This is a genomic window from Parerythrobacter lutipelagi (assembly GCF_005434975.1).
Lineage (GTDB): Bacteria > Pseudomonadota > Alphaproteobacteria > Sphingomonadales > Sphingomonadaceae > Parerythrobacter_A > Parerythrobacter_A lutipelagi.
Genome location: NZ_SKCJ01000001.1, coordinates 563,334 through 621,004, shown reverse-complemented (window position 1 = coordinate 621,004; position 57,671 = coordinate 563,334). Strand labels below are relative to the sequence as shown.

The window sequence follows — 57,671 nt, the reverse complement described above, 5'->3', positions numbered from 1 at the left end:
GCAAGCAGCCGTGCCAGTGTCGTCTTTCCGTTCCCGTTGCGGCCGAGCAATGCAATGCGATCGTCCGCATCGATCCTGATGCTTAGCCGGCGCAGGATCGGCGGTGCTGTGCCGTAGCCGACGGCCGCCTGATCGAGCGTTATCATCGGTGAACGCAGTTCTGCGGGATCGGGGAAGTCGAAGCTTAGTGTCGGGTCCTCCATCATCGCGGCAATTGGCTGCATCCGCGCCAGCATCTTGGCCCGCGATTGCGCCTGCTTGGCGGTGGAGGCGCGCGCACTGTTGCGGGCGACATAGTCCTGCAGCCGAGCGCGCTGCGCATCCTGCGACGCCTTGGCCGCTGCCAGCTGCGATGCGCGTTCGGCCCGCTGTTTCTCGAATGCATCGTATCCGCCAGGGTACAGCGCCAATTGGCCGCCCTGCAGGTGGAGGATGTGATCGACCACCTTGTTGAGCAAATCGCGCTCATGGCTGATCACGACCAGAGTCGCGGGATAGGACTTGAGAAAATTCTCGAGCCATAGCGTCGCTTCGAGATCGAGATGGTTCGAGGGTTCATCCAGCAGCAGGATGTCGGGCTCGGAAAACAGCAAGGCACCGAGGGCAATCCGCATTTTCCAGCCACCCGAAAAATGATCCACCGGAGTGCGCTGCATTTCTTCATCGAAGCCGAGACCTTTCAGGATCTTGGCTGCGCGCGACGGTGCGCTGTAGGCGTCGATAGCCAGCAGGCGATCATGCACATCGCCCATCCGGTCCATATCCGTGCAGGTCTCCAGCTCTGCCAGCAATTGCGCACGCTCCGTCGCAGAGGCGAGGACAACCTCTTCCGGTGTCATGGCTCCGCTCGGGGCTTCCTGCGCGATGTAACCGATGCGCGCGCGCGACGGCTTGGTGATCTCGCCTGCATCGGGCTCGATTTCGCCAATCAGGGCCTTCATGAGCGTGGACTTGCCCGCACCATTGCGCCCGATCAGGCCGACGCGCGCGCCAACCGGCACCGTTGCACTGGCGCGTTCAAGAATGGCCCGGCCGCCAAGCCGTACTGTGACACCGTCGATGGTAAGCATGGGCGGCCCTCTAACAGCCAATTGGTTTCTGCCCAACCGAAATCCCGCTATCCGGCTTGCACGAAGCGCCGGATCGGCTAGCGCGGGCAGATGGAAATGCAGGATCTGTTGCAGCGCTATTTCGGAACGCGCGATCTGGCCGAGGTCGATCCGGTGGCACTGCCTGCCGGGATCGACCGCATGACGGTGGATCTCGGGATGGAAAGCGACCGCGGTCGCCGCTTCGCTCTGTGGAGCTTGCTGTACATGCTGGACGCGGCCCCGCACCTTGATGTCGCGTTTGAAAGTCCGACTGACCGTGATGCGGCGCGCAACCTGATGGATCTGCTCGCCTCCGAAACCCCGGACTAACGCAAGGCCAGGATCTTAAGCTGCGGCAAACACGTTTGTCCGCACGACTGAGAGGATGAAGTGGCTCGCCAATTGCAACTGACCGGCATGGCGGTGCTCTATTGCTGGCCGAAAGCGAAACAACTTCCGGAATTCGGTAGACAAAAGTTAGATTCATGGGAAAGATAACCGGTAAATAGGGATTCGTCGGTTTTGGGGGGACGATGTTTTACGTCGGGCGTTTTACACGCAACAAGAAAAGACTTTTGACCACCGCAGCGCTTGCAACGCTGGTTGCATCTTGCGGTGATGGCGGATCCGGCAAACTCGGCATTTCCTGTTTTCCCGACGAAACGCAGCGCTGGATCTGGCAGGCGAGCGAGAATGAAGGCGACCGCAATCCGGCAATGAGCGAGCCGATCAAGGCGGAAACCAGCACCATTTACGTTGACCGATCGGCCAGCATGCTCGGCTATTTGCGCGGGGCGGATAACGACAACCGGCCCTTCCAGATACTTGCCGGCAATCTGCCAGTGGTCGCCCGCACGGCCGGTGCGACCAAAGTACAATACCGGGGTTTCGGCGTGAATATCTCCGAACCGATGACCGATGCGGCAGCGACCTTTCAGGACCCGGCCACGTACCGCTGTGCAGGCGGTTCTGCCAGTTGCGAAAGCAAGGAATCGCATCTGGACAAGGTGCTCGCCATGGTCGCGGAGAAACCCGAAGAACTGGCAATCGTGATTTCCGACCTGTGGTACGACAACAGCATGGACAGTATGGGCGGGCCCACTGCGCTGCAGGAACCGCTGACCCGGATCCTCCAGAGCGGCCGCGCAGTCGCTATCTACGGTATCGAGGCCCCGTTCGACGGGACAATCTATGACATTCCCGCAGGCGGAACCGCTGAAACCAGCGTAAGCCACAAGGGCACACACCCCTTGTTCCTGCTCGCCATTGGGACGAAAAACGATGTGCTGGAGTTCGATCTCCAGCTCGAACGAAGCGGTGCACGAACCATCCGTGAAGGGCTCGCTTCCGGTGCCATCAAGCGGTCGATCTTCACAGTCGATCCAGGGCCGCTCAAAGCGCGCAAGCGTGAACCCGTTGCACCGGGCGCCGATCCCGCCTTCCGTCAGGTGCCGTTCGAAACCCATCCCGGCATCAAGATTCAGCAGTTCCAGTTCGACAGTTCGGCGATCCGCCGGGATGCCAAGTTGCCGGTCCGGTCAGCAAGCTGGACTGCGCCGGTCGATGATGATTTTCTCGAAAACACCGTATGGCAAGGCGAATACAGTGCATCGGTCGACCTCTGGCGGCGTGACGGGGACAAATGCGGCAAGTGGTCCAAGATTTCGACTCTGGTCAACGACACGCCGTTTGAACGAGGCGAGGAGGGCGCACCGGGCAAATTCGAATATGGCTTCGACAGCAAGAGTCTGGCGGGCCAGTTGAAACGATCGGGCGTCTATATGATCTCAGGCGAACTTTCGCGGGTTTCGGTCGATACGCCAAACCCGGCCAATGCCTGGGCGGAAGAATGGTCTTTCACATCGGATCAGGCGGGCAGCGTGCAGGCCGATCGCCAGGAATTGTTTCCCACTCTCAACCTGACTGAAATGATGCGGATCATGGAGAATGCGCTGCGCACTGCGACAGAGCGGAACGGTGGCGGCGTGATCGGCTTCACCGTGCTGGTCAATTCAGAAGGTTGAAATCAGACAAAACCGGTTTGCCCGTTGCGGGCGACCAAGACAGACATGTGATAAGGAGAATGAGCAGCCATGGTTAAGGGTATCCTCGGGACGATCGGGGTCCATCTCGTCCTCGCGCTTGCGCTGTTCGGTTTGCTCTACATGTTCACTGACTCGTTTTCCGATGCGAGCGAGTCGCTCCTGATCAACACGCAGAATTCGGATGATGCGAGCCGTATCGTGCTCGATGCGCTGGAAAGCGCACGGTCGGACCTGTTCGGATGGGCGTGGCAGACACTGCTGGTCAGCTGCATCGCGGCCATCCTGTTTCTGTTCAGTGCGCATCGGACAATGCCGCAGACCCCCAAGGACAAGAGCTCCAGGCTCTGGCTCTGGACGCTCCTTTTCGTCGTCATTCTGGTAGCCATGGGTTTCGCCTGGTGGCGCACCATTTCAATCCCGGCCATTGCCGATCCGATCGATCCGGGCAGCTACGCAATAACCATCGCGACCCTCGTCGGATTGACGATCCTGGGCTTCTGGCTGTGCACCGCGCTGTTCGTGAAGGCGACCATGGTCAAGTCCGTACCGCTTGGCTTCGTGCTGCGGCAGGGAGGCTGACATGGCGAAGAACATCATTGTAGGCGTCGGCGGAACCGGCGCGAAGACAGTCGAGGCCGCGCTTGTCCTGATGATGAGCGGTATGGTCGAAGGCGATACCTATGTCGGCATCGTCGATCAGGACCTTGCCAACGGCAATGTTGCCCGCACAGTCAATATGCTGGCCAATTTGCGCAAGGTGCAACGGCTGTGGTCCAACACCGATCATGGCATCGAATGGGGCGAGGCAGGCCCACAAAGCATTTTCAACACCAATATCCGGCCGCTGTTCGCCGACGACGACGAGATTGATGTCGTCTATCGCCCGAACACGGAAGGCGATACGCTGCACCAGATGCTGGGCCGCGGGCTCGATGCGCCACAGGAACACCTGTTCGACATGCTCTTTCTCAATGACGAGAGCGAGCAGAAGATGAAGCTCAACGAAGGGTATCGCGGCCGCGCGCATGTTGGTTCGGCGGCGTTTCTGGCTTCGCTGAATGGCACCAAGAACAAGTTTTTCGAAGCAATCGAGGACATTTGCCAGAAGTCGCAAGGGGAATCGATCAACATCTTCCTCGTCGGCTCGGCCTTTGGCGGTACAGGGGCGGCAGGTTTCCCGACGCTCGCGCGGCGGTTGCACAATATGCGGGTGCCGGACGACAACGGTTCGGCCAAGCTGGCCAACGCCAGCAGTGTGCGCATCGGCGGGTTGTTGATGCTGCCTTACTTCATGTTCGACAGCCCGGAGGACGAGGAAGACGTTGTGGTCCGTCCGGACGAGCTGCTTCCCAAGACCAAACTCGCGCTCGAGTATTATCACAAGCTGCTCGATCTGGAGGATAGCGACGAGGGCGACAACGCGCGAACCTTCGACATGTTCTATACGCTGGGCTGGAACGATCCTTTCCCGCTCGGCTATCACGAACCCGGCGCAAACGAGCAGTCGAACCCGGCGCTACCGGCTGAGCTGGTTTCCGCTACCGCTGCGATCGATTTTTTCCGCAAGTTCAACCAATTGACCGAAGTCGAGGAAACCCGCGTGCATTTAAGCTCGCGCGATGACCAGGCGATTGACTGGGGCGACTTGCCTATTGAGGCGGCCGACCAGCGCGAATACCAGGCGCGGCTCGGTCAATTGCTCCGCTTCTGCATCTACTGGCGTTACATTTTCGCCCCTGAACTGCGTCAACCGCTTGGCGGCTTCATGCAGAAATACAATTGGGCGCAGAAACTCGCCGGCAAATCGCATGCCGATCAGGCTGCTGACCAGATGGAGGCGTTGCAGGATCTGATCCGCAGCGTGCAATTCTGGGCGACCTCGATCGAGGAGATGGCGAAGCGATCTTCGACCAGCCAGTATCTGTGGCGCTTCGGGCCCTTCTACCGGTCCAACGATGAACCGACCAAACCAGTCCTGCTTGCCAATTCGATCGACGAGGACACCTGGGCATATGGGTTCGATGCGCTGATCCACAACGCGCGTGACACTGTTGCCGGGCCGCCTGCCGCGATCATTCTCGACAATTTGGTGAACGCCAGCCCGCAGCCCAAGCACAGCGGCATCGGCAAGGCAGTCGTAAGCGTTTACGAAAACTGCAAGATCAGCTGAGGGAGACCGAAACCATGACTGTCACGAACCTCCCCCGCCTTCGCGCGAACAACAATGTCCCGCAGCTCAACCAGGCTGGTTGCTGGCTCTCGACCAATGTCAATCTGGGGAGCATTTCGATTGGCTTGCCGGTCGAGAAAACCGGCAATGCCGATCTGCGCAAGGAGCCGATTCAGGCGATCCCGGATCCGTGGGCGCAAGCCTCCGCCTTCGGCGCGGCTTTGCTCGATGAAGAGCACAGCCTGCACGACCGGTCGCTGTCGCGCTGGCGCGGGCTGTTGGCGCTGATGGCGTTGCGGCTCCGGCACAAGCAGGATTTCACTCTGCGCCCGCTTCCGGTTGATCTGGCCAATGGCTCGAACCTGGCTGAAGTTCTGACCACTCTTACGCCCGAGATCGCGATCCAGGGGCATGGTAGCCTGTGGAAGGAGCCGGCGCTGATCATGCTGCGGACAGCGGATGATGCCTCCGGTATGCACGAAAAGCCGATTGCGATGACCAACCCGGTGTGCCTGGTTTCGCCCGGGCGCAATTCGCACAAGATTGTCGTCCCGCATATCAGTTGGGCGCAGGGCGACCTGAAGTGCCCGCTGTCACCTGGCGTCGAGAAGCTGTCGGTCGCGGAACTGTCGATCCTCAAGCGCTATATCGAGGAATTGTGGAGCGGGATCCGCAGCCATGGCGGCACGATTGCAGCCGGGATTGCCGACCTGCTCAGGACCTATGCCGGGGACGTGACGAAAGCCCTTGGCCGCGCCCCGGAAGATACCAGTGCGCCTGAGAACAACCAGTCGAAGCTGCCCAAGCTGTTTCGCGCCTTGTGGAATGACGTCCAGCTGGGCGAACCCAGCGGCGATGACACGGTCTCGGAAACAAAGGTGAGGCTCAAACCGCTGCCCGGGTCGGGAGCGGGCAAGGTCAAGGGCTTTATCCTGGCTGATGAGGCGGTCGCCGAAGCGTTGGGGCTCGATCCCGCGCATGTTCATGTGTGGAAACGCCGTTCTCTGGCAGAGGTGCTGAAATCGAAGCAGAAGCTCAGCGAGGTGCGGGGCGAAGCACAGGCTGAAGGTTACCTGCTGCTCACCAAGGACGACCTGCTGACCAAACGTGCGGTCCGGCTGAAGAAGAAGCCCAAGATCGACGCCCATCCCAACGGCTTGAAGGATATGGTCTTGCCGCTGAAACCGCTGGCCATGATGCTGGCGGGCGAACTGAAGGAAAATGTCGCGGGCCAGGTTACCGGCAATCGGGCCAGTTTCAGCCTCAAGCTAAAGATCGACGATGGTTCGCCCGATGGCAAGGTGGCCCAGATCAAGCGCGAATATGCGATCGATCCGGTCGATGACGACGGGCAACTGGTCGATTCGGAGGACTGGGACATCTACAACGCGCAGCTGTGGCCGAACTTCCGCTCGGACGCGTGGCACACCTATCTCGCGCGTTTCTATTACAAGAACGCCACCAAGGAGAAAATGGCCCGGCCGATCCAGGCGATTTCCGTCGACTTGATGCACAATCTGATTGCGAGCGCAAACGACACGGCGAACGCTGATATCGCGCTGCGCGGTGCCAATGATGGCAATCGTCTGCACGACCGGCTGAACCTTAGCGGCCCGCCGCTGTTCAAGTCGAAAGAACGCAGCGTTAAGAACGGCAATTTCTGGGAGGACATGCAATGCTCCTCCAAGCCGTTCGATGCGATCCTTTACGCTGACCAGTTCGGTAGCGAGCGCCCGCGAGCGGTTGTTGGCATGGTGCTGGTGGACCTGGAAAGCAAAGAGCCACCGGTTTCGACCACCAGAGTCGCAATCGACTTCGGCAGCACCAACACCGTGGGCGCGTTCGGCGACAGCGAGGCGTCGGCGGTGGAATTCCAGAATCGGATGGTTTTCCCGGTCACCCCGATGGACCAGATCCAGAAAGAGAACCAGATTCACGCCACGCGCGATTACTACCACGGCTTCCTGCCGCCGGAGCAGCGCAACACGCCGATCCCCTCGGTCGCAATTCCCAAGCTGCCTTACGATCATGAAGAGGCACTTTGGAGCTTCCGCAACGTGATCTACTTCCACAGCGCACAACCACCTGCGGAAGGCGAGGAAGAACTTGAGCTGGCGGCATTCCGCGAGGCGACCAAGGATGCGCAGTTCGACCTTAAATGGTCGACCAACGAGAAAGAGCTCGACGCGGCGAGCGATTTCCTCACTCAGTTCATGGTCATGACGGCTGCGGAACTGCTGGCCAAGGGCGAGGATCCAGCGAAATCGGAATGGCGGTTCTCGATCCCGGAAGCGATGAGCCACAATAAGCGCAGCACCTTCGAGGCCGATATTATCGCTGCCCTTCGTTCGCTCGGCAAAGATCTCGACGAAGAAGGTATGGGCGAGCTCAAGTCTGAAGGCCTTGCTGCCGCCAGCTACATGCTGAAGGCAGAAAAATTCGTCACCGACGGGCTCAACATCATCCTCGATATCGGCGGTGGTACGACCGACATGACGATCTGGGATGGCACTTCGCCGGTCTGGAAAGGCTCGGTCAAGCTCGCCGGCGGGGACTTCTTTACCGAACTGCTGGTCAACAACCCGCAGATTCTCACCGCTATCGGGCTTGAGTCATGGGCCAAGTCGATCGGCACGGCTGACGGTACGGGCGCTTCGAAGAAACGCAAGCAACTGGCAGAAATGCTGTTCAGCGCGCGCCGGGGCGAGGGCGGCGGACCCGATCTGCATTCGAATATGAGCACGCACTGGCGGCGGCTCACATCGGACACGGGCAACCCGCTGCGCTATGCCGCTCTGGTCTATATTGCCGGGCTGGCTTGGTATATTGGCCGGTTGGTCAAACAGTTTATCGAACGCGACGATGCGATCGATGTCGACAACGCACGCCACGCCGCCTTCGCGGTTTGCGGGCGCGGCGGCGGTCTGTTCAAGCGGATGCATGGCGAAGGCGGGCGCGCGGACAAGGTCACCGAAGTGACGCGTGCGCTCTCCGTATTCACCGCTGCGTGCGAATTTGAAGACGACACAAGTGTGCGGTTCTCCGCATCAGCCGATCCTAAGCTCGAAGTCGTGCGCGGCGTGCTGGGCGAGGACAACAGCATCAATATCGACGCGCAAAGCATGGACGGGCTCGGCTCGATTATGCCGCTCGGGCTTCGGCTCGAAACCAAGGACGCGGAATTCGACCGGAATGCCCCGCTGACAGCTGAGCTGTTCGATGAGAAGATCAAGACGGTCGATCTCGATGAATTCAAGGCCTTCCTCAAAGCGCTTGAGGACTCGCTAGGCCTGTCGATCAATATCGATACCGGTCAGAAGGAAGGCGCCGAAGGCGAGATCATCAGTGCGGTCAAGAAGCGGATCGACGAGATCGGCAATGACCGCAAAGCAGCGAAGGGCAAGAAGAAGGACAGCGTCGGGATCGAACCGCCGTTCCTGATCGCCCTGCGGCGACTGGTCGAAATCATGGCGATGCCGGTCGCGCAGCGTGACGGATTGCTTGAAGTCCACGGGGAGGAATAGGAATGGCGTTTTTGCGGTCGAACCGGATGCTTCCTGTCATAGTCTCACTCGCCATTTTGGCGGCACCGCTCGGGGCCATGGCGCAGGAGGAGGGCTCAACCGGGTCTCGACCGGAAGCCGCACAGAGCGAGCCCGACATCGAAGAGACCAATGCTATCAATGCAGAACCAGCCAGTGGTGCTGGTACCGGTCTCGACAACTCGGGCGAGGCCGCAATTGTAGAACGCGCGCCAGCAAGCGAATCCGAGCAAACTACTGGTACGAGCCTTCCTGACGATGGATCGTCGATGATGGACTTAGTCCCGACTGGTCTGGCGATACTGTTTGCACTGGCCCTGCTTGCTGGGTTGTTCATTCTCGGCCGGCGAGTGTCGACAATGCGCGATCACCTGGATCAACTCTCGAAATCCCACAAGAATCTGAAGCACACGCATGCAGAGACGCAGTCACGCGTGATGGAAATTGAGAGGGATTTGCCGGAATTGGCCAAGATACTGCAGCGCCACGACAAGAGTCTCTCGGCAAGGCCGACCCAAGCGCCAAGACCCCCCACCGCATCCTCGCCGGTCGATCGCGCGCCGCAATCGTCTCAGCCGGTTGCCCGGCCCGAACCTGCGCAGCAGGTGCCGACCGACAGATTGCGGGGTTTGATCGAAGCCGCGAAAGGCATGACGCAATCCGAGTACCGGGCAAGGGCGGGGGAGATCGGGCAGGTTCACTTGCTCAACATGACTGGCGATGGGCTACAAATTCATCCGGGCGAAGATGACGGCGATGCGCGCGACCTGCTCGGCATCCGTTTGTCGCCTGAGAGAATCGCGGTGGTCCCGTCGATGCAGTTTATCGACCGTTTCGATCAGAGCCGCAGTGCGAAGAAGAGCGAACGGATCCAGCCCTATTTCGATCTCCACAAATCCGACAATCCGTCACTCGAACTGTTGGACACATGCGTCGCCTATGATGACGACGGGATGCTCCGGATCGAACAGAAGGGCCAGTTGACGGGCTTCAGCGACTGAACACAATATTGCAGCGCGCCAGCCTACGATGGCAACGTCAGCAGAAGATGAGCTGGTAATTGTCGGGATAGACCTCGGGGATGACCGTGGTCATCAGGTCAGTCTGGCCGTTGATATTGATGTTCTTCTTGTCGACAACGTAAAAGCGCTTGCCGCCGCCGTTCGGGTTGCTTGAGCCGAAGTCGTGATAATACATTTCCGGAGTGTCGACGTAAATCGTCCGGCCGTTCATTTGCAGGTCGCCTGAAGCGCCCGCCGGCAAAGTCCAGAGCGGAGTACTTGTCTGCCACGAACCGTTCTCACGGTAGGTGAAGACGACATATTTCACATCGCGGCAGCGATTGCGCACGAACACCCTTCGCGCCGGGTAATCCAGGTGGCTCGTGTTGGTTTTGGTCCACGGGATGTATCCGACACCCCCGTCTTCCAGCCCGACTTCGGCAAAGCCATTGACCCCGCCGAAAGCTTCGAATTTATGGGCCTGCGGATAAGACGAAACCGTGCCCGACACGCGCGGTGCGCTGTCACTCGGGCCAGCGAAGACGTCGCTTGCTTCGATCAACCGGTATTCGCCGGCGGTAGTGGTATCGATCGGCGGCGGTTCGACCGCCATGAAATTGGCCGATGAAATGTAATTGCCCGCATATGGCCCTGCGTCCAGCCTCAGCCACTGTCTGCCTCTGCTATCCGGCGCGGTGAGCGTCCCGCTGACGGAAGAACCGCGTTCAATCCTGCCCACGTCGGCGCTGTCCACCGATGGGCTGGCGCGCACATTGGTCCAGCGAGCGAGGTAGAAAGATTGCGCATTCCCGGTATCAGCGACCGCCGCATCCATCGCCGCCTCTGACGAGGAAGCAACTGCCTCATAGTCGTAATCGTCGGAGTTGTCGGCGCTGTCGCCACGGCTGAGGCCGATCCATGCTGCACCGCCCACCAGCACAACGCCTCCGGCAACGCAGCCGAGAATGACCTTCAGCGTCTTGCGGTCGCGCGCCCGCGCTTCTGCCAGCAACGCGGCATAGTCGGGGGCGGTGCCCTGTTGAGGAGGGGGTGGCTCGGCCGACTGATTAGCGACAGGGTCCGCCACAGGGGCCGGTGAAGGCTTCGGATCCGCCGCCGCGGTGGTCGCGTGGCCATCATCAACCGGGTCCGGTTCGGGGTCGAAATCGCCCTTCGGCTCTTCGATTTGCTCAGGCTCAGGCTGGGGTTCGGGTTCCGGTTCAGCCTCCGGTTCCGGGGTCTTGGGGAAGAACTGGCCGAGGTCAGGATGCTCTCCGGCTGGATGCCGCGACTTGCGTCGGTCGGACATGTAGACGGTAACAGGCGTGTACGATGTGATCCGGCCACCTGCTATCGCGCTCTCGATTTCCTCGACTGAGCCCAGCATTGTCTGAGCGCCGTCTTCGTCGAATGAAAGCATCGAAATCTGAGCCATGGCTTGTCAGTATTGCCCCTGGTTGTTCACACCGTCTATCCGGCTGTTCTAAGGCGCGTTCCCGCTGAGTCCATAGCCCGGTGTGGATGTCCCACTCGTGTTGAAGCGCTTGCGCCGCCTATCAGCCGTTCAGTTGCCAGCCGATCGAAACAGGGCCGAAGCCGCCGGTTGTCGCGCGGCCGTTTTCGTCTGCGGCGGGCGTAAACCTCGCGCGCTTGCGCAGGACATCGCACGTTTCTTTGTCGAGATCGCTGTGCCCGCTCGATGATGTGACGTTGCAGCCCGAAACGCGGCCGTTGCCGCCGATGGTCAGCATAACCGTTACACTTCCCTGTCGCCCGTCGCGCGCGGCGCGCCGCGGATAGTCGCTGGCGCGGAAATAGGACCGCAGATCCCGCTGCGGCTGAGCCTGGCGCGACCGGTCGACCGGTGGCGGAGGAGGCGGCGGGGCGGTGGTTTGTCGCGCTTGCGGTTGTTGCCGCCGAATAAGGTCGATGCCTTGCTGCAACCGCCGCGCCGCACAATTTTCCGTCCGGCAAGATGACGCGCGTTGCCGGAAACTATCCAGCGGGGTGATAGTCTGGCCCTGCGCAGCGAAGCGATCCCGCGCTGCGTTCCATTCGCGCGAGAGCTGACGGTCGAGGCCGGCTATGCGGGGCGATTCGCAGGCCAGTCGCTCGATTCCGGCGCGCCGCGAGCGGCAAGTTTCAGAAACGCTGTCACGTTCTGGCGCCTGAGTCTCTTCGGGCTCTGGCACGTCTTCTTCCTGCACGGCAGCAGGCGGCAGCGGCGCCCTCTCGGGCTGAGCGACTTCTGTTTCGGACCGGACCACATAGGCCGGACGGTCCATGACTGATCCGCTCGCAGCCCGGAACAGCAGATATTGCAAGCCGTCATCGCCGTCGACTGCGCCGGTGACCGACAGGATGGTCCCGGGACCATAGCTGCCGAGCGCTTCGGCGCTTTGATCGGGAACACCGTAGAATGGCACACTACGCGGCAATTCCAGCGCCGCTGCTGCACTTCGGTCGAGCGCGGGCGGCTCGCTGTCAGTTACGAAGCTTTCCGGGATATAAGAGCCCTCATTGGGCCCTTCGGTAATCTCGAGCCAGCCGGCCTCTGCGCTGGGCATCAGCGCCAGCTCTGTTCCATAGGCCACCTCGCCGACTACAGCGGCGTCATAGCTTGGCTGGTCGTAGACGGATACATCGGCAGCCGCATAATGTCCCGATCCGCCAAGCAACCACACAAGCAGCAGAAGCAGCACGATTCCGGCAGCGCCGAAAGCAACAAACTTGCCGGTGTTGGACGGTGGTTGCGGTACAAACACCGCTTCGTCCATTTCCGACTGGCGTTCGCCCGGATGTTCGGAGGGTTGGGCTTCAATCGGGTCCGGCTCAGGCTCTGACAGTTCGGGATCGGCTTCCGCCTCCGCCGGATCAAGTTCTTCGACCGGATCGTCTGACGCGGGAGGATTCAGGGCGCTGACGGCTGGTTCCGTCTGCGTCTCGCCATCCTCCGCCTGAGGCGCGACCGGCTCAGTGCTATCTGGTTTAGCGGCTTCTTCCCCCGAAGGGCTCTCAGACCGTTGCTTGAAGGCACTGGCGAGCAGCGGAAGCGAAGCTGCGGGCGCGATCACCTTACCGCCATCGGTATATTCGAGTTGCACTTCGCTGTCCGGTGCAATCTCGCCGACACTGATGGCAAATTCCAGGCTTGCAGCGCTGAAACGGTCCTTCGCTTCGCCACCTTCAACTATGCGAAGCTCGGTGATTGAAAAGAAATGCGCGAGTTGCGCAATCGAGGACGCTGGCTGTCTGCTGGAACTGCGATCGTCGAAATACACGGTGATTGGCGTGTCCGACCGGATCTTTCCAGTTTCGATCGCACGGTCGAGCTCGTCACGCGAGCCCAACACTGTGCGAATACCGGATTCGTCCTCGTACGCTGCGGTCGCGATGGATTTCACGCCGGCATTCCGCCCTGCGGATCTGCCGCTTGAAGGTAAGTCAAGTTGATTGCCATTTGCGCCCCCGCACCGCTCAATCGGGCTGCAAACGCGAATCAGCCCCCCAAGCAATAGTGCGCGATTTGGCGTTTAGACACAATGCGGTACCATCGCTGACGGCACGCCCAGTTCAGCCGTTACGCACCCGGCCGACGAAATCGCGCACCTGAGCGCTCATATTGGCAGCCTGGACTTCGAGCTCGGTGGCTGAGTTCAGGACCTGGGAAGCGGCCGCGCCGGTCGACACAGCGGTTTCGCGGACCTCGACAATCCGTGAAGAGACTTCGTCACTGCTGCGCGCAGCGAGGTCGATGCTGCGGGCCAGATCCTGACCGGCGACCGACTGCTGATCCACCGCAGAGGCGATGGAAATCGCAGTCGCTTCGAGTTGCTCGATCTGACCGCCGATTTGACGCAGCGCCTTGACACTATTGCCGGTGGAATCCTGCATTGCACGGATCTGGGCCGAGACTTCTTCTGTCGCGCGGCTGGTCTGCGCAGCCAGTTCCTTCACTTCCGACGCGACGACGGCAAAGCCGCGCCCGGCCTCTCCCCCACGGGCGGCTTCGATCGACGCATTGAGCGCGAGCAGGTTGGTCCGTTTGGCAATCGACTGGATCAGTTCGACGATATCGCCAACCTCGGCGGCCGAACTCGACAGGGCAGAGATTGTCGTGTCGGCTTTCTCGGCGGAATCGGATGCCTTGCGGGCGAGCTCGGCCGAGGAAGCTGCCTGACGGCTGATTTCGCCGATCGACATGGCAAACTCGTCACTCGCGGCGGCTGCGGCGGTTACACCGGAAGAGGCTTCCTTCATCGAATCAACGACCCGGGTCGCCTGATCGCTGGATTGCTCGGCAGCGGCGGCCATGGTGCTGGCAGTCGATTGCAGCTGGCTGGATGCTGCGGCGACACCGCCGACGATTTCGCTGACCTGGCGTTCAAACGTGTCGGCCAATTGGTCAAGTTCCTCGGCCCGGCGTTGGCTGGACAGTTTGCGGCCGGCCAGCAATTCATCGAGCTTGTGACCAGATTTGAGAAAGATCGCGAGCGAACGGGCCATATCACCTATTTCGTCCGGTCGGTCTGTACCCACGGGGGTGATGTCACGTTTGCCTTCGGTCAGCTTCTTCATGTCTGCCGTGATCTGGAGAAACGGATCAATGACCTTGTCGAGAATGAACTTGAGCGTCGCCAAGCTTGCGACAAGCGCGGTTGCGCCGATCACGACGATGACCATGCGCACGAATGGAGCCCATGCCGGATCGGAGAATCCGATAAGGGCGGCTCCAACCACGATGGTCAGGCCAAGCAGTGACAGGGCCGATGCGATTTTGGCCTTCGAGGCGAGTGATCTTGACATGAACCAGCGACCGATGGCCGAGCGTTCTGCCCCGTTCTCGGCATAAGTGATCTCCACTTCCTCCACCTCACGCAACAACTCGTCCGCGAGAATATTGGTTTGCGCGTTCATGCTTTCCTCCGTTCGGCAGCAATTTCTGCGTTGCCTGGCATCATGTCACTCAGATGTTGTGCAATTTCATCTTTCGGCATGGCTTTGAAATAGAGCCATCCCTGAATCTGGTCACAGCCGGCCGAGCGGACGAGATCGGCTTGCGCCTCGGTCTCCACGCCTTCAGCGGTGACATTCATGTTGAGCGCCTGCGCCATCGAAATGCTCGACAGCATCATCGCGCGCGACCCCTCGTCGTCGGCACTATCGACCACCAGCGAGCGGTCGAGCTTGAGTTTCTCGAAGCGGAACTGGCGGAGGAAACCGATCGAAGCATAGCCGGTGCCGAAATCGTCCAGCACGACATTCACTCCGAAGCCGCGAATGATATCCAGGCTCCGCTCGGCAACCACCGGATCGAGCACGAGACAGGTCTCGGTGATTTCAAGTTCGAGACGCTCGGGCGGGAAGCCCGTATCCTCCAGAATCTGGCCAAGCTGGATCGGGAATTCAGGGTTGCGCAGCTGCGCCGCTGAAATGTTGACCGACAGCTTGATGCCGTTCCAGTCGATTGCATCGCGGCAGCTCTGTCGCAGCACGAACAGGCCGATTGAATTGATCAGGCCGGATTCTTCGGCAATCGGGATGAACACGTTGGGCCCGACATTCTGCCCGTCGGGACGGATCCAGCGGATCAGCGATTCCACAGCGACGACTTCGCGCGTTTGGGCATCGACCAGTGGCTGATAGTGGACCTGGAATTCGTCGTTCAGAAGCGCCGCACGCAGCTCGACATCCATATCGCGCATCGCTTCAAGATTGCGATCGAAATCGTTCTTGAACCAGGAGCAGCGCATCTTGCCGCCGCGTTTCGATGCATACATGGCGACATCGGCACGGCGCAGGAGCTCTGACGCATCAAGGCCGTCCTTGCCGTTGCTGTAGGACAGTCCGATGCTTGCCCCGATCGCGATGCGCCGGTCCCCCACCGCCATCGGCTGTGCCATGCGTTCGATCAATCCACGGCTAATCCCTTCGAGGATCGTGTTGCACAGCGGACCAGACATGGAGATGGCGAATTCGTCGCCGCCAAGCCGGAATGGTTTGGCTTCATCGCCGCAGGCTTCGATCAGGACAACCGATGCTTCCCTGATCAGCAGGTCGCCCACCGCGCGGCCATAAAGATCATTGACCATCTTGAAACCGTCAAGGTCGACAAGTGCGACGGAAATGTCCGCGCCTGAGGTGATCGCGTCTCTGAGAGTCGCATGAAGCGCGCGGCGGTTGGGCAGGTTCGAGAGACCGTCCGTCATGCTGTCATCGTCACCTTGCGGCAGACGCACCAGAGCCGCGCGATAGAGCAGGGCGGCAGCTGCGCCATAGGTGAAGAAGTCAGCGATCACGAGTGCGGCTGACACCGTGCGATCGAGGTTGCTCATCAACAGCAATGCGGCCGCCGCGCTGAATATCACGGTAAGGAGCGCAAACCGTGCGAAAACCGACGCCGTGGGCGACGCACTGATTTTTCGCAATGAATCGAGCATCATGCTCTCCCCTTCCGGCGAATGGACCCGCCTTGCGCAGTGCTAGCCAAACGTCCCTAAGGATCGGTTAACTCGCGGTTTACTTTGCGGCCTTTTGCTCGACCGGCCAGAACACATGGCGCTCGCTCGCTTCGCTCTCAGTTGTCCGGACAAACAAACCTTGATGGCCCTCGGTCGGACGGAAGCGGAGCGTTCGGCCTTGCGCGGTCTCGCCGGCGCCAAGCAACAGCCATCCATCCGGGCGCAGGCTGTCGGCCAGCCGGTCGAAAGCGGTCACCCGGCGAACAGGATCGAAATACAACAGCACGTTGCGGCACATGATGAGATCGAACCGCTCTTCGATTTCCACCGGGTCGAGCATGTTGCGCTGCTTGTAACGGATCATGGTCTTCAGCGCCGGTTTCGCTCTCCATCCTTTCGGTGTTTCCTCGAAATGGGCGAGCATCTGACCGACACCGAGGCCGCGCTGGATCTCGAACTGGCTGTAACAGGCGTTGCGCGCTGCCTCGATTGCCTTTTCGGATACGTCCGTTCCGATGATGTCGATTGTCCAGTCGCGCCATAGTCCGGGCTGGTCCAGGATCAGCATAGCGACCGAGAGCGCTTCTTGCCCGGTTGAACAGCCGGCCGACCAGATGGTCAGGCGCTTCGAAGCGGCCCGCTTGCGGGCGAGGTCAGGCAGCACCTTGGTCGCGAGTTGATCGAACATCATCCGGTCGCGGAAGAAATAGGTTTCATTGTTGAGCAGCGCTTCGACGACCCGCTTGGCGAGTTTCCCGGAATCGGCGTCGGCCAGCAGGCACACCAACTGGTCGACATTGGTGATCCCGTATTCGCGGAACAGACCGGCGAGCGCAGTTGTAACGCGCCAGCGCCTGCTCTCACTCATATGTTGGCCTGTGCGGGCCTCGAGCAGGTCGGCGATGATCCGGTGCGAGGCATCGTTCACTTCCATGAACCGGCTTCCATCAACGAAGCGATGCGCAAGCCGAGCTTGTCTGGCGGCAGGATGACACTGGCAAGACCGCGCTCGGCCACTGCGCGCGGCATGCCCCAGACTGCGGAACTTTCCTCGTCCTGCGCAAAGATTGTGCCACCGGCTTCGGTCAGCGCCTTGGCCCCGATTGCGCCGTCTTTGCCCATGCCGGACAGGACAACACCGAGGGCGCGTCCTTCCACTGCTGTCGCCAGGCTTTCGAACATCGGGTCAACGGACGGCGTGCACCCGCTCGGTGTCGGCCCCGTGACAATCCGGACCTGCAATTGTCCGGCAAATTCCCGCACCGTCATATGTCCGTCACCCGGGGCGACATAGATCATGTCCGGACCGATCAGCATCCCGTTCTCGACCACAACGGCCTTGCGCCCGGATGCGCTCTCAAGCTGCTTGGCGAAGACGGGAAGAAACGAGCTTGGCAGGTGCTGCGTCACCAGAATTGGCGCGCCGAGCGAACGGGGCAATGCGCGCAGCAGGACGTTGAGCGCATGAATGCCGCCGGTCGATGCGCCGATGGCGATGATCCTGGGGGATTTGCTGCTTCTGAGATTTAGTGCGGTCCGTGCGGACGGCGGCGCGATGTCAGCCTTTACCGGTTTCCCGCGGCCCAAGGCGCGAACCTTGTCGACCAGTTCACGGCAGAATTGCTTTGCGTATTGTCCGGCTAGCGGCTTGGGCATGGTGTCGGCAGCGCCCATCGACAGGGCTGTCATGGTGGCTTCAGCACCGACATCCGTCAGCGAAGACACGACGAGAACTTTCACCGATGGTGAAGCATCGAGGAATTTGGGCAGCGCCCTGAGGCCGCCGATGCCCGGCATTTCGAGATCCAGCAACACTACGTCGGGCTGCGCCGCGTCGAGTTCGCGCAGGCCGAGTTCGGCACTGCTGACACGGGCGACGACTTCCAGGTCGTGCTCAGCCTCGATCGTGCGCGACAGGATTGCTCTGATGGTCAACGAATCGTCGACTATCATCACCCGCGTCTTGCGGTTGGTCAGCGGCGCTGGCGGCGCCCCAATTTTTGTCGCCACGCCCACGATCCAGCCCTCAGGCCATGCCGACGAGCTGGAGCTTTATCTGGAGGGTTTCGTGATCGAATGGTTTCATCACATATTCGTCCGCTCCGGCGCTGATCGCCTCGCGAATGTGGGCAATGTCGTTCTCTGTCGTGCAGAATACGACTTTGGGCTTGTCGCCGCCGGGCTGCTGACGCAGCAAATTGATGAATTCGATACCCGTCATGACCGGCATGTTCCAGTCGAGCAGGACCACATCGGGCATGGCCTCCTGGCATTTTTCCAGGCCTTCTTTGCCGTTCTCGGCCTCTTCAACCGTGAATTTGAGCGATTCGAGAATGTGCCGGGAGACTTTGCGGATCACCCGCGAGTCGTCGACAATGAGGCAGGTTTTCATAACAAGCGATCCCTATTTTTTTACAACTTAGCTAAGACGCGTAACTATTCGCTTAAGCCGCCTTTGCTTCTGGTCCGGCGATCAGTGCTTCGACATCGACCAGCAAGACCGGGCCGCGATCGGTTTCAATCATACCTTGCCCGATCCGCTGCCAGCCGGGGCCGAAGCCGCCGGGCACAGGCATCACCTCGGAGCGGGCTTCGAGCACATCGTCGACTGCATCGACTTTGAGGGCGTAGAGATGGCCCGCGACTTTCACGACCGGCGAGCGTTCGCCTGCCATGTCGGCAGCGGCAAGACCCAGTGCCAGGCGGCAATCGATAACGGTCAGCGACTGGCTGCGCATAGCGGTCAGACCGGTGACCCATGCCGGTGCACGCGGCACCGGATAGACATTCTCCAGCTCGATCACAGACTGGACGTCGGCAGCATCGACCGCTGCAAGGCGCCCGTCGATCTCGATCACGACGTAGAGCGTGCTCATGCGACTTTCTCCCGCTGCGCACGGCGCAGGGCATCGACAAGCCCGTTGCGATCATAGCGATAAACCCCGCCAGTCGCGCGCGCTGCGTCGGCCGGATCGCCGTAAAGAACGATAGCGGGCGTTTCTGCCGCTTCGACAGGATCGTCGCCACTGTCGCCCGCGACAGTAATCACGATATCGACATGTTCGTCATCCGCATCGGCAATGCGGTAACCGGCGGCCTGAACCAGCGGCTCGAGCATTCGGCTGGCCCACGCATCATGCAATGGAATCCGGCACACCGGGCGATCCGGCGCCACCGGTCGGCTGGCGTGTTGTGCAAACAGCCCGAAACCGTCGAGCACGCGGAGCGGTTTGCCGCTGTGCAGAACGATACCTTCGAGCGAGGCATCTTGCGGAACCGGTTTGATTTCGTCTGTGATCTCCACCGATTCACCGAGCTCCGCGACCGCATAGCTAAGCTGGCTCTGACTGTCGGACAGGCGAAGCAGCTTGACCGATTCCTCCAGCTCGCAATCCGGTTCAAGACCGAGCAGAGTATAGATCGTGTCTCCGACGACGACCTTCGCATGGTCATCGGAGCGGTCGATTGCTTCAGGGACAACTTGGTCGATCCGCACGACCAGCTCCATTCCGATTGCCTTGCGGCGACCGTCGAAGCCGACGAAAGTCATCAGCTTGCGCGCGTTCTGGCTGCGCTCATCATTGTCATTTGCCTTGGTCGAAGCTGCACGGGTGCGCGCTTCGATGCTCAGACCGCTCCGCTGAGCGAGTATCGGAATGTCCAGCATCAGCACCGGATTGCCATCATCGAGCAGTGTCGTGCCGGAGTAGAACCCGGTCTGCATGATCGCTGGTGCGAGCGGTTTGACCACGAGATCTTCCTGATCGTGAATCGCATCGACAGCGAGCGCAAACAATTCGGTCGGACCAAACCGCAGGAGCACAAGCTTCTGCGCTTTGCCGACGTCGTTTTCTGTGAGCCCGAGCACGTAGCCGAGCGATACGCAGGCGGTGCGCCGGTCACGGAAAGTCATCAGTCGGGTTTCACCGATCTTTGAAAACTCGATCGCCTTGGCGCCGCCGTGAACGATCTCCTCCACATAGGATTGCGGAATCGCGAAGCGCTGGCCACCCGCACTGACTGTCAGCGCCGAAATAATGCTCAGCGTAAGCGGGATTTGCAGGTGGAATTGCGTGCCTTCGTTCTTCTCGCTGGTGACGGAAATCGAACCGCCAACGCGTTCGATATTCGCGCGCACCACATCCATGCCAACGCCGCGTCCCGAGACAGAGCTGACTTCTTCTGCGGTCGAAAGGCCCGGTTCAAAAATCAGGTCGACAATTTCATTGCGTGACATGGCGGCCAGTTCTTTGTCAGTCACAAGCCCGCTGGCCACAGCCTTGAGGCCGATTTTCTCGTGATTGAGACCGGCACCATCGTCGGAAACGGTAACCGTGATGCGGTTGCCGGACTGGCGGGCAGAGATGCTCAGCAAGCCAATTTCGCGCTTGCCTGCGGCAAGGCGGGCGGAGGGGGTTTCGACCCCGTGATCGATGGCGTTGCGAATGATGTGCGTCATCGGGTCGCGCATCATCTCGATCATCTCGCGATCGAGTTCGACATCGCCGCCATCGAGATCGACCATCACCTGTTTTCCGAGTTCGGCCGACAGGTCGCGAACCAGACGCGGCAGCGCGTTGTAGAGCAATTCGATGCGCTGCATGCGCATTCTGGTGACGGCTTCACGCACATCGGTGAGAATGCTGGTCATGCGTTCGAACGGGCCATCCAGCGTCGGCTCGGCACCTGCCTCACGCAAACGCCGGGCCAGATCGTTCCGGGCGAGAACCATGTCGGACACGCCGCTCATCACGCGGTCGAGAAGTTCGACCGGCAAGCGAATGGTGCGCGGGGTTGCGGTGGCAGCGGAACCGGTTGCATCGGATTGCGCGCTACTGGCCTGCGCCGCGGCGTTCTGCATAGCGACCGTTTCACCGGTATCCCCGGCGTCGGGCTCAAGCGCGGCAACCAGGTATTCATCGCCCCCTTGCGGAATTTCTGTGCCAGCTTCGATCGCATCGATCATCACCGAGATGCGGTCGATGATCGCGAGCACGGCATTGACCAGCCTGCTGTCGGGGTGGCGGCGTTCAGCACGAACTTCGGCCAGCGCGCCTTCGGCGGCGTGGCTCAGTTTTTCCAGGCGCGGAAAATCGAAGAATCCGCAATTGCCTTTGACGGTGTGGACGAACCGGAAAATGGCGTCGAGCCGTGCGCGGTCACCAGGATTGGCTTCCCACGCTACGATCTCGCCGCCTATCGCTTCCAGCATCTCGCGCGTTTCCGCAACGAAATCGGTTAGCAGATCGTCCATTGATGCACCCCCAACTGTCGTGGTCATGCTATGGAGAAGGATGGTTAACGAAGTGTCACCGCGGTTTGTCTTTTCCGCGCGCCAAGATGCGCCAGACAACCAGCGCAGCAATCGCCCCGCCGATAAGGTTCGCCGCCAACTCTGCCGAATAGACCGCTGTGGAGCCCCAAGATCCGCGCAGGAACCATGCAATCGGCAACATGACTGCAAACACCCGGAAGCAGCTCTGAGCCAGCGCCCACCCGGCCTTGCCCACTGCGTTGAGGATGCCGTTGCCAACGATCAGCAGGCCGTAGCCGGCATAGCCCCATGCGGCGATGCGAAGATACAGGTCGAACTGGCGGATCACAGCCGGATCGTCGGTGAAGAAATCGGCGAACCATTCGCCGGCGGAGAACAGACCGACCGCAATGATCAGGCCGTAGAAGATGCAGAATGCGCCGGCGCGCAGCGCAGCCTGGCGCGCCCGGTCGATCTGTCCGGCGCCCCAGTTTTGCCCGACGATTGCCCCGATCGAGCCGGACAGGGCCAGCAATGGAACGACCGCGAAACTCTGCAACCGTCCAGCCGCGCCGAAGCCGGCCACTGCGGCCGACCCTTCTATCGCGACTAGCGAGGTCAGGATTGACAGGCCGATGGGATTGATCGCGTTGGAGAAAGCGGCTGGTCCGGCAACTTTCAGAATTGCACTTGCCGGATCGACCAGACTGCAATTGCGCAGCAGCATGGGGTTGATCGGCAAACGGGTCTTGCGAATCAGGATGACCGCCAGCACCGCGCCGCAGGCCCAGCCGATCAGCGTGGCATAGGCCGCGCCCACGATACCGAAGCCGCCGATGCCGAACGCGCCGGTAATCAGGATCGGGTCGAGCACCCAGTTCGCCGCTGCGTAACAGACCGAAACATAGGAAGTCTTGCGCGCTTCACCCTGTCCGCGCAGCACTCCGTTCAGCCCCATGATCGCCATTTGCAGCGGAAAGCCGAGGGAGAAGGGCTGCATGTAGGTCATGATGTAAGGCAGCAATTCCTCTTGCGCATTCATCAGACGGAACAGAGGGCCGATCAGCGCAAACAGCAGCAGTCCGAGGACGAGGCCGACCGCCACCGCGAACACAATGCCGAAATTGGCGCGGCGCGCGGCCTTGTCGTCGTCGCCTTCGCCGATCGCGCGGGCGACGACCGAATTAACCCCGACCATGACGCCGACCCCGAGGCTGGCAAGCGCAACCCCGACAGGAAAGATGAACGCTATGGCGGCGAGCTGTCCGCTTCCGAGTTGACCGATAAAATAGCTGTCGACGAGGCCGATCGACATGATTGCCGCCACTCCGATAATCATCGGAGCTGTCTGGCCGACGAGATGTCCGGAGATGCTCCCGCGGGTCAGCTTGGCATTTTCGCTCATGCCGGGGCGCTAGCGGGGCAACCGCGCGGGTGAAAGCGAAAAGGTGCAGCTTGTCTGCCAGGGGGAAGCCGTGCGAAAGATCGCAGCGCTGGATCGACAGAGGGAAGGGCATCAATGCCGCGCTTGACGGTGAACGAGCAGCCGCTCGAATTCGACATGAACCCGGACACCCCTTTGCTGTGGGCGCTGCGCGATGCGGCCAATCTTACCGGGACCAAATATGGCTGCGGCAATGGTGATTGCGGTGCCTGCATGGTGATCGTCGATGGCGAAGCGTTGCGCAGTTGCCTGATCACGCTGGCCGAGGCCGAAGGGCGCTACATCACTACGATCGAAGGGCTTGCTCGCGATCGTTCGCATCCGGTGCAGCAAGCGATGGTTGCCGAACAGGCGATCCAGTGCGGTTTCTGTACCCCGGGTATAGTCATGGCGGGCGCTGCCCTGATCGCAAAGAATTCCAATCCGAGCGAAGACGAGATTCGCGCCGCAATCCCCAACCTGTGTCGTTGCGGGGTCTATCCGCGGCTGGTTCGGGCCATCCAGCGCGCGGGCAGGGTGGAGCGGCGGCGTGAAACGATCAGTGCCGCGCCCGCTCCGGGGATCAGCGCGGACGATGCCGCGCGCGAAGTCCCAGCCTTGCGTTTGCCTCAAACGGACAGCGAGAGCCAGGAATAGACCCGGTCAGATCTTTACCCGCACCCCGAACCGCGCGCTCAGCGGATCGCCCGGCTGGATGTTGTTGTCACCATGGGCGCTGGAATAATAATCTTCGTCAAACAGGTTCTCGACATTGATCTGCAAGGAAATCCGGTCGTTCAGTTCGTAGAACGCTGCCGCATCTGCTCGCCAGTAGCTCGGCAAGACAACATTGTTGCTGAAGCTGGAAAACTGCTTCGACTGATGGATCACGCCGAAGCCCAGTCCGAAACGGTCCGTCACATCGACGTGGTTCCACGCACTGATCTGGTGCTTTGGCAGCTGTTGCAGCCGGGTGCCGGCGGCGGCAAAATCGCTCGTCGTGGTGATTTCACCATCGAGATAGGTGTAGCCGAAACTGGTCTGCCAGCCGGGTAACACTTCGCCGACCAAACTCAGTTCGAACCCTTCGACGCGGCTTTCCCCCACTTGCACCGTCAGGCCCGTGTTCGCCGGATCGGGCGCCGTGGTGTTGGTCCGGTCGAGCCGGAAGAGCGCGGCGGTGAGAAACAGGTCAGGCTTCACCAGCCATTTCGCGCCCACTTCGTAATTGGAGAATTTCTCCGGTTCGAACCCGGCATCGCCTGTGCTCAAGATCAGGAACTGGTCGCCTGCCTGCGGCAGGAAACTTTGCGAATAGCTGGCGTAGAAGGACAGGCTGCCGGTCGGCTTGAGCACGAGACCGAAGCGCGGGCTCCACATTTCATCGACCCGGTCCGCATCATTGGTCCCGACAAGGTCCTCGGTCTCGAGGTCGAAGCGTTCCCAGCGAATGCCGGCAATAACTTCTATGAAATCGCCGATTTCGATCTGGTCCTGCACATAGCCGGACAGAACCGACAACTCGCTCTGACGCTCTCTGCTCAGGCCGGTGATCGTGACAGTCGGGTAGGCAAGGGTCTGCTGCAGCGCGACCGGATTCTGGCTAAGCGCAATGCCAAAGCGGCCATTGCCTGTGCTCTGGTCGAGCGCTTCGAGCCCGGCCAGGATGGTGTGATCGAGCGGACCCGTCTGGACATCCCAGATGAGATTGGCCTGCCCGATCAGGTTTTCGCGCTGCGTGAAGTCACGGTAGCCGCTGAGCGAGACAGTGGTGCCATTGGTGCCGGTGGGCAGAACGTTGGAGTAAACCTTGTCGTAATTGGCATACTGCACCGACGCATTGGCACTCAGCGAGTCCGAGAAATCGTGATCGATCCGGCTGCGCGCAATATGCACTTGGGCGCTCGCTTCGTTGAAGCCCGGTACGCCGAAGAAGGTCGTGTCGAAGCCGCGCAGGGGGCCGCCGTTAAGTGAAGGAACCCCGCGGTCAGTCACGCGCTGGTCGTCGTCATAGGTGTAATGGACTGTGAGCCTGGTCGCCGGATCGAGGTCGAAGGTCAGCGTTGGCGAAACACCGATGAAGCGGCCGTCATACGTCTGCCGGTCATTGTCGAACTCCTCGTAAGTCGCGTTGATCCGGCCCGCGACATTTTCACCCAGCGGCTGGTTGACGTCAGCCGAGAGAGCGAATGCGCCGAAAGTGTCGAGCGAAGCGTCGAATCCAGCGAACTGCTCTGCCGGGTTCGCTGTCTTGCTCACCCGGTTGATCACGCCGCCGCCACCGCCACGACCGAAGATCAGCGCGTTGGCGCCTTTGAGCACTTCCACCCGCGAGACATTGTAGAGCGAGCGATAATATTGCGCGTCGTCGCGCAGCCCGTCGAGATAGAAGTCCGCTGTGGTTTCCTGCCCGCGAATGAACACTTCATCGCGGTGGCCCTCGCCCGTTTCAAGGCTGACACCCGGAACGTAACGCAGCGCATCGCCCAACTGGGTTATAGCCTGGTCGTCGAGCTGGTCTTCAGTGATGACGGTCACCGTCTGCGGCACTTCGATCAGCGGGGTCGCGGTCTTCGTCGCGCTGGAGCCGTCGTCACTCCGGTATCCGTCAAGCTGCCCGGCAGTGACGATAATCTCGCGCGGCAGATAATCGCGGTCGAAGTCGGCATCGGCACCCGCACCCGCACCAGCGGTGGAATTGGCGAAGGAAGCCGACGGAAAAGCCGCGCTCGCAACACCGGCAAGGAGCATGAGGCGGATGGGCTTGAGGGGCATACAAAACTTTCTAGCGGTCTAGTTGAGAATCGTTTTCAATAATTGAGTCCCTGCTATTGAGAATTATTCGCATTTGCAAACACGCATTTGGCTTGGCAGGAAAATATTGCGGCATTAGGCGCTTTCAATCGATTTTCACGAAGACAGGGATCCAAGGCATCACAATGAAAGCGACCATCTGGCACAACCCGAAATGCGGCACTTCGCGCAAGACGCTGGCCATCCTCGAAAACCTGTCGCAGGTCGAAGTCACGGTGGTCGAATATCTCAAGGACCCGCCGAGTGCGCAAAAGCTGGCCCAGCTTTACCGGGATGCGGGGATTACGCCGCAGAAAGGCCTTCGTGTCCGCGGCACCGATGCGGCAGAGCGCGGATTGCCCGATGCGGACGACGCGGCGGTGCTGGCCGCCATGGAAGCCGATCCGATCCTGATCGAGCGCCCCTTGGTCGAGACCGACAAGGGCGCGCGCCTGTGCCGGCCACAGGACATAGTGCTGGAAATCCTGTGACGGCTTATCGCCGCTCGCGCGTGGCATCCTCGTCCGCTTGCAGCGTGCGCCAGCCGTAGACAAACACCACTGCGCACAGGCTGACGATCAGACCGAAGCCGAGCCAGTCCGAATGGCCGTATAGCCAGACGCCGATGGCAGGGGCGGCGACGAATGCCGCGCCGGTCGCAGATGCCACCACGCCCGATGCTTCGCCCTGCTCATTGCGCCGCACTGCGAGCGATGCCCCGGCATTGAAGCCCGGACGAAACAGGCCGAAGCCAAGCGAGGCGATGGCATAGCCCAGCGCGATGGCGTGGAGGTCTCTCGCGACCCCGAATATGACGATTCCGAACGCCGCTATCGCGACACCGGACAGAGTCGCTGCGCGCGGCCCGAGCTGCAACCGGGGGATGACCCCCCATTGTGCCAGCAAAGTGGCGATCGCTCCGCACATCAGCACTATGCCGACCGGTCCGGCACCTTCTGCGGGCGTTTCACGCAGGCCAAGCCGGTCGAGCACGAGAAATCCGGCAATCCCCAGCACCATGGCATGGGCATGCCCGCCGAGTAGCCCGGCAATGACCCAGGGCCGCAAGCGCGGCTCCCACCAGCCGAGGCGCTTTGGCTGCTCGCCATCCTCGTCGTCATCGTCGTCTGTACCATGCGACGATGACGATCCGGAGCCATAGGGCGCGTCATAGGTCAGTCCTCTGGCGGCGAACTGCGGTTCGTCATTCGGAAGCCGCAGCCGCAGCACGACCAGCGCCAGCACGCCCGCACCGGCAAACACGACGAACGGTCCGACCAGCCCTTGCGGCGACGACGAGAACACGAGGATCGGTGCGAGGGCAGGACCGATGACCGTGCCCAGCCCGAAGCTCGAAGCGATCAGCGATAGCGACTGAGTCCGCTCGGCGCGCGACGTACGCGATGCAACATAGGCCTGAACCGCCGGCGGCGCAGCTGAACCGAACCCGCCGTATAGCGCGCGGAACAGGGCAAACAGCAACAGGGTCCACAGCGCTGTCAACGCTCCGCCGAGACCGAACCACAGGACGATGCCGCACAGCGAGAACGAAGTTATGAAGCCGATCAGGCCCAGCGCCATCATCGCCTTGCGCCCGCGCCGGTCGGATCGCCGCGCCCAGATCGGCGCACAGATCACCCACAGCAAAGCCGACCACGTATAGGCGAGGCTGATCCATACATCGTCAACCTGCAGCGCTGTGCCGATGGACGGCATGACCGATTGCATGGCCGTATTGCCAGCGGCAGTCACCAGCATCACTGCAAACAACAGCATCATCCGGCCGCGCGAAATGCTGCGCCCGGTAGGGGGGCTTGCTGGCAGTAGGGTGGAAGAGTCGCGGTCGGCCATGCTTTGGCTGCGCTACGCCGGGGCGGTTGCGCTTGCAATGGGCCAAGCTTTTTGCAAGGCGTTGGCAACCCGCCCGGTCGCAGCCGGGTGCCAATCAGGATTACTTGCTTGTCCGATTCCAATCAAATGGCGCTCAACCGCCCCCGTAGTCTGCGCTCGCGCGTCGGCCGCCTGTTCGGCCAATGGGGTGTGTTCTTCCGCGGCTTCGTCGAGCATCCGCGCATGGTCGGTTCGATCATCCCGTCTTCGCGCTTCACCATCGACAAGATGTTGGCTCCGGTAAAATGGGACGAATGCAAGCTGTTCGTCGAATATGGCCCCGGCGTAGGCACGTTTTGCTTTCCCGTGCTGGAAAAGATGCGCGGTGACGCTGCGCTTATCGTGATCGATACCAACCCGCTGTATGTCGACTATCTCAACAAGACGATCGCCGACAGCCGCTTCACTGCGGTCCTCGGCTCGGCCGAGAATGTCGAAGAGATCATCAAGACGCACGGCCACGATCATGCCGACTATGTGCTGTCAGGCCTGCCGTTCTCGACACTGCCCGATGGCGTGGGCCCGGCGATTGCAGCGGCAACCCATCGCGTAATCCGCCCGGGCGGGGCGTTTCTGGTCTACCAGTTCTCTGCCAAGGCGCGCGATTTCATGGCCAAGCATTTCAACCGCATCGACGAGGGTTTCGAGCTGTGGAACGTCTTGCCGTGCAAGCTGTTCTGGGGCTGGAAAGACGCGGCCTAGGCTTTTGCCGGGGACTCAGGGCGGGGGCGATTATTCGAACGTCTCGCGCGTCTCCGCAACATTGCCGCCGGTCAGCTGCAAATAGACGCTGATCACGATGCCCGCCATCAAGGCGGCTGTTGCTGCATTGACCAGACTTGCGACGATCCCGTTGCCATATTGCGCGACCACCGGACCTGTCAGAGCGAAAATCAATCCGATCACGCTGGTGATCATGAAGCTGACGATCCCGATTGCGATGACCAGCAGCAGGTAGAAGAAGAACAGCATGATGCTGTTGCCCTTGGTCGCGCGCCAGGATTGTTGCAGAGCCTCGACCGGATTCATTGTTCGTTCGACGGCGACTGCGGCGGCGACCAGTGAAGTCTTGGTGTAGATATAGATTGCAGCGACAAGCGCCGCGATGCCGACGATCACTGCCACTCCGATCAGCAAAGGCATCTCGCTCGCAGCGCCGATAGCGCCGATGAAGATCGGGATCAGCATCACCAGACCCATCACAAAGCCGACCAGCAATTGCGCCGCGAAGAAGGGCAAGAACAGCTTGGCCGCCAGGCCGAGAGCTTCGCCCAGTGTGGGCCGCGCACGGTCGCTCAGCAGGATCATCAGGACCAGCGTCCCGATCCCCTGCGCAATCCCGATAAGCACGAACACCCACCAGAAACCGCTATAGAATTCGAGCATGATCTCGCCCAGCTTGTCGATATCGGGCTGGCGATTGCCGCTTTGCAATTCGGCCATTTCAGCCGGCAGGAACAGCATCAGCGCGAGATAGGGCAGGAAGAAGAAGACGCCCGCGACGACCAGAACCACGTCGAAATTCGCGCTCAGCTTCGCAACCGCATCGCTCCAGGCCTTGCCTAAGTCCAGTTTCATCAAAAACGCCCCTGCAATCTGTTCAATTCCGCTTGATAACCACGCCGCACCGCGCCACGCAATCGTCATGTCGGAAAAACCGCGCCCCATGCCCGAAATCATGCCCGAGATCCTGCCTGAAATCCGGCGCGAAAGCGCTACTGTGCCTTACCGTGAGGCGCTGGAGGCGATGGACCGGCGCAATCTTGCGATCCAGAACGGGGAAGAAAGCGAACTCGTCTGGTTGCTCGAACATCCGCCGGTGTACACGGCCGGAACCAGCGCCGCGGTTGATGAATTGCTCGATCCCCGTTTCGAAGTGGTCGAAGCGGGGCGGGGCGGGCGCTACACCTACCACGGCCCCGGGCAGCGCGTCGGCTATGTGCTGCTCGACCTTGGCAAGCGCAACAAGGACGTGCGACGTTTCGTCCATTGCATCGAAGGCTGGGTGATCGACACGCTGGGCGATTTTGGGATCGAGGCACAGCGCGCCGAGGGGCGTGTGGGGATATGGACGAGCGATCCGGACGGGCGCGAAGCAAAGATCGGAGCCATTGGCGTGCGCGTGCGGCGCTGGGTCACGATGCATGGCTTCTCCGTCAACCTCGCGCCCGACCTGGCGCATTTCAGCGGAATTGTGCCCTGCGGGATCGACGAATTCGGCGTGACCAGCCTGGAACAACTGGGTATCGCCTGCACGGCGGACCAATGGGACGATGCCTTGCTCGCACGGCTGGACACATTCCTGGCCTGCGTCGGGCAATCATGTGGAGACTGATGATGAAACGCCAGCTTGGCATTTTACCTGTTGTGTTGCTGCTTGCCGCATGCGGTTCGGGCACCAGTGACGCCCCGGTCGCAAATGAGGGCGCAGTTGCAGGGGGCGAAGTGCTCGATGGATCGATCAGTGATGCGATGATCCCGCATGACCAGATTCGTTCACAATCGCCGCGGGCCGAACCCGAAGCGAGCGAGGGCGGCTCCAGCCCCGCAGCCCCTGCGGCGGAGAAGGATGGAGATGAATCGCAGGCAGAAGCTGATCCCGCAGCGGCCAATACCGATGCAGATGCCGATACCGACGGCGCGGAAGAATAGGGCCTGAGATCTCAGTCAAGCAAGGCGATAACCGCCTCTGGTCAGGTCAGCGCGCGGATGCCTTGTGCTTCTTCAGCCGGAGCAGAGACTTCAGCATCGTCCGGGTCGCCCAGATCTTTTAGAATGTCGGCGACGGAGCGGCTGTTGAATGAACCTATGACAGCGTCGGCTTCGGCCTTTTCCTTTGCGCTCAGCGAATAGGCGTCATGTATGGCTGAAATCTGGACCGGATGGGTCGCGGCCATGCCGGTGAACCCGTCCTGCCGCGCGAAGTCGGCAAAGCGTCGCGCCTGATCGGCATTCTTTGCGCTGGCGTTGGGCGTATCGATCGCCATCACACCGATCGAGCGAGCGAGAATAAGCGTCATCGCGCGGACATGCGACAGCGCATCGGTCCAGCGTCCATCGTCATAGCGCGTGCGCTTGGCCGCCATACCCCGTGCTACCGCTTCCGCGTTCCACGCAAAGCCATTGAGCCGCGGCTGCCGGTCATCGGTCAGTTCGTGCAGCTTGAGCGCAGCCGCCGGGGTTTCGCCGACTTGCGGGATGATCTTGGTCGAATTGTGCTTGAGGCACAGCTTCTGCTCGATCTCGTAAAGTTCTGAACCGAGCGTGCGGATCTGGTCGCTGCCGGTGGCCTTGGGCAAGATCACCCCTTCCGGCGCGCCTTCCATGATCGCAAGCAATTCTTCGCGCCAGTGCGGCGCGTCGAGCGGTTTGATCCGAACCCAGCGGGCAAAGGCTTTCTTGGCGATCAGCGGATCATTGTAGGCATTGAGCCATTCGACGATTCCAGCACGCAAGGCCGGAGCCTTGCTGTCTACTGGAATATGCGACACGTCGACGACGACTGCGTCGGCCCCCACCATGGGAGCCTTCGCCATCTTCTTCGGGTTGTCGCCCTCTATGAACAGCCACGATCTCATGGCTGCAGCCGATAGAGGAAAGTTCCTAAACTTCCCTTACGACCGATTCATTATTCCGCCGCTTCGCGTTCTTCGGCCAGCGTCGGATAGTCGATGTAGCCTTCCGGTCCCGGCAGATACCAGCTTTTGGGAACATTAACGTTTTCAGCCCATTGCGCCCCTTGCCGGATGCGTTCAGCCAGGTCTGGATTGGAAATATACGGGCGCCCGAAGCTGACTGCATCGCATTTGCCTGCTGCAATGTCGGCCGCGGCCTGTTCCGCCGTGTAGTCGCTGTTGAGTACCAGCGGCCCTTTGTAGATCGTGCGGATCAGCGGGCTCTGCTTGGGAACATCGGTCTGGCCGAAGGTACCCTCCGGTCCCGGCTCACGCAGTTCGAGGAAGCCGAGCCCCAGGTCCTGCACCACCTGGGCCGCGGCGCCGAAAATTGCCGCCGGATCGCTGTCGTTGCAGCCCTGCGTCTCGCCGTTGGGGGACAGGCGCACGCCGACGCGATCAGCACCCCACACATCGACCAGCGCCGTCAGAACCTCGCGCAGAAAACGCACACGGTTTTCCGGTGGACCACCGTAATCGTCCGTTCGCAGATTGGTGGTTTCGCGCAGGAACTGGTCAACCAGATAGCCGTTCGCGCCGTGCAATTGCACGCCGTCGAATCCGGCCTTCTTGGCGTTCTCTGCCGCATGGCGGTAATCCGCGACGACGCGCGGAATCTCGTCCAGGTCGAGCGCCCGGGCCTGTTCGTGCGGCTGGCGACCGGTTGCGGTGTGCGCGTGATCGGGCGCGGTCGTCGCGCTGGCGGAAACGCCGGGCTTGCCGCCGAGGAAACTCGGGTGGACCAGTCGGCCCATGTGCCACAGTTGCAGCACAATCTTGCCGCCGGCCTCGTGAACCGCCTCGGTCGTGAGCTTCCAGCCTTCGACCTGTTCGTCGCTCCAGATGCCCGGCGCTGCCGGCCAGCCTAGACCCTCCACGCTGATCCCGGTCGCTTCGCTGATGATCAGGCCGGCCCCTGCGCGCTGGCGATAATAGGTCGCCATCATTGCGTTGGGCACCGAACCCGGCTGTGTTGCACGGCCGCGCGTGAGCGGGGCCATCTGGATGCGGTTCTTCGTCTCGATCGCACCAAGCTTCAGCGGCTGAAAAAGCGTTTCGTTCACGCAGGGTCCTTTCTTGCCCGCAGGCAAATTTCGTTTCGTCCTCGATTGCAACCCAAGCTATGGCGCTTGCGTGAGTGATACAAGCGCAACAAAACCGAGCAGGGGGGATAGTTCGACTTGGCCCCGCTGGCTGCTGCTGGCTGCACTGCTCGGCGGCAATGTCGCGCTTGCGCTCGGCCCGTGGTTCGTGCGGCTGGCGGACACCGGGCCGGTGTCGGCAGCATTCTGGCGCTTGTTCCTCGCGCTGCCGTTTCTCGCGCTTATCGCCCGGACCAGCGGACAGGCGCTGACCGGTATTCCGCGTAAGACGCTGCTGCTGGTCGCCCTCGGTTCGCTCGCCTTCGCATTCGATCTGTCGAGCTGGCATATCGGGATCGAGCGCACCCGCCTCGGCAACGCTGTTTTGTTCGGCAATGCGGGAAGCATCGTGCTGCTGTTCTGGGGCTTTGTTGTCGCCCGGATCCTGCCGAAAGGTCTGGAATGGCTCGCCATCGCTTTCGCTCTGGGCGGCGCGGCGATTTTGATGGGGCGCAGCCTGGAGATATCCTTCGCCACGCTGGTTGGCGATCTCTTCTGCCTTGCGGCTGGCCTCGCCTATGCGGTTTACCTGCTGACCCTGCAGGATGCGCGCGCCGGCAAGGGGCAAGGGAGCATCGGGGGCTGGAGCCTGCTTGTCTGGGTGAGCATCTTTGCTGCACCGGCTACGCTGGTCGCAGCCATCGCGCTTGGCGAACCGGTGTGGCCGAGCGACTGGACCCCGATCATAGCGCTGTTCGTGACCAGCCAGTTGATCGGGCAGGGGCTGCTGGTGTTCAGCCTGCGTCATTTTCCGCCGCTGATTATCGGGCTGGCGCTGCTCACACAGCCGGCGGTCGCGGCGCTTTATGGATATGCGGTTTTTGGCGAAGTGCTCGGCGGCCTGGACCTGCTGGGGATGGCCCTGCTCGGGAGCGCTCTGGTGGTCGCACGTACCGAACAGCCGCGAACCGGACCGGGCCTGGTGGTGGCCAAGCGCGACTAGTCGGTCCAGAATGTCCGCTCGAAGCGGAGAACATGTTCTTCCATCCTCGCGAGGTCGGGCCCGACAAGATTGAGCCGCGCCTGTTCGGCCAGCGCCTTGCCTTCGTCGCGCAAGATTTCTTGCCGCCGTTGGTCGCGGATCGGCGTGGCCGCGTGCGACAAGGTGTCGAGCATCACTTCTGCGGCAATCGGCGATGTGGCAACGGCACTGCGGATAGCACCGAAGCCGCGCTTCACATAATGCGCGAAGTCATCTGGCAGCGGGATCACCGGGATCTCGTCGGAGTCGCCGTTGCCAATGTCCTTGCGCAGGTCACGTCTGCCGATTTCTGACGTTGCCGCACCAAGCCAGTGCAACGCGGTGATCGCAGTGAAGGGATCGTTGATCCCGGGGCTGAGCGCGCGCAGGCCGATTTCGACCAGCTCGTCGATCAGGAACTGCGGGTCCTGCTCGGGCGTGCGCGACGCGCCGAGAGTGAAACAATCGCGAACCCTGGCTTCTATCTCGTCCGGCTGGCACCCTTCGATTTCCATCAAGGTCAGGTCGCGATGCACGAAATCGCCCGTTCGCACCCTGAGCGAAAACGTGCAATTGCAATCGCGGGCAATTTTTTCCAGATCCTCGAAGTCGATCAACTGGACATAGCCAGTGTCCCAGGCGGTCACCGGCTTGCCGCCGACCTGCTCGCGCGCTTCGGAGAATTCGTCTTCAATCGGGTAGGTCACGCGGACGGCGCCGAGCAGCCGCTCCCCGATGTCGCGCAGTACCATGTTTATGCGGATGCTGGACGGGATGTGGTTCAGAAAGAACACCAATACCCCGACGCAGACAGCCATCATCAAATAAGCGACCAGCAGCGAAAGCTGCGGGACGAAGCCGGGCAGCATATCCCCCGTCGCCGAAGCTGCCGGGGTTTCATCCTCCGAGCGGACGCTGCGCAACACGATCAGTGCGTAGACGAAGCTGGCAATGAAGGTGCCGAGGCTGACCTGATTGCCGCGATCCTCGAGGAAGTTGGTCAACAGGCGAGGGCCGTAATTGCCGCTGGCATATGTGACCGCGACCAAAGTGATCGAGAACACGGTGGATGCGACGCCGATCATGCTGCCTGCCATCACGGTCAGCATGTCTGCGGCACCCTTGGGGCGCGCAGGGATTAGCCAAGCGCTCTCGCTGAGAAATGCCGTTGCGCCGCTGCGATCGAGCCACACGAGCGACAGCGCGAGCACCGCAGCGAATATCGAGAACAGCCCCGGATAAAACCAGTAATTCGCGTTGAGGCGGGCCCAGAAAAAACGGATTTCAGCTGTCATGCGAGGATAACTCTCCTGCGATGAGTTGGTTGCCTGAACCTACCCCAAATCCCCCTTGCCAACAGTTCCGCTCGCCATTTCCAGCATGCGGTCGAGGCTTTTCTTGGCTTGCAGGCGCAGGCCTTCCTCGATTTCGATCCGCGGCTCCAGATCGCGCAGGCAGGTGTAAAGCTTCTCCAGCGTGTTGAGCGCCATGTAAGGGCAGATGTTGCAGCTGCAGTTGCCGTCGGCACCGGGCGCGCCGATGAAGTTTTTCTCCGGCAGCGCCTTTTCCATCTGGTGGATGATGTGCGGCTCGGTCGCGACGATCAGCGTGTCGCCTTCGAAAGTCTCGGCAAATTGCAGGATGCCGCTGGTCGATCCGACATAATCGGCGTGGTCGATGATTGTTGGCGGGCATTCGGGATGCGCGGCGACGGGCGCATCGGGGTGCTGCGCCTTGAGCTTGAGCAGTTCCGTCTCGCTGAACGCCTCGTGCACGATGCACACGCCCGGCCACAGCAGCATTTCGCGGTCGAACTTGCGGCTGAGATACCCGCCAAGGTGACGGTCGGGACCAAAGATGATCTTCTGGTCCTTGGGTATCTGCTGCAGGATCGTCTCCGCGCTGGAGCTGGTCACGATGACATCGGACAGCGCCTTCACCTCGGTCGAACAATTGATGTAAGTGAGCGCGATATGATCGGGATGCTTCTCGCGGAAAGCCCTGAATTTCTCCGGCGGGCAGCTGTCTTCAAGCGAACATCCCGCGTCCATATCGGGCAGCACGACGATTTTCTCCGGGCTGAGGATTTTCGCTGTATCGGCCATGAATTTGACACCGCAAAAGGCGATCACATCGGCATCGGTCTCCGCCGCCATCTGTGACAGCTGCAGCGAGTCGCCGACATAATCCGCCAGGTCCTGGATTTGCGGGCTTTGGTAATAATGCGCGAGGATGACCGCGTTGCGCTCTTTGCGCAGCCGGTCGATCTCGGCGAGCAAGTCATTGCCGGTGGGAGGCTTGGTCTCTGCGGTCATTCTTTTGCATCCGTCCTTTTTCGGCACTCTGTGATGGGCGCATCGCTGCCCCCTCTATAACCCGAACGGACAGGAAGGCGAGTGCGTTCCGGACACCTTCATATGTGCGCTACAGTATGAAATCTTCAGGCAGGAAGGCCTCCATTGGGCGGTCTGCACCGGGAGTTCCGGCAATGACCCATTCGGTGATGGCATAGCCGAGCGGCGTGTAGGCCAGCACCATGGAGATTGCGAAGGTCGCGACATAGAGCCCAAGCCCCCACCAATAGCCCGGATGGACGCTGCCGCGGCTGCGCTTGTCGGCGATGATTCCGATGATCGGGAAAATCCATGTTGCCAATGTGGTGATGAGCCAGGCGTTGGGGATCATCAGCGGCAGCGGAAGCAGACGGCCGAGACCCGGCCCGGTCAGGATCGCCATCGCGCACAGCATCAGCCGGCGGTGCCAGCCGGTGTAGCGCCGCCGCCGCAGAGCCCACCATGCCATTCCGCCAAAGCACAGCAGCAGTGCGATGTTGCTGATCAGGAATTCGTTGACGTCAAAGAAGAACGGTCCGCCGGTGCGCCGTGCGACAACGATCATGATGGTGATGCCGGTAGCAACCATCAACGGAATCCACAGATAGGCCGCCCTCCCGAGCGCAGCATGGAGCGCGCGATTGCCGCGCGCGATGGAGACGTGCTGCGCAAGGTAAAGCGCGATCCAGCCCATGAAAACCACGCCGTGGACATGATATGCGACCGGCACGTCGAAGCTGGAGCGGCCCAATGCCAGTTGGATCGAGAACCCGGCGATAATCACGAGCGACATGACGAACGCCATGATCGTAAAAAAGCGCGTGCTCTCTATTGGCTGACTGCGCGGCGCGGCTGCGGTGGCCATGAACTGTCTCCCCCCGAAGAAAATTTCCGGGCGCATTCATGGCGTGAAATCGGTTAGTTCACTTGGACGAATTCGACACACCTGGGTCATCGTCATAAGTCACCACGACATCCACATCGCCAAAGCCCGCGACCTGTAGCGGTATGGCGAGGTTTTGCGCAATCGCGCTGCGGCCTGCATCACGCGCAAGCTTCATCAGCGTCGGGTTGGCTGCGGCCTCCATCGCCTGCTGTTCAGCCAGCCGGGTGTTCTGCCGGGTCAGATTGTCCTGCGCATCGCGGCTGATCCACACGCCTTCGCGCAAGTACTGCGCTTCGGCTTCATCGAGATTGGGTGTGCCCAGGCGGATCGGGCGCAGCTGGACGGTCAGTGTTTCCGTCGCTTCATCCCATTTCATCCGGCGGCGGTCCATCCGCGACAGGTCCAGGCTGTAATCCACCCGCGCCGGGATTACCGCGACCTGCCGGCTCTTGATTGCGCCGAACAGACGGCTGTCCTCGCTCGCAACAACAGGAGCAAGCTGCGCGCTGAACACAGTCAGCTTGTTCTGTTCCTCGAAAGCGACAAGCGAGGTCGCAACCGGGTCACCATTGTTCGCGTCCGGACCAAAGGCTTTCCACCCCAGCCACGCCACCAGCGCAAGCAGGACGATCACGATCAACCACGGCACGCCTTGTACCCGGGCGAGATTGTATTCTTTATCGACCCTCGGCTTCAGGCTTTCGGTCGCGTCTCCGGTTTTCGTCAGATCGTCTGCCATATATCCCCTGAACGGTTCACTTGCCCCCTGCGTTCCAGATCGAGCAAATGCGCGGTGACCGACATACGCGCAGCCCCGTGCAGCTTCGGATCGAGGCCCTTGTACATCAACGGAACAAAATCGGCGGCGCTTTTCGGCCCTTCGCCGAGCAATCGCACGATCTGGTTTTCGCGCTGGCGCCGGTGACCGATCATTCCGCGCACCAGCTGACGCGGTTTTTCGATTGGCGCGCCATGGGCGGAATAATAGATCCGGTCGCCCCCCTCTCCAGCGCGGGCGTAGAGCTTGTCGAGGCTCTTCATATAGTCGCCCATGTCGCCATCGGGCGGGATGACGACGCTGGTCGACCAGCCCATTACATGGTCGCCGGTAAACAGCGCGCCGCTTTCTTCCAGCGCAAAGCACAGGTGGTTCGAAGTGTGTCCCGGTGTGTGCACCGCGCGCAAGGTCCATCCCGTCCCGGTCATCGCTTCGCCGTCCGCCAGGACGCGATCGGGTTCGTAGGTCGTGTCGAACGCCTCGTCAGCGCGCGGGCCGTCAGCTTCGAGCACCAGGGGCGCGCATCCGACCACCGGTGCGCCGGTCCACTCGGCCAGTGGCTTGGCGGCAGGCGAATGATCGCGGTGCGTGTGCGTGCACATGATCGCGACCAGCCTGTCGACGCCGATCGTGTCCATGATCGCTTGCAGATGGTCTTCGTCATTCGGGCCCGGATCGATTACGGCCACGTCGCCCTCGCTGCCGACGACATAGGTCTGCGTGCCGGTGAAAGTATAGGGCGAGGGATTGGGCGCGAGGATCCGGCGCACGAGCGGTTCGGCCTGTTCGGCCTTGCCGGTTGGCCATGGTTTGGGCGGGATTTGTGCCATTGCCCGTATATGGGCGGCGCAGCAGGGCTTGTCGAGCGCGCACGCTTGGCTCTAACTCCGCGCAAAGGGAGAACACAATGTCCGAGAAGCTGCTGCTGGTGCTCGATGAAGGCACCACTTCAACCCGCGCGATGCTGTTCGATGCGCAGGGCAAGGTAAAGGGCAGCGCGCAGCAGGAATTGACCCAGCACTATCCGCAGCCTGGCCGGGTCGAGCATGACGCGACCGAGATCTGGCACCGGACGCTGGCCTGCGCGCGCGAGATGGTCGGCAAGGCAGGCGGGGCAGACCGGATAGCCGCGATCGGCATCACCAACCAGCGCGAAACCGTGGTTGCGTGGGACAAGACGACCGGGGAACCGCTCGCCCGCGCTCTGGTCTGGCAGGACCGGCGCACCGCCGATTTCTGCGGCAAATTGCGCAGCGAGGGGCATGAGCAGCATGTGCAGAAGCAGACCGGGCTGCTGCTCGACCCCTATTTCTCCGGCACCAAAATGCGCTGGTTGTGCGAAAATGAACCGGCGGTCGAAGCCGCCGCCAAAGTCGGCACGCTGGCGCTCGGCACGATTGAAAGCTGGCTGGTGTGGAAACTGACCGGCGGCGCGCATCTGAGCGATGCCAGCAACGCCAGCCGCACGCTGCTGCTGCCGCTCGATGGGGCGCAATTCGATCCCGCGCTGTGTGATCTGTTCGATGTGCCCCGCAGAGCGCTTGGCGAAGTGGTCGATACCAGTGGGCAGTTCGGCACCACTCTAAAGGAACTGTTCGGCGCGGAAATCCCGATCTGCGGCCTTGTCGGGGACCAGCAATCCGCGACCATCGGGCAGGGGTGCCTCTCGCCCGGCGAGACAAAGGCCACGTATGGCACGGGCGCTTTCATCCTCGCCAACAAGGGCAGCGAGCTGCCGCGATCACAACACCGGCTGCTCGGCACGGTGTTGATGCAACAAAGCGGCGAGCGGACCTACGCGCTCGAAGGGTCGGTCTTTGTTGCGGGCAGCGTGGTGCAATGGCTGAGAGATTCGCTCGGGCTGCTCGGCACTGCAGCGGAAACGGAAACGCTCGCGCGGTCGATACCGGACAGCGGCGGAGTGGTGATTGTGCCCGGGCTATCCGGCCTTGGTGCACCGCACTGGCTGCCGGATGCGCGAGGGGTGATTGCAGGTCTCAGCTTCAGCACGGGAAGGGCCGAAATTGCCCGGGCCGCGTTGGAAGCTATGGCGCACCAGACCTATGATCTCGCTGCTGCCTTTGCCGCTGACGGTGCCGAATGGACTTCGCTCCGGATCGATGGCGGGATGAGCGCGAACGACTGGATGGCGCAGGACATCGCCAATCTGCTCGACCTGCCGGTTGAACGGCCCGAATTCGTCGAGACGACTGCACTGGGCGCGGCGATGCTGGCGGCGGTCGGCTGCGGCCTGCACAGCAATCTGGACCACGCAAGCGCGGCGATGCGCGGCGGGATCGAACATTTCAGGCCCAATATGGATAATGCCGAACGCGCCTTGCGGCTGGAAAACTGGCGGCGCGCTCTTGCGGCGGTTTAGTACGCAGCAAAAGACCGGTTGAGCCGTTCGCGCAGGCGGTGAACGGCCGTGGGCTGCATTTCGAATCCGTCGCGCCAAGCCGCATCGAGCCGTGCGACACGGGCGTGCAGCGCTTCGGTTTCGTGGATCAGTTCACGCGTGGGATATTCCAGCAAGGCCAGATTGGGGCGTTCGGCCGCGCGATCGGGCGGCAGCTTGCTGTGTCTGCGAAGCTGCAACGCGCTCAACTCGCCGGCAAAGAAAGCGCGGTGGTTGAGCAGCCACGCCAGCACATGCATCACGCGGGTGGTGGTGCGCAGCCCTTCGACCGACAGGGCAAGCCTGACACGGTCGGCCTGTTCGCCTGTTTCGCGCACCGGGTTGAGGTCGAACACCTGCCGTGCCTCGTCGGCTAGCACCAGCGCTTCGGTGTAAAGCGCCTCGATGATGGGCTGGCTGATGTTGACAGGGCTGGACATGTTGCAGCCTCGCTACGCCACCCGATTCAGCCACGCCAGCGGGCTGTGGATAGTTTAATGACTCATTATGGGACTGTCCCATTGCGGGGCGGTTTTCGGGATTTTTGTTTTGACCCTCAGACGCCGCCGCGGGCCGCCCGCAGCGAAGCGACCTTCAGGTCGCGAAAGCGAGGAAAGCCAAGTGAGCGGACGCGAACGCCGGCGATTGAGGCCATCTAAAACAAATCACGCGATGATATCGGGCAGCAACTGATCCTGGATGATCGCAATCTGGTCTTTCAGGATGAGCTTGCGCTTTTTCAGCCGGGCTACCTGAAGCTGGTCGGTCGAGCCGGAGGCACGCAGCGCTTCGATGGCTGCATCCAGATCGCGGTGTTCGGTGCTCACCAGAGCGAGCCTTTTCTGCAACTCCTGTTCGGTCACGGGCATCTCCGGTCGGATCGATTCGTCGCGGTATTCCCGCCAGCCACCGATTAGGATTTCATCAGGACTTCGCAAGCTATCATTATTGTGGTTAGTTAGCACCAAGCGGCTCGCCCGCGATGGACGAGTCGCTCCCCGGGGTCGCCCCAGAGAAGGAGAGCCAGATGGTATCGTCTCATGTCAGCGCATTGAAATCCAAGCACGCCAATATCGAAGCCAAGCTTCGTGAGGAATTGAACCGGCCCGCACCTGACGACGTAACCATTCAACTGCTCAAGAAGCGAAAGCTCCTGATCAAGGAAGAGCTTGCCTCGGCGTAGAAATTCGAGCGGCGGCGGCGCTCCAATCCATTTTTAATTTACACTGCTGTGTTGTAGGCTGTGCATATGACAGCTGCTGCCGCCGCACGTTCTATCCTGACTCAGCTCCACGAGGTGATGGCTTCGCGCATGCATGCGCAAGGCAAGCTCGATCGTGTGGTGGAGATAATCGGCGAAACGCTCGATAGCGAAGTGTGTTCGATCTACCTGCTGCGCGACGGCATGCTGGAACTGTTTGCGACGCGCGGGCTCAACAAGAGCGCGGTCCACGTGACCCGGCTGGCAATGGGCGAAGGGCTGACCGGGACTATCGCGGATCAGGTTGAAACGCTCAACCTGGCCGAAGCGAAAGCCCATCCCGATTTCCAGTACCGCCCGGAAACGGGCGAGGACAAGTTCCACAGCTTCGCCGGTGTGCCGATTGTCTATCGCGAACGCTCCGTCGGGGTGCTTTGCGTGCAGCATGTCGAGCCGCGCCGCTATGAAGATGTGGAGGTCGAAGCGCTTCAGACGACGGCGATGGTCCTGTCGGAATTGCTGTCCAACAACGATCTGGTCGATGAAGTACAAAGCGGCGGACGGGGCAAACAGCAGACCGGTCCGGTCACGATTACGGGCCTTTCCCTGGTCAAAGGTCTCGCCAGCGGTCTGGCGACGTTTCACCAGCCACGCATCACCATCGATCATGTTATGGCCGACGACATCGAAGCCGAGCGCCAGCGTGTGTACCGCGCGTTCGACAAGATGCGCGATCAGATCGACGGCATGACCCAGCAGGCCGAATTCGGCAAAGGCGGGGAACATGACGAGGTCCTGCAGACCTACAAGATGTTCGCTTACGATGAAGGCTGGTCACGCCGGATCAACGAAGCCATCGACAGCGGTCTGACCGCTGAAGCTGCGATCGAGCGGGTGCAGCAGCGGACCCGTATGCGCATGCGGGAAATTGACGATCCGCTGTTGGCGGACCGGATGCACGACCTGGAGGATCTCTCCAACCGGCTGTTGCGGATCGTGTCCGGACAGCTCGGCACTGCGGCGACGCAAGGGCTGCGGCGCGATACAATCCTGATTGCCAAGAACCTCGGCCCCGCCGAATTGCTCGAATACGATCGTCGGCGGCTGAAAGGAGTCATCCTCGAAGAAGGATCGCTGACCGCACATGTCGTGATCGTGGCGCGGGCCATGGGGATACCCGTGCTCGGCCGCGCGCGCGGTATTCGCAGCGTGGTGATCGAAGGCGATGAAATTCTGCTGGATGGGGATGCTGGCTGTGCCACCGTCCGCCCGGGCCAGACCGTGGCCGCAGCCTTCGACACGCGCTTCGCCAAAACCAAGGAAAGGCAGGCAGCCTATGCCGAGATGCGCGATATCGAACCGTTCACCCGGTGCGGCACCCGCATTCAAGTCATGATGAACGCCGGTCTGCGTGACGATATTTCCAATCTGAACCTTGTCGGTGCTGACGGGATCGGCCTGTTTCGTACGGAATTCCAGTTCCTGGTGTCGGCAACCATGCCGCAGCGGGAAAAACAGTTGCGCCTGTACCGCGACGTGCTGGATGCAGCGGGCGACAAGCCGGTGATCTTCCGCACCGTCGATATCGGCGGCGACAAGGCGGTGCCCTATCTCAAGCCGGGCGAAGCCGAGCTGGACGAAAACCCGGCGATGGGGTGGCGCGCGCTGCGCATGGCGCTGGAGCGTCAGGGGCTGCTCAAGGCCCAGGCCCGCGCGCTGCTCGAGGCGGCATCGGGCCGCTCTCTATATGTCATGTTTCCGATGGTCAGCGAGCCATGGGAGTTTGACGCAGCCAAGGCCGTCTTCGAAGACCAGCTGGCTTTCCTGCGCAAGCGCAAGCACGTTCTGCCCGACCGGGTCGAATACGGCGCGATGCTGGAGGTGCCGTCGCTGGCCGAAGTGCTCGACCTGCTGATTCCGCGTGTCTCGTTCATTTCTGTCGGGACGAACGATCTGACGCAGTTCCTGTTCGCTGCCGACCGGGCCAACCCCAAACTGGCAGAGCGATACGATTGGCTGAGCCCTTCCATCCTGCGCTTTTTGCGACGGATAGCACAGGCCACCGTAGGTCAAGAGGTCGATCTGGGTGTGTGCGGAGAAATGGGCGGACGGCAGCTCGAAGCTCTGGCGCTGCTCGGGCTCGGTTTCCGGCGGTTGTCGATCACACCGGTCTCGGTCGGCCCGATCAAGGAATTGGTCCGGCAGGTCGATCTCAGTGAGATTACGGAGGCCATGACGGCCTGGCTTTCCAGCCCGCCTGACAACATGCGCGAAACGCTGAAGGCGTGGGCGGACGAACGCGGAATTGCGACTGACTGATCCGGCACCAGACTTCATCCTGCTGGAAAACCATTTCGTCGGTATTTGCAGGGGTTCGCCGTACTCGGCGCTTGACAGTGAGTGGGCAGACCTATTGTCTTGCACAAAATAGAAAATGGGCGCCATCAGGACCGGAATGTCGGACACAGCTGAGCAGTTGGAAGAAGAATTGCCACTCGAAAGAGCGGGTGATCGCTTGCGCCATGCGCGAGAATCGCAAGAGAAATCGCTCGATGCGATTGCGGAGGAAACGCGCATTCCGCTGAGGCATCTCCAAACCATCGAAGCTGGCGATTGGGCTGAATTGCCATCGCGCACCTATGCGGTCGGCTTTTCACGCACCTATGCACGGGCGCTGGGTCTGGATGACGATGCAATCCTCGAGATGGTTCGCGCTGAACTGGCTGAGGGTGGTGGCCGGCAAAGCGATTCGACCTCAAGCTTCGAACCGGGCGATCCGGCACGCATTCCCGGTCGAGGACTGGCGTGGTTCAGTGCCGCTGCGGCGTTGATTCTGATTATCGGCTTGATCGCATTTTTCGGCGACCGTGTATTTCCCGGTGCGGGACCAGGCTCGATCCTGCCAGACGAACAAACGGCGGAACAGGCCGCGAGCAGTGATGCCGCAGCCACGCCGGCCGAAGTCGCGTCTTCAACTGGTGGGCAAGCAGGCGGGCCAGCTAACCGGGCCGTCATCTTCACAGCGCTCGATGACAACGTCTGGGTCCGCTTTACCGATGCGGACGGCAGCCGCCTGCTGGAAAAGCAGCTCACCAAGGGCGAAACTTTCACGATCCCGGCCGATGCGGTGGATCCGCGGATCAACACTGGCCGGCCAGATTTGCTGGCCATAACCATCGGCGGGCAAAACGTTGCCAAACTTGCCGAGGAGCCGGTGACGATTGGCGATGCGCAAGTCAGTGCGCAAGCGCTGCGCGACCGAAGTGAGAGCCCGGCTAACGCAGCCGAATAGCCATCAAGCAATCCGCGTTCCACTGTTTTGCAGGTTGAACGGCTCGACAAGCGGGCATGGTTAAGGCAGAAATTTGCCGGACATTCAGCGACCGTTCGGGTGGCCGCCTTCAGCGTCATTACCGAATGGTCGGGACCGGCAAACCCGTTCGCCGGACGGTACAGGAGTTGGACAAGAAATGATCAGCCGAGCAAGCCGCGTATTCGCCGCAGGACTCGCTTTCGCAGCCGTTGCGGGCGCAAGTGCGCCGGTCATAGCGCAAGACAGCGGGGCAGAGGCCCGTTTGCGCAAGGTCGAGGCCGAGGTTCGCGCCCTGCAGCGCCAGGTCTTCCCGGGCGGAGATGGCCGGTATTTCGAGCCAGAGATCACCGCCCCTGCCGGCACCCCGCGCGCGGCATCCTCTTCGACGACCGCAGTTACCGATATCCTCATCCGCCTGGACGCGCTGGAAGCGCAGATCGCAAGTCTGACCGCACAGACCGAGGAGAACACCAACGCGATCTCGGGGCTGACCGCGCGGCTTGATGCGATGGGCACTGCAACGTCTGCGGCCCAGCCGGTTTCGCCGTCAGCAAGTCCTGCAAGCTCGACAAACGAGGCTGCCGTATCTGCTGCGGCGGCGCAGGTAACGCCTGAAGTTGCGGCCCCGACGCCGGCTCGTCTGGCCGCGGTTTCGGCCATCGCCAAGCCGCAGACCGAGGATGCGGGCGATGACGAATACAGCTATGGCTTCCGCCTGTGGGATGCAGGCTTTTATCCTGAAGCTCAGCAGCAGCTGACGATGTTCGTGGAGCAGTATCCCGACCATTCTCGCGCCACTTATGGCCGCAACCTGCTCGGCCGTGCCTATCTCGACGATGGCAAGCCGAATGATGCGGCGACCTGGTTCCTGAAGAACTATCAAGCGGATAAGAACGCCAACCGCGCGCCTGACAGCCTGCTGTATCTGGCGGAAAGCATGATCGCGCTGAAGGATGAGCGCCGCGCCTGTATCGCATTGGCCGAATTCGGCGAGACGTATCCGGCCATCGCCTCTGGCCGCCTGTCGGACCAGTTCCAGGCCAATTTGCGCAAGGTGGACTGCGATTGATACGGCGCTTGATCCTGCACAGGTAGAACGCTTCCGGGCTGATCTCGAACGAGTCTACAGCGAAGCCTCATCGGACTATTTTTCCTTCGGCGTCGCCGTCTCGGGCGGGGCTGACAGTCTTGGCCTTCTGTTGCTGGCGCATGCCGCATGCCCGGGTCTGGTCGAGGCGGCGACGGTGGACCATGGATTGCGCCCGGAAAGCTCGGAAGAAGCGCAGTTCGTTGCCGGCGTATGCCGCAAGATCGGCGTGCCGCATCGAATCCTGCCGGTTAAGGTACCGCGGGGCAATGTTCAGGCGCAGGCCCGCATTGCGAGATATGAGGCGCTCGCAAACTGGAAGGATGCGCGCGGGCTCGACATGATCGCGACTGCGCATCACGCTGACGATCAGGCAGAAACCCTGCTGATGCGGCTCAATCGAGGCAGCGGCCTACCGGGCCTCGTGTCCGTCCGTCCGGTCAACCGGATCCCGGGTGCGTCGGGGCGGCTGGTCCGGCCTCTCTTGAATTGGCGCAAGGCCGAGCTGGAAGAGGTCGTTCGTGCGGCCGGTTTCGAGCCTGTGACCGACCCGAGCAACACGGATAGATCGTTCGATCGGGTCAGGATACGGCAGGCGCTGGCGCAAGCCGACTGGATCGATCCGGTGGCCCTCGCACGCAGCGCGGAATTGCTGGGCGAGGCCGATGCCGCTTTGTCCCGGCTGGTGTCGGATACTTATTTCGAACGGGTCGAACAGGACGGCGCCGGTTACCGCTTCGCGGTCGACCAGACCCGTTATGTCAGGATCGAAGTGGTACGGCAGATTTTTGCCGAAATGGCCGCCAGCCCTTCGCGATCGGAAATTGCCCGGCTGGTCGATCGGCTGGAGAGGCTGGAAAACGCCTCGCTAGCCGGTGTCCTTGCGACCTGGTCCGGCGAAGGCAGTTTCGCCGAGAATTCAGTGCCGAAAGTCTGGTGGCACTTCCAGCCCGAGCCTCCGCGCAAACTCAACTAGGCTGTATCAGATCAAATAATCTGACCGCCCATTTCGAGCTTCTCGCCGCGTGTGATGATGACCTTGTCGCCCTTCTTGGCGATGGCAAAAATGCGGCTGGCGAGTTCATCCGGGATCGCGATGCAGCCGTGGCTGGCATAGCCGTTTTCAATTGTGCTGCCGCCGTGGATCGCGACTCCGTCGCTCGTCAGGAACATCGACCAAGGCATTGGCGCATTGTCGTATTTCTCCGAAACATTGTGCCGCTGCTTGAACAGGATCGGGAAAGTGCCGGTCGGGGTCGGGTGCTTGTCTGTGCCGAGCAGCGCGGCTGCGGCGCCAATTTCATAGCCGCCCTTGAAAACCGAGATCACGCGGGCGTCGAGGTCGACGGTCATGACGATCGGCCCATCGGGCACGTTCTTGTCATCCCAATACCACTGGCCATATTTGATCGGCCCGTCGATATCGAGGATCCGCTTGACCACGAAGGGTGCTTGCTTGGCATCAGCTTCGGGTTTCTCGGGCACGTCCTGCACCACTTCACCCTCAACAAACTCGATATCGTCGCCACCACCGGTCGCAACCGCATCCGCATCGATCGGAATCGCATCCTCGATCGTCATGTCGTCCGACTCAGCTGCCTGAGTGGTCGAGGGATCGTCCATCATGGCTCCGGCAAGCGAAGCACCGCTGAAGACCAGCACGAGGGCGGCTGTGGCGCCGCCAATCCATGTAAGTATCGGGTTCATGCTCGCGAATATGCGGCAATCGGGCGATTTGCGCTAGTCGCCAGAAGTGCTCCGTCCCGATGCGAAACAGCGGAGGGCCAAAGGTTAACGCAGCCGCGGCTCAGCCATGCGCGCCGAATTCATTGGCAATTGCCGTGCCGATGCGCAGCGACAGGCCATGAGCCCGCTCAAGCGGATCGATGTAATCGCGGTGAATTGCCGCATAGCCTTCGCCGTCGCCGTCCGGATAATCGCTCGGTTCGTCGACCGCAAAATCGCCTGGCCGCGGAAAACTGGTGGGATAGGCGCGGCGCAGTTGTGCCAGCGCATCGTCGATCCGCAAGGTGAACACCATCTCCAGCACATCGTCCCGGCTGATGTCGTTTGCGCGGCTGAAGGCCGGCACGCTGACAGCGCGGATGAACATGTATTGCAGCATCGCCAGACGCAGAGCTTGCAGCACGCCGATCTGACGGCGAACGTTCTCGCGGTCCTCGAGCGGGCTCTCGTCGGGAATCAGATCGAGCAGCCGATGCAGTTTGAGCGCATCGACCCGCAGGCGCGATGCCAGACGGCGGAAGGTGCCGGTGCGATCATCCTTGGTGAGATATTCCGCGAGCACTTCGCAGGCGTCGGACAGCTGAGTTTCCGTCCCGCGGTAAGGGCGGCTGGCCCAATAGGCGCTGTTGAACAGCTCGCCATAGGCAGCCACTGTCTTGATGCTGGCCAGCGCGTTGGACGCGCGCACCAGCCGGATCAGCTGTTTGCCGCGCTCGCTTTCTGAAATCAGCTGCGCAAGATCCTCGTAATTTCCGTCAGCCGCAGTGCCGACGCCGGAGATGATATTCACCGGATAGCCGAGCTGTTGCAGGATCGCGTTGTGCGGAATCGCGCGAATCTGCCGCAGGTTCATATCGCGATCGGCGGACAGGTCGCTCTGGCGGCGCGAGACGCGGCTGCCGGTCGAATTGAGCAGGCCAAGGCCAAAGGCGGTCAGCGCCCGGCTGTAAGTGGCGCTTTCCAGATGTTCGCGCTGGTGCTTGCGAACCGCGCGGTAGAAATCCAGGCTGATGTCCGTGCGGCGATAAAACGGGTCCGTTGGCGCATCGGTATCGGTGGAGGACGGGTCGAGTACCGCAATCCGCGTCAGTGTCGCCTGGGCCAGTTCGGGCGTCGCGAAATGCAGATAGCCATCGCCGCCCTGGAAACTGACTTCGGGCTCAAGCCTTATCCCTGCACGGGCAAACCGCCGCCGCGCCCACGGGCTGAGCGGCCATGCCAGCCGGTCCTCGAAACCGCCCGGATGCGCGCCGCGCCCCATGCTCTCGCCATGGGTGTTGAAGATCAGCGCCGCGACATCGGTCAGCTCGTTCTTGGCCATCGCCTGCGCCATGCGGCCCTGCAACCGCTCGATCGCCAGGCTGGCCGGGATCTGCCCGACGAAGCGGCCGGCATCGGAAAAGCCTGTCTGGATGCACACGCGGCCGCGCTGACGGGCATATTGACGATAGCTTTCTTCCGCCATCAGCGAGTCGAGGAAACGGCCGCCGTGTTCCAGCGCGCTTTCCGTCTCGAACAGCGGAGAAACGTCGACCTTGTCCTCAATCCCGAACAGCTTGGCGAAATAGAGCGATGCGAGGATCGTGGAGGGCTGTTCGCATTCGGCGATAAGCATGCGGATCGGCGCATCGGCATCGATATGGTGCAGGATCTGCGCCATCGCGATGAACTGGCGGATCGCGGTGCTGCTCTCAGTCGCCAAGGCAGCGAAATTGGTGCGCAGCGGTTTCACTCTGGCCAGCAGATCACGCAGAGTGGCAACCGCGCCCTTGCTCGACAGGTCAAGTGTGTTGTCCGGGTCGATCCGGCGGCGGATCGCGTTGTGCAGCTGGCTCGAATTCACCCGGAAGTGGATCCAGCCCATGCCGAGCCCGTCGGCGCGCATAGCTGCTGCCAGCGTCTTGAGCGCAACCGCGCGGTCGGAACCGCACGTTGCCGCTTCGGCTTCGAGCTTGTCGATCGTCGGGGCGAGGCTGAGCAGTTTGCGCGGATCGTTTGCAGTCAGGCGGTTCGCGGCGACTGACAATGCCGCCGGATCGGTCAGGTCGGCGGCGAAATCATCCGCCCGGTGCTGCGCATAATCGCGCGCGGCCGCCAGCTCGCCGAGCAGGGGATGCGCCGCGTCCAGCGCTTCGAGCCTGACGCAATAGCGAGCCAGCCTTTGCGCTTTTTCCTTCAGGCGAAAACCGATGGAATCGAACCACTTGATGTCGGTTCTTCCATCCATGTCGTAACCCACCCAACTGGCAAAGCGGAAGGGGATGGGCGCGACGCCGGTCCATTGGTCGGGCCAGTTCTGTGCCGCTTCATGCAGTGCCGTCGCGACGATCCGGTCGCGCGCGTCCTGTGCATGGGCGATGGCAAGCATCGCACGATCATGCTCGTAGCCGAGCGTGACTGCGGGACGGTCGGCTCCGGTAACACAGCGCGCTTCCTGTCCGTTTCCAGCGGCCTCGGCGACGGCTTCGCTCTGGTCCGGAGTGAGCAGGAAGGTCGGATGCGCGGTGAACACAGCATGCAGGCTCGGGCGTTCCCACTGGTCCTTGAACGATGCGAAATCACCTGTGTCGCACAGCGCGGCCACTTCGCTGTCATTCGCCTCCGGGCCGACTGGCGAAAGATTGCGGCGAAGGCGGTAGGCCCTGCTGGTCAGCGAATGACATTCCAGCTCGCGTACGAGGCTCTCGACCTGATCAAGCGTGAGTTCGCCGCTTTCCAACTGGCGCGAAAGGTCGAGCGACAGCTGAAAGACTGGATTGAACAGCGGGGTTTGCTTGGTAAGCTGGTGCAGCTCCTGCAGGCGTTCGGATAGCTTCGCAAAACTGGTCATGCGCGCAGGGCCATCGCGTCGCGCGCCATGGTTTCAACCGCAGCCTTGTCCGGCGCACCCTTGGGGGCGACCCAGCTTCCGCCGACACACAGCACCGGCTCGAAGGCAAGCCATTCGGCGGCGTTCTCCGTGGTGATCCCGCCGGTCGGGCAGAAGCGGCATTGACCGAACGGTGCGGCCAGCGCCTTCAGCGCGGGCAAGCCGCCGGCGGCCATGGCAGGGAAGAACTTGAACCGGGTAAGCCCGAGGTCGAGCCCGCGCATGATGTCGCCTGCTGTGGCAATTCCTGGCAGGAACGGGATGCCATGGCGGATCGCTGCGCGCCCGAGCGTGTCCGTCAACCCGGGCGAGACGATGAACTCGCTGCCAGCGGAAATCGCATCTTCCAGCTCTTCCTGATTGGTGACTGTCCCCGCGCCGACAATTGCGCCCGGGACTTGCTTCATCGCAGTGATCGCAGCCAGCGCGGCCGGAGTTCGCAGCGTGACTTCGAGCACGCGCAATCCGCCTGCAACCAGCGCTTCGGCGAGCGGCACGGCATGTTCCACCTTGTCTATGACAATGACGGGAATGACCGGCGCGGTGCGCATGATGGTGTCGATGTCGCTCATGTCGATGAATTCCCGTGTTCAGAGGTAAACGCGGCTGCGGCGCCAAACAGGCCCGGCTGCGGATGGATAATCAGTTTGACCGGGATCGAAGACATCAGCTCCTGGAACCGGCCCTTGGCCTTGAACCGCTCGGCAAAGCCCGATTTGAGCAGGGTCTCACGGATGCGATAGCCGAGCCCGCCGGCGATCACGACCCCGCCGAAGCCCCCTTGGGCCAGCGCGATATCGCCCGCAACACTGCCGAGCGACATGCAGAAACGGTCGACCGCTGCAGCGGCGAGGCTGTCACTGCCGTCCTGCCCGCGGGTCCAGATCGCGATGTCGTCTTCGTCCGCTACAGCCTTGCCTTCCATTGCCGCCAGCGCTGCGTAGATATCGGAAATCGCCGGTCCGGCGACGACGCGCTCGACCGACACGCGGGTGTGCCGCTTGCGCAGCCGCGCAAGGATTGCATCGTCGATCTGATCGAGCGGAGCAAAATCGATGTGCCCGCCTTCAGTGGCCGAGACGCGGTAAGTGCCGTCCGGCTCGCGGTAGAGATGCGCCACCCCAAGCCCGGTGCCGGGGCCGAGCACGCTCAGGCGTCCGGTCGGGGCCAGCGGCTTGTCCGGGCCGGTCAGGTGGACAAACTGGTCCTGCGGCGCACGCGCTACCGCGTGGGCCACCGCTTCGAAATCGTTGACAATGGTGCAGCGCTCGACCCCGAGCTTTTCCTGCACCAGTGCCGGGCGGATGATCCACGGGTTGTTGGTGAAGCGGATGACTCTGTTTGGATCATTCGGGCTACCGACAGGCCCGGCAATCGCCATGCTGACATTGGCCGGCAGCGTCCCGCCCTTGCGCTGGCGATAATCCTCCCACGCAGTCTGAAAACTGGCGTGATCGTCCGTGTGGAGCGTTTCCGGCTCGTCCATGCTGATGCTGCCATCGCTGCCCATGCTGGCGATGACGAACCGGGCATGAGTGCCCCCGATATCTACCGCAACGACATCCATCACATTCCCCCTGTTGCGAGCATCGCAGAGCCGCCCTTTTCAGCGCCATCGGCATGCATGCGGAACATGGCGAACAGCTCGCGGCCCATGCCCTGCTGATCAAGACTGTCGGGCGCGGGATCGCGGCTGTCGAGGTCGGCGGTGGTGGAAAGCTCCCCTGTCGTGGCGCAGATTTTCACCACATCGCCATCGCGCAGTTTCGACAAAGGGCCGCCGCCCAGCGCTTCGGGCGTGCAATGAATCGCCGCGGGCACTTTGCCGCTTGCGCCCGACATGCGCCCGTCGGTCACCAGCGCGACTTTATATCCGCGGTCCTGCAGCACGCCGAGCGGCGGGGTCAGCTTGTGCAATTCCGGCATACCGTTGGCGCGGGGCCCCTGAAACCGGACGACGACCACCACGTCGCGGTCCAGCTCGCCAGCCGAGAAAGCTTCAGCCACCGCGTGCTGCGTTTCAAACACCCGGCAGGGCGCTTCGACAGTGTAGCGATCACGCGCGACAGCAGAGGATTTGAAGCAGGCGCGGCCCAGATTGCCCTGTACCAGCCGCATTCCGCCATCGGGCTGGAACGGATCGCTGGCAGGTTTGAGCATCGTATCGTCGCCGCTCTTGCCGACTTCGCGCCAGGTCAGCGTGTCTCCGTCGAGGCCCGGCTCCCGCGCATAGGCGGACAGATCGCCGGCCCCCACGGTTAGCACGTCGCGGTGGCACAGACCCTCGCTCAGCAGCGTACCGATTACATAGCCCATGCCGCCCGCATCGTGGAAATGGTTCACGTCGCCGGCGCCGTTGGGATAGACATTGGCGACCAGCGGCACCGCGCCGGAAAGTTCGGCCAGGTCGGTCCAGTCGAACTGGACACCTGCCGCGCGGGCCATCGCCGGAATGTGGATCGCGTGGTTGGTCGACCCGCCGGTGGCGAGCAGGCCGATAGCGGCGTTGATAATGGCTTTTTCGTCGACGCAATGGCCGAGCGGGCGATAGTCGTTACCGCTGCGCCCGATGGCCGCAACGCGGTGCACAGCCTCGCGGTCGAGCGCCTGCCGCAGCTTTGTACCCGGCTGGATGAAGGCGCTGCCCGGTATGTGCAGACCCATCATCTCCATCATCATCTGGTTGGAATTGGCAGTGCCATAGAAAGTGCAGGTGCCCGGCGAATGATAGCTTCCGAGCTCGCTTTCGAGCAACTGCGCGCGGGTCGCCTTGCCTTCGGCATAGAGCTGTCGCGTGGCCTGTTTCTGCTTGTTCGAAATGCCGCTTGGCATCGGACCGCTCGGCACGAAAATCGCGGGCAGATGTCCGAACCGCAAAGCCCCGATCACCAGGCCGGGCACGATCTTGTCGCAAATGCCCAGCATCAACGCGCTGTCATACATCGCATGGCTCAGCGCGACGCCGGTCGAAAGCGCGATGACATCGCGGCTGAAGAGCGAAAGCTCCATGCCCGTCTCGCCCTGCGTGACCCCGTCGCACATTGCCGGGGTCGCCCCTGCGACCTGCGCGGTGGCGCCGACTTCACGGGCGTAGATCTTCAAACGCTCAGGGTACCGGCCGTAAGGCTGATGGGCGGAAAGCATGTCGTTATAGGCGCTGACGATGCCGATATTCGGGCCGCGATTGGCTTTGAGCGCAGTCTGATCTTCCAGCGCACCGGCATAGGCATGGGCGAGATTGGAACAGGATACCTGCGCGCGGTCGGGCTGATTGTCCGCCTCGCGCGCGATCAGATCGAGATAGGCCGTGCGGCTGTCGCTCGATTTCTCGATCACCCGCTGCGTCACGCGGTGGATCGTGTCGTGCAGCGTATCACTCATGCCAGCTTACCCCGTCGCGTTCGGCCAGCGCGATGGCTGCGCTCGGCCCCCAGCTCCCCGCCGTGTAGGTTTTGGGTTTCAGATCATCGTCTGCCCACAGCATCCGGATCGCATCGATCCATTCCCACTGGGCCTCCACTTCGTCGCGGCGGACGAACAGGGTCTGATCGCCTTCGATCAGATCGAGCAGCAGCCGCTCGTAAGCGATCCTTCGCACCGTGCCGGAAAAGGCATCGGGCAGGGCGATATTGAGCGGCACTTGCCGCAAGCGGATGCCCTCACGGTCCAACCCCGGCACTTTCGACATCAGCGAGAGCGTGATGTTCTCTTCCGGCTGAATGCCGATCACCAGCTTGTTAGGCTGCATCGTGGCGCCTTTACCCGCGAAGATCGAATGCGGCACACAGCGGAAATGGACGATGATCTCCGTCACCCGCCGGGGCAGCCGCTTGCCGGTCCGCAGATAGAAGGGCACACCCTTCCAGCGCCAATTGTCGACATGCGCCTTGATCGCGACGAAGGTTTCCGTGTCGCTTTCCTGGCCCAGTTCTTCATCATACCCCGGCACGGCCTGGCCGCCAATCGCTCCGGCACGGTATTGGCCGGTCACCGTCTCACCAGTCTCGACCTTGCGCAGGCTGCGTAGCACCTTGACCTTCTCGTCGCGCACGGCAGTTGCGTCGAACTGACCGGGAGGCTCCATCGCGACCAGCGCGAGCAGCTGAAGCATGTGGTTCTGGACCATGTCGCGCAGCGCGCCGCTGTCATCGTAATAGGCGACCCGGCTTTCCAGCCCGACCGTTTCGCCGACAGTGATCTGGACATGGTCGATATGCGCTGCATTCCACAGCGGTTCGAACATGATGTTGGCGAACCGCAGCGCGAGCAGGTTCTGGACCGTTTCCTTGCCGAGGTAGTGATCGATACGGAAGATGCGGTCTTCGGGATAGGCGCCGGCGACCGCGTCGTTGATCTCACAGCTCGATGCAAGATCGATCCCCAGCGGCTTTTCGAGGCACATCCGCACGGTCTCGCCGTCCAGCCCGGCGTGTTGCAGACCCTTGATCGTCGGTTCGAACAGGCTCGGCGCAGTCGACAGGAAGATTGCCAGCCCCTTGTCGGTCGGGCCGACCTTTCGGGCGAGTTCCTCGTAACCCTCCAGCGTTGTCGCATCGAGCGGCTGGTAGCTCAGCCGGTTGAGGAAACTGGCCATGCCGCCGCGGCGATTGGCCGGCAGGTATTTCTCCAGCGCTTCGCGGGCGAACTGGCGGAAGCCCGCATCGTCAAGGTCACTGCGCGCGGTGCCGATGATCTTCAGGCCGGGATCGATCAGCTCGTCGGCGTGCAGTGCACACAAGCTCGGCAGCAGCATCCGCTGCGACAGATCGCCCGTGGCACCGAACAACAAGAGGCGGTCGGCGGTAAAACTCATGCGCGTAGATCTCCCATGTCTCGCAAGGCAACGCGTAGCAGGACCAGACAGGGCGCGCCATGCACCGCAATCGTATTCTTGCCTGATCCTAGCCGGTTTTCACTTCGACGGTCTTCTCAAGGAATTCGGCTGCTCCGAAGCTGGTCATGAAGCTCACGTCGGCGGCGTCGCGTCCGACACCGATTTTTACGATATCCTCTGCGTTGGCCATGTTGGTTGCGTCGATCAGGTACCATGCGCCGCCGCTGATCGATGAACCGTCGGCCATCGTGGGGTCGGACAGAAAAACTTCCGCGACAGCGTGGAAATCGGGCGGGGTGACCTGCGGCGCAAAGCAGCTGACGAAGCGCGCCGGTATCCCGCTTGCGCGGGCAAAGGCGATCATGACATGGGCGTAGTCGCGGCAGATGCCGCGCCGCTCGATGAAGCTGTCGACCGCCGTGGTGGAGGAGTTCGACGCGCCCGGCGTGTAGGTGAAATTCGACGCAATCCAGTTGTGCATTGCCATGATCCGCGCACCGCCTTCTGCTTGACCAAACTCGTCATGGACGAAGCTCTGCATGCGGTCGGCCTGGCAATAGCGCGAATCGAACAGATATTTCACCGCTTCGGCGGGGAGCGTGTGCGGCGGCACGCGGTGCAGAGCGCTGATCGGGCTGAGCAACCGGTCGAGTTCAACCTCGCTGGTGTATTCGACTTCGAACCGGCCATCGACGCGCAGCCAGATGCGCTCGCCGATGTCATCGCCCGCTGCCACCCGCGCACAATATTCAGAGCTGGACATGCTGGTGTTCGCCGCCAGCAAGCGCTGCTCCGGAATTGCCGCTGCTTCGAATTGGAGCAGGACATCGGTTGGTTCTTCGGTGCGGAAAGCAAAGCTGGCGGAAATGGAAGTGGTCATGCGGGCTCAACGCGGGGCACAAGCATTGGTTGCATCATTCGCCTGCGAGATGCAGCGCGATCTCCCTTCTGTGGGGTGCCGCGCGATGTTCGATCAGGAAGACCCCTTGCCAGGTGCCCAGCATCATCTCGCCAAGATCGATCGGGACGCATAGCGAAACGCCGGTCAGCGCCGATTTGAGATGTGCGGGCATTTCGTCGGGCCCTTCGTCGTCATGTTCGTACTGCGCACCCTGCGGCGCCAGCCGGTCAAGCCAGCGCAACATATCGCGCCGAACCGCTGCTGATGCGTTCTCCGTAATTACGAGCGAGGCGGACGTATGACGGCACAGCGCGGTCAGCAGACCGGCGCGAATCCCAGTTGAGGCGACCCACGCAGCGATATCGCGCGTAATCTCATGCATTCCGGGGCCGGATGTCGGGACAGCAAGGGTGGAAGTATGGTGGGGCATCTCGGCGCAATTCTAGAGGCGTTGCACAAGCTCGCAAGGAAGGATTTTCCTACACGGACCGGCCGCGCTATCATTGCGCCGCATTCTTTGACGATCGAAGCTTCAATCGGGTTTTTCGATAGGAAGTGTCGCCCTGTTGGACTTTGCAAAAACGCTCGAAAACAGAGTGTTACGAAATCCAACAGGGTGACACCTGTCACCTTAATCCAACAAATTAAGCGGGCACACCGAACAGGTCGTGTGCGTCCGAATCCTCGATCTCGACCTGGATGATATCGCCCTGTTGCAGCGCCGCGGCGACATTGCGGAGGTAGACCGCGCCGTCGATCTCGGGGGCATCGGCCTGACTGCGGGCAGTGGCGCCGATATCGCCGTCCTCGTCGGGTTCGCCGACTTCGTCGATGATGACAGGAATGGTCTTGCCGACTTTTGCCGCGAGTTTGGCGGCGCTGATCCGCTCGGTGACTTCCATCACCCGGGCGTAGCGATCTTCTTTCACTTCTTCGGGCACGGGGTCGGGCAGAGCGTTGGCCTGCGCGCCTTCGACCGGCTCGAAGCGGAATGCGCCGACGCGGTCAAGCTGCGCCTCTTCCAGCCAGTCGAGCAGATATTTGAAGTCGTCTTCGGTCTCGCCCGGGAAGCCAACGACGAAGCTGGAGCGAACGGCGATCTCGGGGCAGATTTCACGCCAGCCCCTGAGCCGTTCGAGCACTTTTGCCTCGTTCGCCGGGCGCTTCATCGACTTGAGCACTTTCGGGCTCGCATGCTGGAACGGAATGTCGAGATAGGGCGTCAGCAGACCTTCGGCCATCAGCGGGATGACCGCATCGACATGCGGGTAGGGATAGACATAGTGGAGGCGGACCCAAGGGGGCGTGCCGCCACCAATATCGAGCTGGCCCAGCTCGCGCGCGAGGTCGGTCATATGGGCACGCACTTCGCGCCCTTTCCAAGGCTTCGTCTCATGCCGCGTATCGACGCCGTAAGCGGACGTGTCCTGGCTAATCACCAACAGTTCCCTGGTGCCTGCTGCGACGAGCTTTTCCGCTTCGCGCAGGACCGCATCGATCCGCCGGCTCGCGAGCTTGCCGCGCAGGTCCGGGATGATGCAGAAAGCGCAGGAGTGATTGCAGCCTTCGGAAATCTTCAGATAGCTGTAGTGGCGCGGTGTCAGCTTGATGTCCGGTTGCGGGATCAGGTCGACAAACGGCCCCTGGCTCGGCGGTGCGTGCTCGTGAACCGCTTCGACCACCTGCTCATACTGGTGGGCACCGGTGACTGCGAGCACTTGCGGATGCGCCGCGCGGATCGCGTCGGCTTCCTCCCCCATGCAGCCCGTCACGATCACGCGGCCGTTCTCGGCTATTGCTTCGCCAATCGCCTGCAGGCTCTCTTCTTTTGCGGAATCGAGAAAGCCGCAGGTGTTGACCAACACGACGTCGGCGCCC

The 57,671-nt window shown here is 61.6% G+C and carries 50 protein-coding genes (2 of these 50 cut by a window edge); 18 read left to right on the top strand and 32 right to left on the bottom strand.

Annotation, left to right across the window (positions count from 1 at the left end):
• Positions 1–1,070 carry the 5' portion of an ABC-F family ATP-binding cassette domain-containing protein gene (locus E0502_RS03045; protein ID WP_137676488.1) on the bottom strand. It extends 802 nt beyond the left edge of the window, so only the first 1,070 of its 1,872 coding nucleotides appear in the window; the start codon lies at positions 1,068–1,070; its stop codon lies off the left edge, out of view.
• A 90-nt stretch (positions 1,071–1,160) separates the two neighbouring features.
• On the opposite strand from E0502_RS03045, the gene E0502_RS03040 reads away from it, so the two are divergent.
• The 6 genes from E0502_RS03040 to E0502_RS03015 all read left to right on the top strand — a co-directional run bounded on the left by E0502_RS03040 (position 1,161) and on the right by E0502_RS03015 (position 9,849).
• A complete protein-coding gene (locus tag E0502_RS03040) occupies positions 1,161–1,421 on the top strand; it encodes a hypothetical protein (protein WP_137676487.1) in 261 nt (86 codons plus the stop codon).
• Between the two features lie 245 nt (positions 1,422–1,666).
• Positions 1,667–3,115, top strand: a complete 1,449-nt coding sequence (locus tag E0502_RS03035) for a hypothetical protein (RefSeq protein ID WP_137676486.1) — start codon at positions 1,667–1,669, stop codon at positions 3,113–3,115.
• Between the two features lie 69 nt (positions 3,116–3,184).
• Complete coding sequence (locus E0502_RS03030; protein ID WP_137676485.1) at positions 3,185–3,715, top strand: hypothetical protein; 531 nt, start codon at positions 3,185–3,187, stop codon at positions 3,713–3,715.
• A gap of 1 nt (position 3,716) precedes the next feature.
• Positions 3,717–5,306 carry an FtsZ/tubulin family protein gene (locus E0502_RS03025; RefSeq protein ID WP_137676484.1) on the top strand — a complete coding sequence of 530 codons (1,590 nt, stop codon included), beginning with the start codon at positions 3,717–3,719 and terminating at the stop codon, positions 5,304–5,306.
• 14 nt (positions 5,307–5,320) lie between these two features.
• On the top strand, positions 5,321–8,830 hold the full coding sequence (locus E0502_RS03020; protein ID WP_137676483.1) for a cell division protein FtsA: 3,510 nt from the start codon (positions 5,321–5,323) through the stop codon (positions 8,828–8,830).
• A 2-nt stretch (positions 8,831–8,832) separates the two neighbouring features.
• Positions 8,833–9,849 (top strand): hypothetical protein, encoded by a 1,017-nt coding sequence (locus tag E0502_RS03015; protein WP_137676482.1) that lies wholly within the window; start codon positions 8,833–8,835, stop codon positions 9,847–9,849.
• Positions 9,850–9,886: 37 nt separating this feature from the next.
• On the opposite strand, the gene E0502_RS03010 is transcribed toward E0502_RS03015, so the two are convergent.
• The 10 genes from E0502_RS03010 to E0502_RS02960 all read right to left on the bottom strand — a co-directional run bounded on the left by E0502_RS03010 (position 9,887) and on the right by E0502_RS02960 (position 22,969).
• A complete protein-coding gene (locus tag E0502_RS03010; RefSeq protein ID WP_161593691.1) occupies positions 9,887–11,284 on the bottom strand; it encodes a hypothetical protein in 1,398 nt (465 codons plus the stop codon).
• A gap of 121 nt (positions 11,285–11,405) precedes the next feature.
• Positions 11,406–13,253 carry an energy transducer TonB gene (locus E0502_RS03000; protein ID WP_137676480.1) on the bottom strand — a complete coding sequence of 616 codons (1,848 nt, stop codon included), beginning with the start codon at positions 13,251–13,253 and terminating at the stop codon, positions 11,406–11,408.
• Between the two features lie 169 nt (positions 13,254–13,422).
• On the bottom strand, positions 13,423–14,766 hold the full coding sequence (locus tag E0502_RS02995) for a methyl-accepting chemotaxis protein (protein ID WP_137676479.1): 1,344 nt from the start codon (positions 14,764–14,766) through the stop codon (positions 13,423–13,425).
• Positions 14,763–16,292 (bottom strand): putative bifunctional diguanylate cyclase/phosphodiesterase, encoded by a 1,530-nt coding sequence (locus E0502_RS02990; protein WP_240048835.1) that lies wholly within the window; start codon positions 16,290–16,292, stop codon positions 14,763–14,765. Before E0502_RS02990 ends, E0502_RS02995 begins: the two co-directional genes overlap by 4 nt.
• 76 nt (positions 16,293–16,368) lie before the next feature.
• The gene (locus E0502_RS02985; RefSeq protein WP_137676478.1) at positions 16,369–17,244 is read right to left on the bottom strand and encodes a CheR family methyltransferase; all 876 of its coding nucleotides are present in this window, start codon (positions 17,242–17,244) and stop codon (positions 16,369–16,371) included.
• Entirely contained in the window at positions 17,235–18,320 is a 1,086-nt protein-coding gene (gene cheB / locus E0502_RS02980; protein ID WP_240048834.1) for a chemotaxis-specific protein-glutamate methyltransferase CheB, read from the bottom strand. The genes E0502_RS02985 and cheB overlap by 10 nt, the downstream gene beginning before the upstream one ends.
• Positions 18,321–18,336: 16 nt before the next feature.
• Positions 18,337–18,702: a response regulator gene (locus E0502_RS02975; protein WP_137676477.1), complete on the bottom strand. Its 366-nt coding sequence runs from the start codon at positions 18,700–18,702 to the stop codon at positions 18,337–18,339.
• Positions 18,703–18,754: 52 nt separating this feature from the next.
• Positions 18,755–19,186 (bottom strand): chemotaxis protein CheW, encoded by a 432-nt coding sequence (locus tag E0502_RS02970; protein ID WP_137676476.1) that lies wholly within the window; start codon positions 19,184–19,186, stop codon positions 18,755–18,757.
• Positions 19,183–21,564, bottom strand: a complete 2,382-nt coding sequence (locus E0502_RS02965) for a chemotaxis protein CheA (RefSeq protein ID WP_137676475.1) — start codon at positions 21,562–21,564, stop codon at positions 19,183–19,185. The genes E0502_RS02970 and E0502_RS02965 overlap by 4 nt, the downstream gene beginning before the upstream one ends.
• 55 nt (positions 21,565–21,619) lie before the next feature.
• Positions 21,620–22,969, bottom strand: coding sequence for an MATE family efflux transporter (locus tag E0502_RS02960; protein WP_137676474.1), 1,350 nt, complete (start codon positions 22,967–22,969; stop codon positions 21,620–21,622).
• A 114-nt stretch (positions 22,970–23,083) separates the two neighbouring features.
• On the opposite strand from E0502_RS02960, the gene E0502_RS02955 reads away from it, so the two are divergent.
• Complete coding sequence (locus tag E0502_RS02955; RefSeq protein WP_137676473.1) at positions 23,084–23,644, top strand: (2Fe-2S)-binding protein; 561 nt, start codon at positions 23,084–23,086, stop codon at positions 23,642–23,644.
• 6 nt (positions 23,645–23,650) lie between these two features.
• Here E0502_RS02955 and E0502_RS02950 read toward each other — a convergent pair whose 3' ends face one another.
• Positions 23,651–25,762 (bottom strand): TonB-dependent receptor, encoded by a 2,112-nt coding sequence (locus E0502_RS02950; protein WP_240048833.1) that lies wholly within the window; start codon positions 25,760–25,762, stop codon positions 23,651–23,653.
• Positions 25,763–25,926: 164 nt separating this feature from the next.
• On the opposite strand from E0502_RS02950, the gene arsC reads away from it, so the two are divergent.
• A complete protein-coding gene (gene arsC, locus E0502_RS02945; protein WP_137676472.1) occupies positions 25,927–26,271 on the top strand; it encodes an arsenate reductase (glutaredoxin) in 345 nt (114 codons plus the stop codon).
• A gap of 4 nt (positions 26,272–26,275) precedes the next feature.
• Here the strand turns inward: arsC and E0502_RS02940 are convergent, their stop codons facing one another.
• Positions 26,276–27,631, bottom strand: a complete 1,356-nt coding sequence (locus E0502_RS02940; protein WP_137676471.1) for an MFS transporter — start codon at positions 27,629–27,631, stop codon at positions 26,276–26,278.
• A gap of 126 nt (positions 27,632–27,757) precedes the next feature.
• On the opposite strand from E0502_RS02940, the gene E0502_RS02935 reads away from it, so the two are divergent.
• Positions 27,758–28,372, top strand: a complete 615-nt coding sequence (locus tag E0502_RS02935) for a class I SAM-dependent methyltransferase (protein ID WP_137677497.1) — start codon at positions 27,758–27,760, stop codon at positions 28,370–28,372.
• Between the two features lie 30 nt (positions 28,373–28,402).
• Here the strand turns inward: E0502_RS02935 and E0502_RS02930 are convergent, their stop codons facing one another.
• Entirely contained in the window at positions 28,403–29,248 is an 846-nt protein-coding gene (locus E0502_RS02930; protein ID WP_137676470.1) for a hypothetical protein, read from the bottom strand.
• 88 nt (positions 29,249–29,336) lie between these two features.
• Between E0502_RS02930 and lipB the strand changes: the two genes are divergently transcribed.
• Both lipB and E0502_RS02920 read left to right on the top strand, forming a co-directional pair.
• The gene (gene lipB, locus E0502_RS02925; protein WP_137677496.1) at positions 29,337–30,005 is read left to right on the top strand and encodes a lipoyl(octanoyl) transferase LipB; all 669 of its coding nucleotides are present in this window, start codon (positions 29,337–29,339) and stop codon (positions 30,003–30,005) included.
• A gap of 2 nt (positions 30,006–30,007) precedes the next feature.
• A complete protein-coding gene (locus tag E0502_RS02920) occupies positions 30,008–30,322 on the top strand; it encodes a hypothetical protein (protein ID WP_137676469.1) in 315 nt (104 codons plus the stop codon).
• Positions 30,323–30,363: 41 nt separating this feature from the next.
• On the opposite strand, the gene E0502_RS02915 is transcribed toward E0502_RS02920, so the two are convergent.
• Together E0502_RS02915 and E0502_RS02910 are read right to left on the bottom strand one after the other, a co-directional pair.
• Positions 30,364–31,248, bottom strand: a complete 885-nt coding sequence (locus E0502_RS02915; RefSeq protein WP_137676468.1) for an HpcH/HpaI aldolase/citrate lyase family protein — start codon at positions 31,246–31,248, stop codon at positions 30,364–30,366.
• 50 nt (positions 31,249–31,298) lie between these two features.
• The gene (locus E0502_RS02910; protein ID WP_137676467.1) at positions 31,299–32,408 is read right to left on the bottom strand and encodes an alkene reductase; all 1,110 of its coding nucleotides are present in this window, start codon (positions 32,406–32,408) and stop codon (positions 31,299–31,301) included.
• Between the two features lie 70 nt (positions 32,409–32,478).
• On the opposite strand from E0502_RS02910, the gene E0502_RS02905 reads away from it, so the two are divergent.
• Complete coding sequence (locus E0502_RS02905; protein ID WP_137676466.1) at positions 32,479–33,429, top strand: DMT family transporter; 951 nt, start codon at positions 32,479–32,481, stop codon at positions 33,427–33,429.
• Here E0502_RS02905 and E0502_RS02900 read toward each other — a convergent pair.
• The 5 genes from E0502_RS02900 to E0502_RS02880 form a co-directional block, all read right to left on the bottom strand.
• The gene (locus E0502_RS02900) at positions 33,426–34,742 is read right to left on the bottom strand and encodes a DUF2254 domain-containing protein (RefSeq protein WP_137676465.1); all 1,317 of its coding nucleotides are present in this window, start codon (positions 34,740–34,742) and stop codon (positions 33,426–33,428) included. The two genes, E0502_RS02905 and E0502_RS02900, sit on opposite strands and share 4 nt — an antisense overlap.
• A gap of 39 nt (positions 34,743–34,781) precedes the next feature.
• Positions 34,782–35,762, bottom strand: a complete 981-nt coding sequence (nadA, locus tag E0502_RS02895; protein WP_137676464.1) for a quinolinate synthase NadA — start codon at positions 35,760–35,762, stop codon at positions 34,782–34,784.
• 109 nt (positions 35,763–35,871) lie between these two features.
• On the bottom strand, positions 35,872–36,645 hold the full coding sequence (locus E0502_RS02890) for a hypothetical protein (RefSeq protein WP_137676463.1): 774 nt from the start codon (positions 36,643–36,645) through the stop codon (positions 35,872–35,874).
• 58 nt (positions 36,646–36,703) lie between these two features.
• On the bottom strand, positions 36,704–37,405 hold the full coding sequence (locus tag E0502_RS02885) for a DUF4230 domain-containing protein (protein ID WP_137676462.1): 702 nt from the start codon (positions 37,403–37,405) through the stop codon (positions 36,704–36,706).
• Positions 37,390–38,274 (bottom strand): MBL fold metallo-hydrolase, encoded by an 885-nt coding sequence (locus E0502_RS02880; RefSeq protein ID WP_137676461.1) that lies wholly within the window; start codon positions 38,272–38,274, stop codon positions 37,390–37,392. Before E0502_RS02880 ends, E0502_RS02885 begins: the two co-directional genes overlap by 16 nt.
• Positions 38,275–38,351: 77 nt before the next feature.
• On the opposite strand from E0502_RS02880, the gene glpK reads away from it, so the two are divergent.
• Entirely contained in the window at positions 38,352–39,824 is a 1,473-nt protein-coding gene (glpK, locus tag E0502_RS02875) for a glycerol kinase GlpK (RefSeq protein ID WP_137676460.1), read from the top strand.
• On the opposite strand, the gene E0502_RS02870 is transcribed toward glpK, so the two are convergent.
• Together E0502_RS02870 and E0502_RS02865 are read right to left on the bottom strand one after the other, a co-directional pair.
• The gene (locus tag E0502_RS02870) at positions 39,821–40,282 is read right to left on the bottom strand and encodes a DUF1465 family protein (RefSeq protein WP_137676459.1); all 462 of its coding nucleotides are present in this window, start codon (positions 40,280–40,282) and stop codon (positions 39,821–39,823) included. The two genes, glpK and E0502_RS02870, sit on opposite strands and share 4 nt — an antisense overlap.
• Before the next feature lie 225 nt (positions 40,283–40,507).
• The gene (locus E0502_RS02865) at positions 40,508–40,705 is read right to left on the bottom strand and encodes a YdcH family protein (protein ID WP_137676458.1); all 198 of its coding nucleotides are present in this window, start codon (positions 40,703–40,705) and stop codon (positions 40,508–40,510) included.
• Positions 40,706–40,824: 119 nt separating this feature from the next.
• Here E0502_RS02865 and E0502_RS02860 point away from each other — a divergent pair, with 119 nt between their 5' ends.
• The 5 genes from E0502_RS02860 to tilS all read left to right on the top strand — a co-directional run bounded on the left by E0502_RS02860 (position 40,825) and on the right by tilS (position 46,419).
• The gene (locus E0502_RS02860) at positions 40,825–41,025 is read left to right on the top strand and encodes a DUF465 domain-containing protein (RefSeq protein WP_338047307.1); all 201 of its coding nucleotides are present in this window, start codon (positions 40,825–40,827) and stop codon (positions 41,023–41,025) included.
• 66 nt (positions 41,026–41,091) lie between these two features.
• Positions 41,092–43,362, top strand: a complete 2,271-nt coding sequence (gene ptsP, locus E0502_RS02855) for a phosphoenolpyruvate--protein phosphotransferase (RefSeq protein WP_137676457.1) — start codon at positions 41,092–41,094, stop codon at positions 43,360–43,362.
• A 136-nt stretch (positions 43,363–43,498) separates the two neighbouring features.
• On the top strand, positions 43,499–44,335 hold the full coding sequence (locus E0502_RS02850; RefSeq protein WP_137676456.1) for a helix-turn-helix domain-containing protein: 837 nt from the start codon (positions 43,499–43,501) through the stop codon (positions 44,333–44,335).
• A gap of 178 nt (positions 44,336–44,513) precedes the next feature.
• Complete coding sequence (locus tag E0502_RS02845) at positions 44,514–45,425, top strand: tetratricopeptide repeat protein (RefSeq protein ID WP_137676455.1); 912 nt, start codon at positions 44,514–44,516, stop codon at positions 45,423–45,425.
• Entirely contained in the window at positions 45,400–46,419 is a 1,020-nt protein-coding gene (tilS, locus tag E0502_RS02840) for a tRNA lysidine(34) synthetase TilS (protein ID WP_338047316.1), read from the top strand. The genes E0502_RS02845 and tilS overlap by 26 nt, the downstream gene beginning before the upstream one ends.
• 11 nt (positions 46,420–46,430) lie before the next feature.
• Here tilS and E0502_RS02835 read toward each other — a convergent pair whose 3' ends face one another.
• The 9 genes from E0502_RS02835 to rimO all read right to left on the bottom strand — a co-directional run.
• Complete coding sequence (locus E0502_RS02835; protein ID WP_137676453.1) at positions 46,431–47,150, bottom strand: L,D-transpeptidase family protein; 720 nt, start codon at positions 47,148–47,150, stop codon at positions 46,431–46,433.
• A gap of 100 nt (positions 47,151–47,250) precedes the next feature.
• The gene (locus tag E0502_RS02830) at positions 47,251–50,019 is read right to left on the bottom strand and encodes a phosphoenolpyruvate carboxylase (RefSeq protein WP_137676452.1); all 2,769 of its coding nucleotides are present in this window, start codon (positions 50,017–50,019) and stop codon (positions 47,251–47,253) included.
• The gene (gene eda / locus E0502_RS02825; protein ID WP_137676451.1) at positions 50,016–50,630 is read right to left on the bottom strand and encodes a bifunctional 4-hydroxy-2-oxoglutarate aldolase/2-dehydro-3-deoxy-phosphogluconate aldolase; all 615 of its coding nucleotides are present in this window, start codon (positions 50,628–50,630) and stop codon (positions 50,016–50,018) included. Before eda ends, E0502_RS02830 begins: the two co-directional genes overlap by 4 nt.
• Positions 50,627–51,625, bottom strand: a complete 999-nt coding sequence (locus tag E0502_RS02820) for a glucokinase (RefSeq protein WP_137676450.1) — start codon at positions 51,623–51,625, stop codon at positions 50,627–50,629. Before E0502_RS02820 ends, eda begins: the two co-directional genes overlap by 4 nt.
• A complete protein-coding gene (edd, locus tag E0502_RS02815) occupies positions 51,625–53,439 on the bottom strand; it encodes a phosphogluconate dehydratase (protein ID WP_137676449.1) in 1,815 nt (604 codons plus the stop codon). Before edd ends, E0502_RS02820 begins: the two co-directional genes overlap by 1 nt.
• Complete coding sequence (zwf, locus tag E0502_RS02810; protein WP_137676448.1) at positions 53,432–54,871, bottom strand: glucose-6-phosphate dehydrogenase; 1,440 nt, start codon at positions 54,869–54,871, stop codon at positions 53,432–53,434. The genes edd and zwf overlap by 8 nt, the downstream gene beginning before the upstream one ends.
• Positions 54,872–54,959: 88 nt before the next feature.
• Complete coding sequence (locus E0502_RS02805) at positions 54,960–55,772, bottom strand: transglutaminase-like domain-containing protein (RefSeq protein WP_137676447.1); 813 nt, start codon at positions 55,770–55,772, stop codon at positions 54,960–54,962.
• A gap of 34 nt (positions 55,773–55,806) precedes the next feature.
• The gene (locus E0502_RS02800) at positions 55,807–56,223 is read right to left on the bottom strand and encodes a secondary thiamine-phosphate synthase enzyme YjbQ (protein ID WP_137676446.1); all 417 of its coding nucleotides are present in this window, start codon (positions 56,221–56,223) and stop codon (positions 55,807–55,809) included.
• 214 nt (positions 56,224–56,437) lie between these two features.
• On the bottom strand, positions 56,438–57,671 hold the 3' portion of the coding sequence (rimO, locus tag E0502_RS02795) for a 30S ribosomal protein S12 methylthiotransferase RimO (protein ID WP_137676445.1). It continues 137 nt past the right edge of the window; the window shows 1,234 of its 1,371 coding nt (coding positions 138–1,371); its start codon lies off the right edge, out of view; the stop codon is at positions 56,438–56,440.

What these genes read in the sequence shown, in the direction of transcription:
- E0502_RS03040 (WP_137676487.1), top strand. Translation starts at nt 1,161, where the DNA reads ATGGAAATGCAGGATCTGTTGCAGCGCTATTTCGGAACGCGCGATCTG.
- E0502_RS03030 (WP_137676485.1), top strand. Translation starts at nt 3,185, where the DNA reads ATGGTTAAGGGTATCCTCGGGACGATCGGGGTCCATCTCGTCCTCGCG.
- E0502_RS03025 (WP_137676484.1), top strand. Translation starts at nt 3,717, where the DNA reads ATGGCGAAGAACATCATTGTAGGCGTCGGCGGAACCGGCGCGAAGACA.
- E0502_RS03020 (WP_137676483.1), top strand. Translation starts at nt 5,321, where the DNA reads ATGACTGTCACGAACCTCCCCCGCCTTCGCGCGAACAACAATGTCCCG.
- E0502_RS03015 (WP_137676482.1), top strand. Translation starts at nt 8,833, where the DNA reads ATGGCGTTTTTGCGGTCGAACCGGATGCTTCCTGTCATAGTCTCACTC.
- E0502_RS03010 (WP_161593691.1), bottom strand. Translation starts at nt 11,284, where the DNA reads ATGGCTCAGATTTCGATGCTTTCATTCGACGAAGACGGCGCTCAGACA.
- E0502_RS02995 (WP_137676479.1), bottom strand. Translation starts at nt 14,766, where the DNA reads ATGAACGCGCAAACCAATATTCTCGCGGACGAGTTGTTGCGTGAGGTG.
- E0502_RS02990 (WP_240048835.1), bottom strand. Translation starts at nt 16,292, where the DNA reads ATGATGCTCGATTCATTGCGAAAAATCAGTGCGTCGCCCACGGCGTCG.
- E0502_RS02985 (WP_137676478.1), bottom strand. Translation starts at nt 17,244, where the DNA reads ATGGAAGTGAACGATGCCTCGCACCGGATCATCGCCGACCTGCTCGAG.
- E0502_RS02975 (WP_137676477.1), bottom strand. Translation starts at nt 18,702, where the DNA reads ATGAAAACCTGCCTCATTGTCGACGACTCGCGGGTGATCCGCAAAGTC.
- E0502_RS02970 (WP_137676476.1), bottom strand. Translation starts at nt 19,186, where the DNA reads ATGAGCACGCTCTACGTCGTGATCGAGATCGACGGGCGCCTTGCAGCG.
- E0502_RS02965 (WP_137676475.1), bottom strand. Translation starts at nt 21,564, where the DNA reads ATGGACGATCTGCTAACCGATTTCGTTGCGGAAACGCGCGAGATGCTG.
- E0502_RS02960 (WP_137676474.1), bottom strand. Translation starts at nt 22,969, where the DNA reads ATGAGCGAAAATGCCAAGCTGACCCGCGGGAGCATCTCCGGACATCTC.
- E0502_RS02955 (WP_137676473.1), top strand. Translation starts at nt 23,084, where the DNA reads ATGCCGCGCTTGACGGTGAACGAGCAGCCGCTCGAATTCGACATGAAC.
- E0502_RS02950 (WP_240048833.1), bottom strand. Translation starts at nt 25,762, where the DNA reads ATGCCCCTCAAGCCCATCCGCCTCATGCTCCTTGCCGGTGTTGCGAGC.
- arsC (WP_137676472.1), top strand. Translation starts at nt 25,927, where the DNA reads ATGAAAGCGACCATCTGGCACAACCCGAAATGCGGCACTTCGCGCAAG.
- E0502_RS02940 (WP_137676471.1), bottom strand. Translation starts at nt 27,631, where the DNA reads ATGGCCGACCGCGACTCTTCCACCCTACTGCCAGCAAGCCCCCCTACC.
- E0502_RS02935 (WP_137677497.1), top strand. Translation starts at nt 27,758, where the DNA reads ATGGCGCTCAACCGCCCCCGTAGTCTGCGCTCGCGCGTCGGCCGCCTG.
- E0502_RS02930 (WP_137676470.1), bottom strand. Translation starts at nt 29,248, where the DNA reads ATGAAACTGGACTTAGGCAAGGCCTGGAGCGATGCGGTTGCGAAGCTG.
- lipB (WP_137677496.1), top strand. Translation starts at nt 29,337, where the DNA reads ATGCCCGAAATCATGCCCGAGATCCTGCCTGAAATCCGGCGCGAAAGC.
- E0502_RS02920 (WP_137676469.1), top strand. Translation starts at nt 30,008, where the DNA reads ATGAAACGCCAGCTTGGCATTTTACCTGTTGTGTTGCTGCTTGCCGCA.
- E0502_RS02915 (WP_137676468.1), bottom strand. Translation starts at nt 31,248, where the DNA reads ATGAGATCGTGGCTGTTCATAGAGGGCGACAACCCGAAGAAGATGGCG.
- E0502_RS02900 (WP_137676465.1), bottom strand. Translation starts at nt 34,742, where the DNA reads ATGACAGCTGAAATCCGTTTTTTCTGGGCCCGCCTCAACGCGAATTAC.
- nadA (WP_137676464.1), bottom strand. Translation starts at nt 35,762, where the DNA reads ATGACCGCAGAGACCAAGCCTCCCACCGGCAATGACTTGCTCGCCGAG.
- E0502_RS02890 (WP_137676463.1), bottom strand. Translation starts at nt 36,645, where the DNA reads ATGGCCACCGCAGCCGCGCCGCGCAGTCAGCCAATAGAGAGCACGCGC.
- E0502_RS02885 (WP_137676462.1), bottom strand. Translation starts at nt 37,405, where the DNA reads ATGGCAGACGATCTGACGAAAACCGGAGACGCGACCGAAAGCCTGAAG.
- E0502_RS02880 (WP_137676461.1), bottom strand. Translation starts at nt 38,274, where the DNA reads ATGGCACAAATCCCGCCCAAACCATGGCCAACCGGCAAGGCCGAACAG.
- glpK (WP_137676460.1), top strand. Translation starts at nt 38,352, where the DNA reads ATGTCCGAGAAGCTGCTGCTGGTGCTCGATGAAGGCACCACTTCAACC.
- E0502_RS02870 (WP_137676459.1), bottom strand. Translation starts at nt 40,282, where the DNA reads ATGTCCAGCCCTGTCAACATCAGCCAGCCCATCATCGAGGCGCTTTAC.
- E0502_RS02860 (WP_338047307.1), top strand. Translation starts at nt 40,825, where the DNA reads ATGGACGAGTCGCTCCCCGGGGTCGCCCCAGAGAAGGAGAGCCAGATG.
- ptsP (WP_137676457.1), top strand. Translation starts at nt 41,092, where the DNA reads ATGACAGCTGCTGCCGCCGCACGTTCTATCCTGACTCAGCTCCACGAG.
- E0502_RS02850 (WP_137676456.1), top strand. Translation starts at nt 43,499, where the DNA reads ATGTCGGACACAGCTGAGCAGTTGGAAGAAGAATTGCCACTCGAAAGA.
- E0502_RS02845 (WP_137676455.1), top strand. Translation starts at nt 44,514, where the DNA reads ATGATCAGCCGAGCAAGCCGCGTATTCGCCGCAGGACTCGCTTTCGCA.
- E0502_RS02835 (WP_137676453.1), bottom strand. Translation starts at nt 47,150, where the DNA reads ATGAACCCGATACTTACATGGATTGGCGGCGCCACAGCCGCCCTCGTG.
- E0502_RS02830 (WP_137676452.1), bottom strand. Translation starts at nt 50,019, where the DNA reads ATGACCAGTTTTGCGAAGCTATCCGAACGCCTGCAGGAGCTGCACCAG.
- eda (WP_137676451.1), bottom strand. Translation starts at nt 50,630, where the DNA reads ATGAGCGACATCGACACCATCATGCGCACCGCGCCGGTCATTCCCGTC.
- E0502_RS02820 (WP_137676450.1), bottom strand. Translation starts at nt 51,625, where the DNA reads ATGGATGTCGTTGCGGTAGATATCGGGGGCACTCATGCCCGGTTCGTC.
- edd (WP_137676449.1), bottom strand. Translation starts at nt 53,439, where the DNA reads ATGAGTGATACGCTGCACGACACGATCCACCGCGTGACGCAGCGGGTG.
- zwf (WP_137676448.1), bottom strand. Translation starts at nt 54,871, where the DNA reads ATGAGTTTTACCGCCGACCGCCTCTTGTTGTTCGGTGCCACGGGCGAT.
- E0502_RS02805 (WP_137676447.1), bottom strand. Translation starts at nt 55,772, where the DNA reads ATGACCACTTCCATTTCCGCCAGCTTTGCTTTCCGCACCGAAGAACCA.
- E0502_RS02800 (WP_137676446.1), bottom strand. Translation starts at nt 56,223, where the DNA reads ATGCCCCACCATACTTCCACCCTTGCTGTCCCGACATCCGGCCCCGGA.